Here is a 54,266-nt window from a genome sequence, read left to right on the forward strand (position 1 = left end):
ATATTGACTACTACAACAGCAGAAGAATTAGCCTGAAATTAAAAGGTCTGAGTCCAATTGAATATCGAACCCAGACCTATGTGCCTCGTGTTTAACTGTCCAACTTTTTGGGGTCAGTACAACCCGAGGCTACTCCCTCAACTCCCAACAAGTTGAGAGTAGCCTCTTATTCTTTTTTTGACAAGGAGTAAAAGGCATGACGCCATTAAAAACTGCGTTAGGCATCGTCTTTATTATTTGCCTGACGATAGCGATCTTTACCTTTATTACTCGCGGTAAGTTATGCGAGTTTTCAATAAAGGGTGAACATCAGGAGGTGGCGGCAAAATTAGCCTGCAACGCAGGCTAACCTCTACGGGCGGAACAGCCGTTCCGCCCGGCTTGTAGGATGTTGAGGTCTTAATGCACCCATTTTTTTCTTCCGCCGCCGCGATTATACTGCGCGGCGTGTACCCAGATGATAAGAATCCATGAAACCCATTTTTCTGCTGTTATTCTTTTTAACCTCCCTTGCCCATGCAGATGAGATAGGCAGCCAGTACCTGAAGCAGGCGGAAGCCGGCGATGCCCGTGCCCAGTATTATCTTGCTGATACGTACTTCAGTTCCGGCGACAGCAAGCTGGCCGCGCTGTGGGCCGAAAAAGCTGCAAAAGGCGGCGATGTTGACGCAATGGCGCTGTTGTCGCAAATCCACTTTACGCAGGGCGATTACGCCCAGGCCAAAGCTCTGGCGCAGCAGGCCAATATTGCAGGCAGCAAACGCGGCGCGATTATGCTGGCCCGCGTGCTGGTCAATACTCAGGCCGGTAAAACCGACTATCCTCAGGCCATTAAGCTGCTGCAAACGGCGACCGAAGATATCGACAACGATTCAGCGGTCGATGCGCAAATGCTGCTCGGGCTGATTTATGCCAACGGCGTAGAGGTGGCGCAGGATGATATGCAGGCCGCCTCATGGTTCAAGCGCAGTTCAGCACTTTCACGTACGGGCTACGCCGAGTACTGGGCGGGGATGTTGTTCAGGCAGGGCGAGAAAGGCTTTATCACGCCAAACAAACAGAAAGCCTTGTACTGGTTGAACCTGAGCTGCACTGAAGGGTTTGATACGGGCTGCGAAGAGTTTGATGCGTTGAGCGGGGAATAATCTGCCGGGTGGCGGCTTCGCCTTACCCGGCCTACAAAATCCGTAGGCCCGGTAAGCGCAGCGCCACCGGGCTTTTTACATTACCGATCGGCCGTCTTATCAAAACGACCCAGCACCTCGCGTTCGTACGCCAGCGCCTTTTTACGATCGAATTTATGTTCCCACTTGGCGATAACCAGCACCGCCAGCGCGTTACCCACCACGTTCAGCGCCGTACGCGCCATGTCGAGGATACGGTCTACACCCGCGATAAACGCCAGGCCTTCCAGCGGAATGCCGACGCTGCCCAGCGTCGCCAGCAGCACCACGAACGACACGCCCGGTACGCCTGCGATGCCTTTAGACGTCACCATCAGCGTCAGCACCAGTACGATCTCCTGCCACAGCGACAGGTCAATGCCGTACAGCTGCGCAATAAAGATAGCGGCAATACTCTGGTACAGCGTGGAACCGTCCAGGTTAAAGGAGTAACCGGTCGGCACCACGAAGCTGGTGATCGACGCTGGCGCGCCGTAGGCTTCCATCTTCTCAATAATACGCGGCAGCACGCTCTCTGAGCTTGCCGTGGAGTAGGCCAGAATCAGCTCATCCTTCAGGATACGGATTAGGATCCAGATGCTCAGCCCGCAGAGGCGCGCCACGATGCCCAGCACCACCAGCGCAAAGAACAGGATGGCGAAGTGCACCAGGATCACCAGCTTCGCCAGCGGCCAGAGCGAGGCAAAACCAAAGTTCGCCACGGTGACGGCGATCAGCGCAAACACCCCTACAGGCGCGTAGCGCATCACCATGTGGGTCACTTTAAACATGGTTTCAGAGATAGAGCGGAACACGGTCACCAGCGGTTCGCGGTGCGTTGCCGGCAGTGAAGAGAGCCCCAGGCCAAACAGCACCGAGAAGAAGATAATTGGCAGCATCTCACCTTTCGCCATCGACGCCACGATGTTGGTCGGCACCAGAGAAAGGATTGTGCCCATCAGGCCGTGCGCATGGCTCTGCACGTCAGCGGTCGTACTTTGGTATTTCGAAATATCCACCGTAGCCAGCTGCGACATATCGATCCCGGAACCCGGCTGGAACACGTTCGCCAGGGTAATGCCGAGAACGATCGCAACCGTAGTGATCACTTCGAAATAGATAATGGTTTTCGCACCAATACGGCCAAGCTGCTTCGCGTCGCCGACGCCCGCAATACCGACCACCAGCGTCGAGATCACAATCGGTACCACGATCATCTTGATCAGATGAATAAAGATATCCCCAGCCGGGGAAAGCAGGTTCGCAATCAGCCATTCGCGGCTGTCGCTGTGATAGTGGAGGTAACTGCCCAGCAGGATGCCCAGCACAAGGGCGATTAAGATCTGCCAGGCCAGGCTCACTTTAACGTTTTTCATAGAAACTGACTTCCTCAATGAAGCGCCTTATTCATCAAAACTGCATGAATATGGGGACATACTGAAAGGGTATGAATTGTGTTGCGTCGATTTATGGGATTTTTTAACGCGGCGTATGAGTATCATTTGCGCGGCATGTTGCGCAAGCCTTAAAGAACGGCCCATTTCACTCGTAAAAGCAACTGTGACGGGAGTTTCTCCTGATTCTGATAAATAACCTTCTGTTATAAAAACGCTTTTTTAAACATAAATGTGAATAATCGTCAGCATAAATTATTTTCCTTCAAAGTTTCATTCGCTCATTTTTCAACCTGTTCAAACAATGCGTGATCTGTAGCCCAAATAATAAACAAAGCTTGTAAAGCCCCTACAATTAACGTTTTAGTGACATATTATTAACATCTTACAAGGAGAAAAAAAGCCATGAGCCAAATACACAAACATGACATTCCCGCTAATATTGCGGACCGTTGCCTGATAAACCCGGAGCAGTACCACGAGAAGTATCAGCAATCTATCACCGCCCCGGATGCCTTCTGGGGTGAGCAGGGCCATATCCTTGACTGGATCAAGCCATATCAGAAGGTGAAGAACACCTCCTTTGCGCCCGGCAATGTCTCCATTAAATGGTATGAAGATGGCACCCTGAACCTGGCGGCAAACTGCCTCGATCGTCACCTTGCCGAGCGCGGGAACGAGACGGCCATCATCTGGGAAGGCGATGACGCCTCGCAGAGCAAGCACATTACCTATAAAGAACTGCACCGCGACGTGTGCCGCTTCGCCAACGTCCTGCTGGAAAAAGGCATTAAAAAAGGCGATGTGGTCGCGATCTATATGCCGATGGTGCCGGAAGCGGCTGTCGCCATGCTGGCCTGCGCGCGTATCGGCGCGATTCACTCTGTTATCTTCGGCGGCTTCTCCCCGGAAGCGGTGGCGGGCCGTATTGTCGATTCCAGTTCAAAACTGGTGATCACCGCCGATGAAGGCGTGCGCGCCGGACGCGGTATCCCCCTGAAGAAAAACGTCGACGAAGCGCTGAAAAACCCGAACGTCAAAACGGTCAGCAACGTCATCGTCCTTAAGCGCACCGGCGGTAAAATCGACTGGCACGAGGGGCGCGACCTGTGGTGGAGCGATCTGATTGAAAAAGCGAGCGACCAGCATCAGCCGGAAGAGATGAACGCTGAAGATCCGCTTTTCATTCTCTATACCTCCGGCTCAACCGGTAAGCCGAAAGGCGTGCTGCACACCACCGGCGGCTATCTGGTTTACGCGGCCACTACCTTCAAATACGTCTTCGACTACCACCCGGGCGACATCTACTGGTGTACCGCCGACGTGGGCTGGGTGACCGGGCACAGCTACCTGCTGTATGGCCCGCTGGCCTGCGGCGCAACCACGCTGATGTTTGAGGGCGTCCCCAACTGGCCGACCCCGGCGCGGATGTGCCAGGTCGTCGACAAGCACCAGGTCAATATTCTTTACACCGCGCCAACGGCGATCCGCGCATTGATGGCGGAAGGTGACAAGGCCATCGAAGGCACCGACCGCTCTTCGTTGCGCATCCTCGGGTCAGTGGGTGAGCCCATTAACCCGGAAGCCTGGGAGTGGTACTGGAAGAAAATCGGCAACGAGAAATGTCCGGTGATGGACACCTGGTGGCAGACCGAAACCGGCGGCTTTATGATCACCCCGATGCCGGGCGCCACGCAGCTGAAAGCCGGCTCGGCAACCCGTCCGTTCTTCGGCGTCCAGCCTGCGCTGGTGGATAACGAAGGCAACCCGCTGGACGGGGCCACCGAAGGTAACCTGGTTATCGTCGACTCCTGGCCGGGCCAGGCGCGGACCCTGTTCGGCGATCACGATCGCTTCGAGCAGACCTACTTCTCGACCTTTAAAAACATGTACTTCAGCGGCGACGGCGCGCGTCGTGATGAAGATGGCTATTACTGGATCACCGGCCGCGTGGACGACGTGCTGAACGTCTCCGGCCACCGTCTGGGCACCGCGGAGATTGAATCGGCCCTGGTATCGCATCCGAAGATTGCCGAAGCCGCCGTTGTTGGGATCCCGCACAACATCAAAGGCCAGGCGATTTACGCCTACGTCACGCTGAATCATGGAGAAGAACCGTCGCCAGAGCTGTACACCGAAGTGCGTAACTGGGTGCGCAAGGAGATTGGCCCGCTGGCGACGCCGGACGTGCTGCACTGGACCGACTCGCTGCCGAAGACCCGCTCCGGCAAAATTATGCGCCGTATTTTGCGCAAAATCGCGGCGGGGGATACCAGCAACCTCGGCGATACCTCAACGCTCGCGGATCCTGGCGTGGTGGACAAACTGCTCGAAGAGAAGCAGGCCATCGCAATGCCATCGTAATCTTTTCTCCCTCTCCCCGTGGGAGAGGGCCGGGGTGAGGGCATCAGACCGCACCTTCCTCCCCTCACCCTAACCCTCTCCCCAAAGGAGAGAGGGGACTAAAAACAAACCAACCTTACCTTTGGAGACTCTGTGATGAATAACGATATTTGTCAGCAGATAGAGAATAGTGCGCACTACAGGGAGCTCGTCGATAAGCGGCAACGGTTTGCCTTCACCCTTTCCATCATCATGCTGATTATCTATGTCGGCTTTATTCTGCTGATCGCCTTTGCACCGCACTGGCTGGGCACCCCGCTGCATGCGGGCACCAGCGTCACGCGCGGCATTCCCATTGGCATTGGCGTGATTGTGTTCTCCTTCCTGCTGACCGGCGTCTACGTCTGGCGCGCGAACGGTGAATTCGATCGTCTTAATAAAGCGGTTCTGCAAGAGGTAAAAGCATCATGAAGCGAGTTCTGACGGCGCTCGCCGCCACCCTCCCCTTTGCCGCCCACGCGGCGGATGCCATTACCGGCGAAGTCCAGCGCCAGCCGACCAACTGGCAGGCGATTATCATGTTCCTGATCTTCGTTCTGCTGACGCTGTACATTACGTACTGGGCGTCGAAACGCGTGCGCTCGCGTAACGATTACTACACCGCCGGGGGCAACATTACCGGCTTCCAGAACGGGCTGGCGATTGCAGGAGATTTTATGTCCGCCGCCTCGTTCCTCGGGATCTCCGCGCTGGTGTACACCTCCGGCTATGACGGCCTGATTTACTCTCTCGGCTTCCTCGTCGGCTGGCCGATCATTCTGTTCCTGATTGCCGAGCGCCTGCGTAACCTGGGCCGCTACACCTTCGCGGACGTCGCATCCTATCGACTGAAGCAGGGACCGATTCGCACCCTCTCCGCCTGCGGCTCGCTGGTGGTGGTGGCGCTGTATCTGATTGCGCAGATGGTGGGCGCGGGTAAACTGATCGAACTGCTGTTCGGCCTCAACTACCACATCGCCGTGGTGCTGGTGGGCGTGCTGATGGTGATGTACGTCCTGTTCGGCGGCATGCTGGCGACCACCTGGGTGCAGATCATCAAAGCCGTCCTGCTGCTGTTCGGCGCCAGCTTTATGGCCTTTATGGTGATGAAGCACGTCGGCTTCAGCTTCAATAACCTGTTCACTGAAGCGATGGCGGTCCATCCGAAAGGAGAAGCGATCATGAGCCCGGGCGGGCTGGTGAAAGACCCAATATCCGCGCTCTCTCTCGGTCTCGGTCTGATGTTTGGTACGGCTGGCCTGCCGCACATCCTGATGCGCTTCTTTACCGTAAGCGACGCGCGTGAAGCACGCAAAAGCGTCTTCTACGCCACCGGCTTCATGGGTTACTTCTACATCCTGACCTTTATCATCGGCTTTGGCGCGATCATGCTGGTGGGGGCGAATCCGGCGTTTAAAGACGCGGCGGGCGCGTTGATTGGCGGTAACAACATGGCGGCGGTGCATCTGGCGGACGCGGTAGGCGGCAACCTGTTCCTCGGCTTTATCTCCGCCGTGGCCTTCGCCACCATTCTGGCGGTGGTTGCGGGGCTGACCCTCGCCGGCGCGTCGGCGGTATCGCATGACCTCTACGCCAACGTCTTCCGCAAGGGCGCGAGCGAGCGCGATGAGCTGAAGGTTTCAAAAATCACCGTGCTGGTGCTGGGCGTCGTGGCGATCCTGCTGGGCATTCTGTTTGAGAAGCAGAACATCGCCTTTATGGTGGGGCTGGCCTTCTCGATTGCGGCAAGCTGCAACTTCCCGATCATCCTGCTCTCCATGTACTGGTCGAAACTGACCACCCGTGGCGCGATGATTGGCGGCTGGCTGGGGCTGCTGACGGCGGTGATCCTGATGATTCTGGGCCCAACGATTTGGGTGCAGATCCTCGGTCACGCTAGCGCCATTTTCCCGTATGAATACCCGGCGCTGTTCTCGATCGCCGTGGCGTTTATCGGCATCTGGTTCTTCTCGGCCACCGACAACTCGCCGGAGGGTAACCTGGAGCGTGAGAAATTCCGCGCCCAGTTTATCCGTTCACAAACCGGCCTGGGCGTTGAGCAGGGCCGCGCGCACTAAGCCTTTCTCCCCGGTCATACCGGCCGGGGAGCTTAAAACATCACCCACGCCACCAGCGGCGCAATCAGGACCATCACTACGCCCGACAGCATCATTACCAGGCTTGCGACAACGCCCTCCTGCTGCCCCAGCTCATAGGAACGTGCCGTGCCCGCGCCGTGCGACGCCGCGCCAAACCCCGCGCCTTTCGCCATCCCTTCCCGAATGGAAAGCCGCAGAAACAGCACGTCGCCCACCGCCATCCCGAAGACGCCCGTCACCACCACAAACAGCGCCACCAGATCCGGCTGCCCGCCGAGCGGTTTTGCCGCGGCCAGCGCAAACGGCGTTGTGACCGAGCGCACCGCCAGGCTGCGCTGGATTTCATCCGAGAGGGTAAACAGCCGGGCCAGCCAGACGGAGCTGCACACGGCGACCACCGTGGCGGTGAGGACGCCAGCGCTGAGCGACATCCAGTGGCGTTTGATGATCGCCAGGTTGTCATAAACGGGCACGGCAAAGGCGATGGTCGCGGGGCCGAGCAGCCACAGCAGCCAGTGGGATTCACCGATGTAGTTTTGCCAGGAGATATGGCCGAAGACCAGCATCATCACCAGCAGGATCGGCGTGAAGACCAGCGGCATCAGCGGCAGGGCATGAAAACGACGATACAGCCGCTTGTTGGCAAAGTAGATCGCCAGCGTCGCCACCAGGCACAGGATGCTGACCTGAAAATTAGTCATGTTTGTGCCTGCTGATTTCAAACCGGTAGACTTTATCCACCACCCAGGCCGTCGCCCCCAGCACCATCAGCGTACTCAGCGCGATAACCGCGAAGATCCGCCAGCCATCCACCATCAGCAGCTGCGCATAGTTCACCACCGCCACCACGGCAGGAACAAAGAACAGCAGCATCTCCGCCAGCAGCCAGCGCGCCCCGGCGCGCACCCAGTTGAGGGGGATCACGCGACAGAGGATGAGCGTCAACATCAGCAGCATCCCGACAAGATTGGCAGGCAGCGGCAGATGCAGCCAGCCGACAAGATATTCGGCGAAAACGAACAGTCCCGCGTAGAGCAGTACCTGAACCGGGACCTGGAGTCGTTGCACAACGGCAGGCGTAACACGGCTTAACGCCACGGCCATGGGGGTTTTCCTCAAAATTGAGACGGAGCGCCAGTATAGAGAGCGCACGTCAGTGAAAGAAATGAATTAAAATCATCAAAGGTATAGTTTCGAGGAATAATCATGGACATAAGAACGCTGCGCTATTTTGTCGAGGTGGTTCGCCAGCAAAGTTTTACCCGCGCAGCGGAGAAGTTGTTCGTTACCCAGCCCACCATCAGCAAGATGCTGAAAAACCTCGAAGATGAACTGAACTGTACCCTGCTGATCCGCGACGGCCGCAAGCTGCTGCTGACCGACACCGGACGCGTGGTGTTCGAACGCGGGCTGGCGATTCTGGCGGAGTTCCGCCAGCTGGAAGCGGAGCTGGGCGATATTAATCATCTGACCAAAGGGGTGCTTCGCCTCGGCATTCCGCCCATGGTCGGCATGATGATGGCCGGGCCGATTAGCCTGTTTCGCCAGCGCTATCCCGGCGTTGAGCTGAAGATTTCGGAGTTTGGTGGCTTAACCGTCCAGCAGGCCGTCACCAACGGCGAACTCGACGTGGCAATGACCGCCCTGCCCGTGGAGGAGGAGAGCGGTCTGGCAACCCTGCCGCTGTTTAGCCATCCGCTTTGCGTCCTGGCGCCACGCTCCGGAGACTGGCTGAAGATTGACTCGGTAAAGCCCGAGCTGCTCGGTGAACATCCCCTGCTGATCTACAACGAAGACTTCGCCTTAAGCCGCCAGCTGATGACGCTGTTTAACCAGCATAACGTGAAGCCGCGCATTGCGGTGCGCAGCGGACAGTGGGATTTTCTGGCGGCGATGGTGCAGGCCGGCGTGGGGATTGCCATTCTGCCGCAGCCGATTTGCGAGCGGCTGGATAAAAACACGCTGCGCTGGATCCCGTTGGAGAGCGAGCTGCACTGGCAGCTGGGGATGATCTGGCGTGAAGGGGTGTATCTGTCGCAGAGCGCGCAGGCGTGGCTGGAGTGCTGTAAGGGGTTTTGGGTGCGGTCTGAATAGCCGGGTGGCGGCTTCGCCTCACCGGGCCTACAGGTTTCGTAGGCCCGGTAAGCGCAGCGCCACCGGGCAAAAAGCTACTGATTCTCTATCAACAACGCTTCCAGCAGGTCCAGATCGTGGAGCAGCTTTTGCAGCGTCTCGTTGCTGATCTGGCGCGTAGCGCGCAGATGGTAAAGCTCGGCACGCTCTGAACGCAGCGCCGCCAGGCGGAACCGGCGCTCCAGGTTCTCCTCCTGCAGCGAGCTTTCCACATCGTTACGCCCGTCCGCGCGGCGGCGCAGGTTACCAATCACGCGGGAACTCACTTCCGTCAGCAGCTGGTTGTCGATGTTCTCTTCCGCATCTGCGGCCAGACGCTCTTCCATTTTCTGGATCGCGACAATCGCCACTTCGGCGGTGGCCGCCCGGGCAATACGCTCCTCTTTATGCTGCTGGGTCGAATCACCGGCATCAATATGCTGAAGTAAAATCGGCAGCATAATCACCCCAACAAACAGGGAGAACAGAATCACGCCCGCCGCCAGGAAGACCAGCTCGTAGCGCGCCGGGAAGACGTCGCCCGTCGGCAGCAGCAGCGGAATCGAGAGCACACCGGCAAGGGTGATCGCCCCGCGAACGCCCGCAAAGGAGGCGATCAGCAGCTCACGCGTTGTCCACGCGCCGAACTCCATCGGCTTTTTCTTCAGGAAGCGCACGCTGAAGTTTTTCATCGTCCACAGCCAGCCGAAACGCACCAGCATCAGCGCCAGGTAGATCAGCACGACGTCGGTAAACAGCATCCAGACTTCCACGTTCGGGTCGGCTTCGGCCGCCACCAGCGAGGATTCCATAATGCCCGGCAGCTGCAGGCCCAGCAGCAGGAACACCATGCCGTTAAAGACAAACTCCAGCATGGCCCAGGTGCTGTTGGCGCGCAGGCGCATGGCCAGCGGCGCGCGGCGCATTACGCCGGAACGGGTGATGGTCATCCCCGCCGCCACCGCCGCCAGAATGCCCGACACGCCGATGTGTTCGGCAATCAGATAAGAGGCAAACGGCAGCAGGAACAGCAGTACGATTTGGGTAGCAGGCTCATCGCCGCCCCAGCGGCTGAGGAAGCGCAATGAGCGGCCGTACAGCCAGCTCACCACGAAGCCCGCCAGAATGCCGCCAATGGCCACCTTGAAGAATTCCAGGGTCGCGCCGCCAACGGTAAAGACCATCGTGCCCATGGCAACGGCCACGGCAAACTTCAGGGCGACCAGGCCGGAGGCGTCGTTCATCAGCGCCTCCCCCTGTAAAATCCCCATGATTTTCTTCGGAATGCGGCCTTCACCCACAATGCCGGACAGCGCCACGGCATCGGTTGGCGACAGCACGGCGGCCAGCGCAAAAGCCGGTATTAATGGAATACCCGGCACCGTCCAGTAGATCAGAAAACCAATCCCGACGACGGTGACCACCACCAGCGCCAGCGCCAGGCCGAAGATTTCTCGCCCGTGCTCAAGGAATTCGCGCGTGGGCGTTTTCCAGCCATCGGCAAACAGCAGTGGCGGAATGAACAGCACGAGGAACAGTTCGGGGTCAAATTCCACGTGCAGGCCAAACGTCGGCCACGCAAGCAGCGCGCCGATGGCAATTTGCATTAATGGCAGGGGGACCTGAAAGGGCAGTACGCGTGTAACCACCCCGGATAGCGAGACCACAAGGGTCATGATGAGTATTGTGAAGAAGATTTCCATGCGTTCCCTGTTTGCTGTGTTGCTTATGTACTCCGGAAGGCGTCGTGCCTTTTATTCTATCTTCCTCAGAGTAACGCAAAAGGCAACAGGATGAGTCCTGAAAATAAAAACGGGCGGCCCGAGCCACCCGTTTTCGCATCAAAGGACAACTTAGATTGCCCAGCCGCCCGCGTAGAACGCCACCAGCGCCACGGCGATGACCACGGTGCCCACGTTCAGCTTGCGCCATTCTCCGGAGACCAGACGACCAATCACCAGCGACGCGAAGCCGATCATAATGCCGGTCACGATGTTGCAGGTCAGCACGATAAAGACCGCGGTAATCAGGCCTGACATGGCGTCCACGAAGTCCGCAAAGTCGATTTTCGCCACGTTGCTCAGCATCAGCAGGCCAACGTACATCAGCGCTGGCGCGGTCGCGTACGCCGGAACCAGATAGGAGAGCGGAGAGAGGAACAGGATCAGCATGAACAGCACGCCCACGGTGATCGCCGTCAGGCCGGTTTTACCGCCTGCCGCCGTACCCGCTGCGGACTCGATATACACCGCCGCCGGTGCCGCACCCACCAGGCCTGAGAAAACGCTGCTCAGGGAGTCGGTGGTCAGCGCTTTGCCGCCGTCAATAATCTGACCGTCTTTATCCAGCAGGTTCGCCTGACCGGCCACCGCACGAATGGTACCTGTCGCGTCAAACACGGCGGTCATCACCAGCGCCAGCACGCTTGGCAGGATCACCGGGTTCAGCGCGCCGACAATATCCAGGCTGCCAATCAGGGAGTTGCCTTTGTCATCGCTCAGCGACGGCATGGCGAAAATGCCGGAGAAGTGGACGTTAGGGTCGAAAATCAGGCCGACGATGGAAACACCGATAATGGTCAGCAGAATACCGCCCGGGACCTTCAGTTTTTCCAGACCGATAATCACCGCCAGACCGATCAGCGACATGATCACCGGGAAGCTGGCGAAATGACCGAGGGCGACCGGCAGACCGTCCAGCGGATTCTTGATGACCAGACCAACGCCGTTAGCGGCGATAAGCAGAAGAAACAGGCCGATGCCGATACCGGTACCGTGCGCCACGCCCTGCGGCAGGTTGCGCAAAATCCAGCTACGGATGCCCGTCGCTGAAATCACGGTAAACAGCACACCCATCAGGAACACGGCGCCCAGCGCAACCGGTACGCTGATGTGCTGGCCCAGCACCAGGCTGAACGCGGTGAACGCGGTCAGAGAGATGGCGCAACCAATTGCCAGCGGCAGGTTCGCCCAAAGGCCCATCACGATGGAGCCCACCCCGGCCACGAGGCAGGTCGCCACAAACACAGCCGCTGGCGGGAAGCCCGCTTTGCCCAGCATGCCCGGCACAACGATGACGGAATAAACCATCGCCAGAAACGTTGTCAAACCGGCAACGATTTCCTGGCGCACGGTGCTGCCGCGAGCCGAAATTTTAAACATGGCGTCAAGTGAACCGCCGGTACGCGCAGATGGCGTAGACATAGAAAACATCCCCTGAGAGTTTTTTAGGAAGTCCGTAAGCGAGGTGGAGACGCCACTGCCAGCTGAACGTCAAATCCTTGTGTTGCGTTTGTGACGAAAGGGCGTCACAAAAAAAGCAAACGTTTAGCTCCGCGCTTACAAACGGGTGGTCAAATTAAGGCAAACGATTATCTAGCCTAATCCCCGCCCTTTTCAACTGAACTTTATCGTTTTTCGCTAAAATTCCCTTATGACGCTGAAGAAATAAACAGAGGATGCGCAAACGTTATCGTCTATGCGCAATTTGTTTACATTTTCAGTCCTCACCCGGAATGGATAACGGCCCACCCTGTTCCAGGGTTCTTTGCCAGCCGGGGCGGGTCTCTACCCTTGCCTTCCATGCCTGAGTATGCGGCAGGTTGTTGATACCGCCGCGCGCCAGCAGGGCAAAGATCGGGAAGCTCATCTGAATGTCGGCCATGCTGAGCGCATCCCCGGCAAACCAGCTGTTTTTCGCAAGATGCGCCTCAATGAAGCGCGCATGGGTTTCCAGCTGACGGTTGAGATACGCTTTCTGCACCCCCTGCCCCAGCGCTTTGCCCAGGGTTCTGAGGCCAAACGGCACCGGCGGCTTGCCGAAGCTGTTGAAGACCAGCTTCATTAACAGCAGCGGCATCAGCGAGCCTTCGGCGTAATGCAGCCAGAAGCGGTACTGCACCTTATGCGCCGGATCCAGAGGCTTAAGGCGTGACCCGGCGTCGTACGTTTCCTGCAGGTACTCCAGAATGGCACCCGACTCCGCAAGGACCAGTCCGTTATCTTCGATGACCGGTGATTTGCCCAACGGATGCACCTTTTTGAGCGCCTCCGGTGCCAGCATGTTCTTTTCGCGCTGGTAGTGAACGATCTCATAAGGCAGACCGAGTTCCTCCAGCGCCCAGATTACGCGGTGAGAGCGCGACTGGTTAAGGTGGTGTACCGTGAGCATAGTTTTCTCCTGTTATTCATACTTTTTAACTATAGAAAATTGAACAACACCGCGAAAAAAATTCGGCTAAAAACCGGTCAGCGGCGCTGGCGAAAAAACGGGGCTTGCATAGAATTAAAGTATCAGCACAATCCGGAACCTCCCCAACCTGCTCGACACTGAGGGGTGCTGATGTCGGGGGAAACCCTCCCGTGAACCAGCGGGATAGAGAGAAAGACAAAGACCGGGAAAAACTAAAGCGCCCTTTGTGGCGCTTTAGTTCTTTCTTATGCTTTTGCTTTTTGCCGGGTGGCGCTTCGCTTACCCGGCCTACGTTCTCGGTTTTGTAGGTCGGGTAAGGCGCAGCCGCCACCCGACAACAGTTTCCGTAGGTCGGGTAAGGCGCAGCCGCCACCCGACAAACAGTTTCCGTAGGTCGGGTAAGGCGCAGCCGCCATCCGACAAACAGTTTCCGTAGGTCGGGTAAGGCGTAGCCGCCACCCGACAAACAGTTTCCGTAGGTCGGATAAGGCGCAGCCGCTACCCGACGCGCAGGCCGCAGAGACTTACTCTTCCTCCAGCAGCCGCGCCCCCGTCCCCTGCTCGCCCAGCCTGTCGCCGGGGTTACGCAACGGGCAGTCGCTGCGCGACAGGCAGCCGCAGCCAATGCAGCCATCCAGCTCGTCACGCAGGGCGACCAGCGTATGAATACGCCTGTCCAGCTCTTCACGCCACTGGGACGACAGCTCTTTCCACTCTTTCGGGCTCAGCGTGTGGCCTTCCGGCAGCACGCCAAATGCCTCCCCGATCGTGGCCAGGGGAATTCCGATTCGTTGCGCAATTTTGATAATCGCCACGTAGCGAAGCACGTCGCGGGTATAGCGACGCTGGTTGCCCCCGTTACGGATGCTCTTGATTAACCCTTTGCTTTCATAGAAGTGGAGTGCAGATACCGCAACGCCGCTTCGCTTCGCCACTTCGCCGGGGGTTAACAGCGCTTTAATGCGCGGCAATCTCTTTTCCATAAAACCTCTTTACCTCAAGTTAACTTGAGGAATTATACTCCCCCGCAGAGAAAACGACGAATTAACCGAGATAGTTGTATCTACAGAGGGGCAACCTTATGTCGCATCAGCAAATTATTCAGACGCTTATTGAATGGATTGATGAACATATCGACCAACCGTTGAACATTGATGTGGTCGCCAAAAAGTCGGGCTATTCGAAATGGTACTTACAGAGAATGTTCCGCACGGTCATGCATCAGACGCTGGGTGAGTACATTCGCCAGCGCAGGCTGCTGCTGGCGGCACAGGCGCTACGCTCAACGCAGCGGCCAATTTTTGATATTGCGATGGACCTGGGCTATGTGTCGCAACAAACCTTTTCCCGCGTGTTTCGCCGCGAGTTTGACCGCACGCCAAGCGACTATCGCCATCAGCTGAATTAATCACCCTCAGTGCAAAGGTTGCTGCTGCCAGGTCATGAATTCCTGGGGCGGCATCGCTTTCGCGAAGTGCCATCCCTGACAAAACTGAACGCCGCGCTTCAACAGCCAGCTCACCTGCTCTGCCGTCTCGACCCCTTCCGCAATGGTTTTCAGCCGCAGGCTTTGCGCCATCTCGATAATATGCTCGGCGATCAGGTGGCTGGTGCTGTTGGTCGTTAAGGTATCGATAAACGATTTATCGATTTTCAAAATATCCACGTTCAGCGAGTAGAGGTTGTGCAGGTTCGAGTAACCGGTTCCGAAATCATCGATGGCGACTTCATACCCCGCCTGACGGAAGGCCTGAATCACCGGCGTGGTTTTAGGCACATCGATAAAACCGCGTTCCGTCACTTCGATTTTGATTTGCTGCGCGCGGACAGCGTAGTGGCGGGCCTTGTCGGAAATCATGGCAATCAGCCGCGAGGAGTGGAAATCCGTCGCCGACAGGTTAATCGAAATATAGAGATGCGGATGCTCGGCCAGGAAATGGCCCAGATCGTTGAATACCTCTTCAACGACATAGTCCGTAATCCGCTCGCTCATCCCCTCATTTTCCGCCAGCGGAATAAACTCCGCCGGGCTCATCACCTGCCCGTTAAAACCCGGCCAGCGTAACAGCGCCTCTGCCCCCACGCACTGGTTATTCTTAATATCAATAATCGGCTGATAATGCAGGCAAAGCTGACGTTTGTTCAGCGCCCGGTGCAGCAGACGCCCCGGCGAGTTAAGCTCGCGGTGGGTACGGGACCAGACCAGCAAAATAATAATGCTGCAGATCATCCCCAGCGGCAGCGTCAGCGTCGCCTGATGATAGAGCGTTTCATAAAAACGTTTATTTGACGTCGACACGATAGCGGCAATAGGCCGTTTTGGCGACTTCACGACGGTATAGAAACGGTTATCTTTTTGAAATACCGATTCCTTATCCCGAATCATCGAATTTAATAAAGCAACATTGGCTTTCTGACTGACGGAAAAGAACGCATTGGTTACCGTGTCGTACACGCCCCACGAAAGAGAATGATCCGCGGACATGACTTCGCTGTATGAAAGCGGATTGACTACCACCACATAATTCCCGCGCTGCATATATGTCATTTTATAGCCAGTATAAAATGGGGTATCGCGATAATAATAGATAGCGACGTCAGGTTTACGCGTGTAATTAGCGACGGGGATAGCGTAGGGGCGATCCGGTGTAAAAACGGTCGAACAAAGAAAATTCTGACCTTCCGCGTAAATTAAATCGGCGACAAACAGGCGGCCGCGAACAACGTTCAGCATATATTGACGATGGCCCGGCGTGCAAAGGCCACCCCGATATTTTTCAGCCTCATCACGCGCCAGATCAACCTGCTGAATAACCAGCTCTGTTTTGTCTAAAGCCAGTTCAGCAAATGTGCGTAGCTGGGCGCTTGTTTCCGACACGGCACGTAGCTGGGCAAACCATAGCGCAAGCATCACCGGCAGCATAACTACCATGATGATCCCTACCACTCTGAGCATTTTGCGCCGCGCGCTACGATTCATTTCCCGCCCTATATCCCTGCATGTTGTACGCCTGTAGTAATGAAGGCCGGATGCTGTGTTAAACAGGTGATTACGTTGCATGAATCATGCGAAGTTAGCAACTGACTTTTCGTATTAAAAATCTTAAATTTCGTTATGACGATAATATTTTCCCGTAAGTTAAACTGTAAGTATTCGTTCAGTTTCAATTAAGGAAAATAATTATCCAGCCCGCCAGGGCTGGCGCGAAGATAACACAACAGACCATTGTTGATTTATAAATAATCAGTCTTCACCACAATATTTTCAGGTTCGGCTGAGAATAATGCCCCTCTTATAAAAACCGAATTGCGGGCAGCGCCACGTGCCCAAAGGACCTTAACGGCGCGTTGTGGATCAGCTCCTCGTGCATCGAAGGCACGGCATGCCTGCAAAATCCTCTTTTTTGATTGCACAGATACTGGCGAATAAATCAACAAATGTGATATAGTTCACACATATTCTGTAACGAGAAACACCGTTTCATTCAGTTCGTCTGTTTTGTAGAGGATGGGTTTATGGCAGCCATTACTACCAGCATGGTTCTCCTGCGCTGGCCTTTGTTGAGTGCGGTACTGATGTTTTTAGCCAGCACGCTGAACATTCAGTTTCGTAAATCCGACTATGCCGGTCTTGCGGTAATCAGCACCCTGCTGGGGCTTGGGGCCGCATGCTGGTTCGCGACGGGCCTGCTTGGCATCACCCTGGTGGATATCGCTGCCGTCTGGGAAAATATTAAAGTGGTGATGGTTGAGGCGATGAGCCACACGCCGCCAGACTGGCCGATGGTGATTACCTGATCGGCGTCTCCCCCCGCGTAGCCAGGGGGAATGGCGTCAAAAAATACCTTTCTTCCGCACTTTCTGCATTTTCTGCGTCGGCGTATCAACGTCGCTGAGCGCCACCTCTTCCTGCCCGCTGCTGCGCTCCGACGCCGTCGGGCTGACGGTTTTTGCTGCCATCCGCAGCTGCTGAAGAGCCAGCTTCTGCTGCTCCATCAGCGGCCTGAGCGCGGCAATCTCTTCGCGGATCTTCTGCAGCTCCGCCAACTGCTCCGACGCGGCATCGCTCTGCGGCTGCGGCTGAAGCTCCGACAGCAGCGCCGCCAGCGACAGAGGTTCACGCCCCAGCGATTCCGCCACGTGGTGGCACAGCGACGGGTCCAGCAGGTGCAGCTGAAGCCCCGCCAAATATACGTTGCGGTGAAACGCGCGGATTTCCATATTCGTATCGTCGATGCTGTCAGACTGATTCATCGACTGATGCCATTTCTGCAGCTGCTGCATCGCGCGCATGTCCGCGCGCGACTGGTCCGGCGTCAGGTGAAGGGAGAGATTTACGCGGCGGATTTGCCCCTTACGCATTCTCGCCCACCTCGGCCATCAGCGGCTCATCGACCGCCTCCGCGCCCGACTCCGAATGATAGAGGCAAATCTCGCGCGACAGCGCGCTCTGCGGGTTCTCAATGGTGACTACTCGGTCGCCGAGCGTCGCATAGGCCTCGCGGATCGCGCCTTCAATCAGGTGCGCACCGCCGCCGACCAGATACACGCGGTTCGGGTTTTTCGCGAATTTTTTCGCCTCGTAGGCCACCTGGTCGCCCAGCTCCTGAATCTTGATCTCAATCTTTTCGAGAATGTCGCCAATGCGCGACTCATCGTTCACCACGCTGCGGACGAACCCGGCGTCGTGGCGGCGCTTGATAAGCTCATTCGCCACCAGATAGCTGGAGTCGCTGTCCGCCGCCGCCAGCAGCTTGCGCGTGGCGTCGGTGACCATCGCGACGCCAATCTCGTTATTGCCGTAAATCGCCGACACGTCGTCAAACTCGCCGACCACGATGCCCATATCCAGCGTCGTACCGCCGCAGTCGATCACCAGCGATTTGGTAAATTCGTTCACGTTGGAGTTCAGAAGATGCGATAGCGCGGCGGGCAGGCTCTCCGGCATGACCTGAACGTCAACGATGCGGAACAGCTCGCCCTTGTTCAGGCTGATGTCGCGCATCAGGTTCTGGCGTTTCGCTTCAATGCGCTCTTCGTTGCGCTGGCAGTCGTCCGGCTTGTAGAACTGGGTGATCGGCAGGGTAACAATCACCTCGACCTCGCAGGGCGCAACGCCGGTTTGCAGCAGCGCGTGGTGAACCGCCAGCAGGTTTAAATCATCATATTGGTAATCAATGTGCGTGGTGGAGAGCGCTTTGTCGGAGGTAGCGTCGTAAGTGTATTTGGTGGTGCCGATGGTGTAGTTATATACCGCCTGGCCGCGCAGCAGCGCCGCGCTTTTCCAGTCCTTGCGGAAGGAGTTCGGCGAGACCACGGTTTTCAGCGTACCGTTTTCAATCCAGCTGATTTTGACGTTGGTAGAGCCATCGTCAATGGCAAATTTTTTACGCATCAGGTTCATAAAAAGTTTCTCAGTCAATCTTTTAAAAATAAGGGGCCATCCGTGGCGGCGCATCCCTTGAGGGGTATTCAGCGTCAGGTCGTTACAGCACGGCCTCTTCGGTTAATATCCGGCGGGCACCGAGGTAGTGGTCCTGCCAGAAGCGGTCGGAAAGCTGGCTCACGCGAATGTTCAGGCCGGTTCGCGGCGCTTCGATAAATTGCCCGTCTCCGAGATAAACGCCAACGTGGTCGGCTCCGGGACGATCGTTGATATTGAAAAAGACCAGGTCGCCGCGGCGGAGCTTGTCCTGACCGACGGGGCGCAGCGTGCGGTCCTGGAACATACCGTTGGCGGTGCGCGGCAGGTTGCGGCTCAGCACCGGATTAAAGGCATAAAACACCAGGCCGCTGCAGTCGAAGCCCTGCTCGGGCGTCTGGCCGCCCCAGACGTAGGGCTTGCCGATCTGCTGCTGCAGCAGGCGGATAACCTGCCTGAGCGAAGCCTGCAGCCGCGGGCTTACCCGCTCGCCCGGCAGCGGCTCCCAGATCATGTCCGTGGAGAGCGTTCCCGGCTGCCAGCGCCTGTGCATCGCCAGCAGCTCGCGGTTTTGCGCACGCTCAAGGCGGCGCTGCTCGCTGATGCGGCGCTTCTGCTCCGGCGTCAGGGGCACAACGGCAAGGCGGGTCCGCGACGTTTTAAGCAGCATTTCCCGGTTGCGCTTCCTGGCCTTTTCCGCGCGTTCCTTCTCCGCAACGGTCATTTTTTCACCGCGCGGTGCGGCCTGCGCGGCCGCGCTGCACGCCATCACGAGCGCGGCGGCAAGCGCGAGGCCCGCGGCTTTCTGAAAGTGGGTAAGGGTGAACATCGTCAAACCGTTTATTTCTTCTGCGAAAGTTTATCCACGATCGGCTTAATAACCTTTTCACCGTGCTGGCCAAAGAACTGGTACAGCGAATCGCTGGCCGAGTGGGTCAGCACCATGATCTCGATACGCCGGTTCGACGAGCTGAGCGGGTTATCCGGGTCAATCAGCATCTGATCCGCCATGCCGCTGACCTGCAGCACTTTGTCCTGCGCCAGCCCGGCGTTGGTCAGCACCTTACGCGCCTGCATCGCGCGCTCGCCCGACAGGTTGTAGTTGTTGTACAGATCCTGATCGCGAAAACGAGTGGCGTCGGTGTGTCCGGTAATGATGATCTTGTTGTCGATCTTGTTCAGCGCCGGCGCAAACTCCGTGAGCAGCCGCTTGAAGAACGGCGTCAGGATCGCGCTGCTGCGCTGGAACATTTCGCGCTTTTGGTCGTCGGTGATCAGGATGCGCAGCCCCTGCGGCACAATTTCAATTTTCAGGTTCGACTGGGCGTCATAGGCCGAGGTGATTTTCATGATGATCCGCGCCAGATCTTCGATTTCGCGCTGCGAGCGCGTGTTCACGTCGACCAGGCTTTCACCCTTCGCGACAATCGCCGGCATGTTTGCCGTCTCCTGCTTCGGCGACGACGCTTTATGATCTCCGCGATCGCGTTTTTCCGTCACCGCAATTTTGCCGCCCACGCCGTGCGGCTGGGTGATAGGCGACAGAGACTGGCCGTTGAAAATCGACTCGCCGTTGAGCTGAGAAACGATCTCTTTTCGTTCCTCTTCTGTCACCGCGCCCATGATCCACAGCACCATAAACAGCGCCATCATCGCCAGCGTAAAGTCGGCAAAGGCCACCTTCCACGCGCCGCCGTGAAACGCGTCATGACTTTTGCGCGAGGAGCGCTTGATGATAGTGGTATGTTCTTTTCCACGACCTTTGCGCATCAGGATCCACCCGTCATCTGGTTCACCCAGCCGTCCAGCGTCGCGAAGGTTGGCTTTGAGTCCAGCGGCAGCATTTTGCGCCCGGCGTCCACCGCCAGCAGCGTAGGCTTACCGGCCACGTGGTTGACCAGCACGGTACGCACGCACTCGATCACCGCCATCTGCTTCTTGGTGCGCTGCTCCATGGCGTTCGCCACCGGGTCCATCAGGCAGTAGCAGAAGAACACGCCGAGGAACGTCCCTACCAGCGCGGCCGCCACTTTTACGCCGATCACCGCAATCGAACCGTCGATCGACTGCATGGTGATGATGATCCCCAGTACCGCCGCGCAGATCCCGAAGCCCGGCATCGCTTCCGCGGTACGCTGCAGCGAGCGGGAGGGCTGGAGCAGGTTCTCTTCCATCGCCACCAGCTCCTGCTCAAGAATGCCTTCCAGCTCGTGCTCGTTGATTTTGCCCATCGCCATCAGTCGGAAGTTGTCCGCAATAAAGGTGATGATGGCCTTGTTCTGTAAAATCAGCGGGTATTTCTGGAACAGCGGACTGCTCTCCGGCACTTCAATATGCTCATCGAGCACCTTCAGGCCGCCGTCCTGCACCAGCTCAAGCAGCTCGTACAGCAGCATCAGCAGCTGGCGCTGGTACTCATCCGTGTACTCGTTTTTGCGCATGATGCCGCGGAACTGGCGGTACATCTCTGCCAGCACCGGCTTCGGGTTCGCCAGCACCATCGCGCCCAGGCCCGCCCCCAGAATGATAATAATTTCGCCCGGCTGCCAGAATGACGCCAGCCGCCCGCCGGACATAAGAAAACCGCCCACTACGCAGGCGAAAATAATGAAAATACCGAGAAACTTTTGCATATACCTTTCACTTCTGGAAAAAAGACTGGATCTTTTGAGCGATCTTTTTATTGAGCTGACACACGCGCGCCTCGGTTAAATCGAGGACCAGCGCAATCTCTTTCAGGCTCATTTCCTGCTGGTAATAGAGGGTGAGGATCATCTGCTCACGCTCATCAAGGCTTGCCAGCGCAGCCCTTAACGTACCGCTGGTGACCATTTCGTCTTCCAGCGAACGGCCATTCAGCGTTTCATTCAGGGCATCTCCGCCCAGCAAATCATCAAGACTCTCCAGTGATTTGGCGCAATCCAGCAGCAAATATTCGTGGTACTCCTCCGCGGTGATGGAGAGATGGTGTTTGAGATCGTCAAAGCTCGGCGTTCTGCCCAGCCTGCGCGTCACTTCCCGTATCGCGTCGTTGATCTTGTGGCTCTTCTGGCGCAGCCTGCGCGGGCGCCAGTCCAGCTCGCGCAGTTCGTCGAGCACCGCGCCGCGGATGCGCTGGGCGGCGTAGGCACCAAACTGCTCGTCCGGGTGCCCATAGCGGCGCAGAGACGTGAGCAACCCCATCAGGGCAATCTGCTCCATATCTTCTCTGTCCATCACGCTGCTGGTCTGCCACGCGAGCTGTTTCACCACCTTGTGAACCAGCGGCAGATAGGCGTTAACGTACTTCGCCTCCTCTTCCGGCGTGAGGGCGTCGTCAGCGATAAAATCCATCATGTCCATCCGCTACCGCGACTTACTGAAAGACCATTTTGCTGATAATCACGTCCTTGAATGGCACACGCGTTTTCAGGCTTGCAAACCGGGCGGCATAGGCGCTCATCAGCTGTTCTCGCAGCGCCTCAACGCTCATCTCGCGCACCGCATCGTACTCCTTCGACGACAGCAGGTTGACGGTGGCTCCGCGAATGGCGGGCGACATCTCTTCCGCGCGGCGCGTGTCGGCCGCGGAGTTTGTCGCCAGTGCCAGTTCGAGCAGCAAATAACGTTCTGAATCGCCCTGGCTTTTTAACGTCACGACCACGTTTTTGATTTCAACGAACTCCACGACGCTCTCTTCCGACGAGGAGAACAGATCGCGAATAACCGAGCCTTTTTGCTCGTCCTGGCTGAGATACTGGGTGCCGACGACGGTGAGTACGGCGGCAAATACTGCGGCAATGAGGGCAATCACCAGCCCTAAAGAGAAAGTCTTAATGGTCATAATGGGTGTGTTTTAAACCGTAAGTAGTACTGAATCGTCTCTGTCAGCGGTCGACAGGGTGTTTTCAGGGGCAATTTCCGCCCCGGCTGCCGGGCCCTCTTCCGGCGCAAACATACTGCGCGGCTGCCCCTGCTGCTGCTGTTGTCCGGACTGGGATGAGACCTGCACGTTTACCTGCATCACGTTTTGCTCGGTCAGGCTCTGGCGCAGCTCGCTGCTGATCTGCTGAAGCGCACGATAGGTTTCCCCGCTGCTGGCGCTGATGTGTACCTGCATGCGCCCGTTTTCGATGTGCAGCGAAATCTCCACTTTGCCCATTTCCGGCGGGTCGAGGCGGATGGTCGCGTGCTGGACCTGGCTGCGAACCTGCAGCTGGAGGCGCTCGTTAAGCGCGCCGTGCAGCTGCTGCGCCCACTTCGCCTCGTCGGCATCCATCGCGATCGGCGGCAGGTTCACCGTCTGTTTGTCCATCGCAGCGGTAAACGCCGAGCCGCCTGTCGGCTGGGCCATGTCCGGCAGGGCCGTCGCCAGCGCCTTACCAGGCTCGTGCAGCATCGGCTTTACCGGCTCCAAGACGGGCGCAGGCGCGACGTTAAGCTGCTCGAGCTGCGGCTGCGGCTGAATCTGCGGCCCCCGGGGGAGCGGTTCGGCCACAGGCTGCGGCCCTGCGCTGAGGTGTTTTATCTGCAACGTGTCGCCCGCCAGCGGCGCGGGAGTCTGGGTGACGTTCAGCGTTTTCACCGGCATCTGGCTTGCCATCAGCAGCGCATCCAGCAGTCGTTCGGGCGAACCGATGATGCTGTTTGCCAGCGCCTGCGGATCGTCGCGCTGCGCTTTGCGCTCGTCGTCATCGTCTTTGGCGCTAACGCCCGCCAGCACGAGGGGATTTTCGCGCGGCTGCTCGACGCCCATCAGGGTGTTGATGATGTTCAGCAGCGCATCGTTAAACGCCGGAGCCGCCTGGCTGACATCCTCTCCCGCCACGGGCACCACCTGCCCAGTCGCGCTGAAAGCAGGAAGCGGCGCGGCGTCGACCGGCTCGGCGGCAACGGGAAGCTGCGTCAGCTGTGAAAGCACCAGGTTCATCGTCCCGCATCCTCTGCGTCGGAAAACAGCGCGTAGGCGGTTGCCCCAGCCCGATTGCGGCGGGACTGCGCCATCTTCTGCTCAAGCTCGTCGCTCTGCGTCTGGCAGAACTGATGGACCCGGACGTGCGTCTGCCGCAGCTCGGCCAGCGCCTCGCGCGTTTCGGCGCTCAGCGTCTGGCCCTTCAGCGCGGTCAGCAGGGCGGCAATCTGTGCGTCAATCTCCCCAAGCTTCGGCCAGTCGTGCTGGCTGGCCGAATGTGCCAGGGAGCGCGCCAGAAAACGCATCACCTGTACGTCATCCATGCTGCTGCCCCATTTTTTCCCAGCCTTCCTGCAGGTTGCGCAGAATGCCTTCAACCTCTTCAATGTGGCTAACGGAAAGCTTGTGGCTGGCGTCATAAAGGCGATACACGCAGTAGTCGTAAAGGTTGGCGAGGCTCAGCGCCAGCTCGCCGCCCTTTTCAAAATCCAGCGAGCTGGTGAGTGCGTTGAGAATATCGATGCATTTATTGATGCTCTGAACCTTGCGGTCATAGCGGCGCGCGGCGATGTGGCTCTTAGCCCGCACCAGTTCGTCCATCAGGCCGTTAAACAGCATTAGCACCAGCTGGTGAGGGTTTGCTGCGGCGGCCTGAATCGCCAGGTCGGACTCCCGATAGTGGCCGAAGCCTTGCTGCTCGTTCCCGTACATAAACGCGATTATTTCCTTAAGCTAAGCCAAACATACTCATGGTGTTGTTCATCGATGCCAACGCCTGCTGCAGCTGCGTGAACTGCTTCAGATAGCGGTTATAAGAGGTTTCATAGCGCGCGTTCATCGCTTCCGTTTTGGTATCAATGTCGCTCTGCTGGCGATCCAGCACGTCCTGACGGCCCTTCAGCAAGCCATTGGTGGAGTTCAGATAACGGTCAAGAGACTTGTCCATTTTGGCCAGCAGCCCGTCCTTGCCGTTGAACAGGTCGCTGAGCTTTTGCGGATCGGCCTTCAACGCGGCGTCCAGCTTTTCATTGTCGATCTCAAGCTTGCCGTCTTTGTCTGCGGTAATGCCAAAATCAGACATCCGCATGCCGCCGAAGACCTGTCGCATCACGTCGTTTAGCTCACGATCGAGCGAAGACATGGTGGCATCACCCGCAAAGGCGCCGCGGGTTTCGTCGTCGCCGTTGCCGCTTTTCGTCAGGTTGGTGAGGGTGTCCTGCAGCGTGTTGTAGGCATTGATAAAGGTCTGGAGCTGTTCCTTAGTGCCTTCGCTGTCGGTTCCAACGGAGATCGTCAGCGGTTTACCGGCCTCAGTTAATGAGGTCAGCTCGATGGTTACCCCGTCAATCAGCTTATCCAGGGTGTTCGAGCTGTTGGTGAAGGTCATGTCACCCATTTTGATTTCAGAGTCGGATGCCTCAGAAATCGTCTTCGCGTTCGTTGAATCGAAGCCGCCCGTACCGCCTACGGAAATCGTATTTTTTGCGCCGCTCTCATCGCTGCTGAGCATTAGCGTGACGCTGCCGTCGGTGCGGATTAAGGACGCCGTCACGCCTGGGTTATTTTCATCGCCGTTAATCGCCTTCGTGAGGTCGCTCAGGCTTTCCATGTCGTCGAGATTGATGGAGAGGGTTTCACCGCCCAGCTCAATGTCCATGGTGCCGGTGGCATTTTTGATGCTCTCATCGGTCATGCCTTCAAAACCGATCTGGTGGGCAGAGGCGAGCTGCATCACCTCTATGTTGTAGGTGCCCTTCAGCGCGTTTGAGTTCGCGGTAACGTTCGCAATGCCTTCCCGGTTCATACTGACGGCGTTTTTCAGCATGCCGCTGTTGGTGCCGTTAAGCCCGGACATCGCGGTGCGGAAATCGCCCAGCGCGGTTTTCAGCGCGTCGAGGGCTTTCTTTTGCGCATTCATGGTCGACGATTTGGTTTTCAACTGGTTTTGCATCGACATGATGTCGTATGTCGCCAGCTGCTGAGCCAGAGTCTGGGGATCAATGCTGCTAAAATCTGCCATGTTGAGGTTCTCCGTTCGCACCTGTTGCTAAACCATGCTCGTTTAAAGCAAACACCGTGCCAATTTTAAAATTATTGAAATACAGTTAGTTAAGAGCGGGAAGGAAGGCATTCTTCCCCTCAAAGGGAAAACAGGAAGGGAAGTGCCCGCATACAAAAACACCGCCTTACAGCGGTGTTTTTTGCAACGGTGAGGTGGATTAGCCCAGCAGGTTCATCACCATACCGGACATGCTGTTGGACTGCTTCAGCATGGACATACTGGTTTGCGCCAGCATCTGGTTGCGCGTCATGCTTGACGCTTCGGATGCGAAGTCCGCATCGCGAATATTGCCCAGCGCCAGGTCGGTGTTGTCTTTCATGTTCGCCAGGTTCGCCGCGGTGTGGCCCAGACGGTTGATGTTCGCACCCAGCTTGGAGCGCAGCGTACCCACCTGAGAGATAGCGTTTTCAACTTTGGTGATCATGCCCTGTGCACCAGAGGAGGTAAGCAGCGCGCCGGATGCGCCAGAAGACGTCTTCAGTGCACCCAGGCCGCTTGCGCCTTTCACTGTTGTCAGCTCTTTGCTCACGTCAACTTTCAGGCTTTCGCTTGTTGATGCGCCGATCTGGAAGTTCATCGCAGAGGAGAATTTACCGCCGCTTGCGAACAGGCTCTCACCGGCATACTTGGTGTTGTTCATGATGTTATCGAGCTCGTTGTTCAGCTCGTCCATTTCAGACTGCAGCGCCTTACGATCTTCCGCGCCGTTGGTGTCGTTCGCTGCCTGCGTTGCGAGGTCTTTCATGCGGTACATGATGTTGCTCACTTCATCAAACGCGCCTTCAGCGGTCTGCAGCAGCGCGGTGGCGTCGGAGATGTTGCGCTGAGCAACGCTCATACCGTTGGACTGGCCCTGAAGACGGGTAGCAATCTGCAGGCCCGCTGCGTCATCTGCCGCAGAGTTGATGCGTTTACCGGTGCCCAGGCGCTCCATCGCGGTAGACAGCATGCTGTTGGATTTATTCAGCGCGTTAACGGATGCCATGGAAGAGGCGTTAGTAAAAATAGAAAGTGCCATGTTCAAATTCTCCTTTTAAACCTGTCTGCCAGGTTCTTCTCTCTGGTACTGAGGTAAAACGACACAGCTCGACGGAGAATTAAATCGGAAATGAAAAAAAATAAATTTTCTGCACGAAAATAAAATAACAATCAATAGTCACGACTGTCATTAAATACCGATTAAAAAGAAAGAATGTATAGCGACACAGCGACATTCAAACTTAAATAATAATTACATTTATTTACTTTTTTGAGGTACAGCCTGAAAAGAGTCTCATTTACCCGACTTTCGATTAAAACATCCCTGCTACATTCCTAAACAAATTATAAATAAAGTGATCAAAAATCGATTCGCTTTAACCTTTACTGAAAAGCATTAATACGGAAGGGGTGAAATCGTTCAATAATTTGTTGCATATCACACTTTTATCGCGTAAAAATGTGCCACGGAAGATAAACTTCCTAAACATATCTCAGAAAAGGCCTACAATGCCGGATGAAACTTCCCGCCTCCAGGTGGGATTTTTTTCCATTTTTCATCCTCACAGTGCGTCTTTTTGCATACTTCCGCAGGCAAGCGGCAATTCACAATGAATTTTAAACGGATTTAATGATTAATTTACATTAAGCATTTCGCACAGTTTTTGTGCAATGCCTGAAAATTAAATCTATATGGAGTGGGTAACGACCATTACTTGCCATGAATAAAACATATTATGCGGTAAACAACTGGTTAGTCGATTTACCCTCTGGCTCAATCATCAGCCTCGTATCCGGCGAAAGAAAACGCCTTGGTGAGTATCAATTAAAACTGCTGGATATTTTAGTCACCAATGCCGGAAAAATACTTACTCGTGAAGAACTTACTAATCTGGTCTGGGAGCGGCGCGTTATTGGCAATAATAGTTTGCCGAATGCGATTCACGCATTACGCACGGCGCTGGAAGACGATGGAAAAACGCAGAGAATAATCAAAACCATACCCAAAAAGGGTTATCTGCTGGAGCATTCGTGGTGCCGCTGCGTTGAACGTGAAAGCGAAGAGATCGACGCCCCCGCCATGCTGCCCGTCGCGCAGCAGGAGGAAGAGACTGGCGGTTCGGCGGAGATCCTTCCGGCAGCCCCGCAAGAGCTCATTGAGGCAGACGTGGAGGCGACGCACGCCCGCGTTTTTCCCCGTGAAAAAGCCCCATGCTTTCGGCTCCCGCAGTGGCTAGCGGCCTTTGTGCTGCTCGTGATGGTCGTCATTGCCAGCGGCACGGCTGGCTGGCAATACGCCAACACGCGAGGATCGCGGCTGGTCGCGGCAGAGCAGGAGGCAGGGGTATACAGCAACATCCGCATCTACGAAATTTCTGAAGCAAACCGTCCGACGATGAATAAAGAGGATTTTTACAGCAAGATCAAAGACACCCTTTATGCCATTAACCAGCAGATCAAATCTCAGTCGATCGACATGTCGGTCTACTACCAGAGCGTTGACCAAACGCTCAACTATACCTTTGCGCTCAAAAGCCGCTGCGATAAAAAGCAGCTGGTGATGGCGATTTACCACTGGCGCATTGACACCACCCAGCTGAACAACCTGATACTTCGAGAGACGAGGAGGAAAATCAGTGAGATGGAAACCTGTGCTTAACTGGAAATGGCTGCTGGCCTATGTTCTGGTTGCCCTTGCTGCGCTCGCCGCCGTGCGCATCATTCAGGCGCAAACCCCTCCGCAGCCCAGCGTTGAGGGATTTTTGCAGCTCGGCTTTTACGATCTGATGTCGCAGCGAAAGGAAGTGTACGATTCACACATGCAGAGCGCGAACAATGCGATCCTGACGACCATTACCAATCCGAACGACAATCGCTTTGTCCTGAAGGGGAAGTTCACGCAGATCAACCAGCAAAACGGCAGGCAGTTCTTTTCCTACACGCCGATTTACTACAGCACAATGCAGAAAGGGCTGATGATTGATGGCCTGGTGGATATGCTGATGCACGTGGATTTTTGGATGCAGCCGCTGTTGGAAGATACGCAGCCACTGGTAGTGGCACAAAGCGGAGCGATATTTTTATATCCGCTCAGGAAGTAGCCCTGCAGTTTACGGGACTCCCTCTCCATTCAGGGAGAGGGGTATTCTCACTCGCCCAGCAAATTCTTCACCGTCGTCAAGGACACATTCCCCTGCGCTGCCAACGCTTTCGCCAGCAACCCGTACTGCGTTCCGCCGTTCGCCAACGCGCTGCCCAGCGCCCGCGCCGTCTCAAGCGCTTCGTCCGGAGTATAGGCCGCCGACATATCCTGGATGCGCGCGGACACGCGCTCCTGGTGCTGATGTAACTTGCTGCGCTCGCGGGTAATTTGCTCCAGCGTTTGCTGCATTTTGCCGCTCGCGCCGGGCGACCACTGGCTGGCGAGCAGGCCCACCTCATCTTCCCGGCTCGGCTCCGCCGCCGGGGCCAGCAGGGTGAAGGCATCTGCCGGGAACTGCTGTCCTTCGCCGCGCACGCTGAAATTATGGCTCACCCGCGCCCAGCGATCTTCCGCCACCTGAAAACGCACCTGGCCTTCCCCGCTTAGCGTCGCGTGAATGCCGAGCTTACCCAGCCCGACGTTTAGCTGCATCAGCGCCTGACGCGGCGTTGCCTGCGGCGGAATTGCCACGGCGGTAAGCTCGCGCCTGCCGCCGCCGAGGGCAAATACCAGCGTTTCGCCGGACGATGGTTCAAGGATTTTCTCCATCCCCGGCAGCGTAAAGTTCACCTGGCTTTTCTGCTGCAGCGTCACGTTGAAATTGCGATCGACCGTCCCACCCGAGAGCGTGCCGCGCTGTCGCAGCAGCATATTCACCGCCTTCGCGCTTTCCGCGCCGCCGCCGCGCGTCGCCTGGTGGCGCAGCATCAGCAGCTGCGTCTCCGTTTCGCTGAGATAGCTCTCGGCCTTCTGCACCGACGTCAGCTGCTGGTTGAGCTGAACGTTATAGCGCAGCGGACGCCGGGAAAGCAGCGCCGACTCGGGAAACTGCGGCCCGGTAGGCCGGACGTTCGCCAGCGCGTCGGGACGCGCAACGGACGTTGCCGCTCCCGGCGTGGTTCTGACGGGGGCGGGCGTGGTGGCAAGCGATGTTGTTTTTAATCCAACCTGCATGGCAATTACATCATGCTAAAGAGCGAAAGCTGACTGATCATGCTGTACGCTTTGTTGGTGATCTGTACGGAGTTGGTGAATAACTGCAGGTTAATGCTGGTCGTCGCCCAGTCGGTGTCGGACAAATCGCGCACGACCTGATCGTTCGCCATGCTGACGTCCGCGTGCGCGTCGCTCAGCATCGTCAGGCGGTTCTGACGTCCGCCGAGGTCGGTAAAGATAGCGGCGACCTTATCGCGAGCGTTGCCGGAGAGCTCAATCATCTCGTTGATATCATCCTGGTAATCGCTCACGGGAATGTCCGGGTCCTGCATTTTATCGCTCAGCGCCTTCAGCTTGTTCAGCATCTCCAGATCGTCGCCGCTGCCGGAAAAGGCACCTACCACGTGGGTGTTTTCCGTCACGTTCACGCCGTTGGCTACCGTGGTTTCGCGCGAACCGCTATTGCCCAGGTAGATATATTTCCCCTGCGCCTCGTCCCAGACCACCGGCTTGGTGTCGGTTTTGGTGCCGGAGAAAAGGTAGCCGCCGCTCTCGTTCTGGGCGTTGATCGACGCCACCAGCGAATCGAGCATCGTGGAAAGCTCGGCCCCGAAGCCGGCCATATCCGCGGTGCTGTGGGTGCCGTTTGCCGCCGCCAGCAGCTTGTCGTTCAGTGACAGCAGCTGGTTGCTCATGGCGGTCACGTGCGCTTCCTGGGTGGAGAGCGCGCCGCTGAGGCCGGTTATGTTGTTTTGATACTGCTTAATGGCCGCCTGCTCGCGGTTAAGCTGAACCAGGCGCGTCGCGGCGACCGGATCGTCGGACGGCACGTTAATCCGCTTCTGGGTGGACATCTGCTCCATCAGCTTGCTCATCCGGGTGCCGTTAACACCAAGCTGCGCCAGCATGGCATCTGAATTATAAAGACTACTGATTCGCATCACTCTCTTCCTTAGCGGCGGTTAAAACATGCTTAACAGGTCGCTGAAAATCTGGTTGCCGGTGGAAATCACCTTGACGTTGGCCTGGTAGGACTGCATGTAAATCTGCAGGTTCATGGCCTCTTCATCCTGGTTTACCGCGCTGAGGTTATTGCGCTGCAGCTGCGCCTGGTCGTAAACGCCCTGCGCCGCCTCCAGCTCGCTCTGGGATTTTTTACTGGCGATACCGATGTTAGAGATAATCGCCGCCGCGCCCTCGTTCAGGCTCATGTTGCCCATGCCGCCGATATCGACTTTGGTGTTCTTCAGGTCGATCAGCGCCTGCAGGTTGCCGCCGTTCCCCTGCTCGCCAGCGGTGTCGGACAGCGCCAGCTCGTTAGGATCGAGATCGTTAACCTGCAAAATCCCGTTCGGGTTATTAAGATCGAAGCTGAACAGCGGCTTGCCGGGATTGCCGTTCTTATCAAATCCTTTCGCCAGCTGGTCGTTAAACAGGGTTGCCACCGCTTCCGCCATGCCCTGCACCGAGGCCTGCATGTCCGCCAGCTCGCCGGTTTCATAATCGTACAGCGCGCCAAGCTGCCCGCCCGCGGACGGGTTCAGGGAGAAGGTGGTGTTGGAAAAGTTCAGGCTTAATACCGGGTTGCCGCTGGCATCCAGGCTGTTGCTCAGTTCGCCCGCCACTTTACCGCTCACCAGCGGCTGGCCGTTTTTCATCGCCACGGTGTAGCTGCCGTTACTGTCTTCGGTGACCTTCACGTCAGCGTAGGTGCTGAGCTGCTTAACCAGCTCGTCGCGCTGGTCGCGCAGCACGTTGCTGTTGCCGCCCGTGGAGTCCATCTCCATGATTTTTTTGTTGTAGTCAGCAATGCTCGCCGTCAGAGTGTTGATCTGCCCGACGATGGTGTCGCGCTGGTTCGCTACCGACGTCTTCTGGCCGTTGATGAAGTCATTCATATTATTGAAGCGCGTCGCCAGCGAGCCAGCCTGGTTCAGCAGCTGCTGACGGTTGGCTTCGCTTTCCGGCTCTTTGGTCAGGGCGCTGAGGGCGGAAAAGAAATCGTCCAGCCCGGTGCCCAGGCTCGTGGAGTCGGTACCGATGACTTTTTCCAGCGAGCTGAGGTACTGGTTATTGATGCCGTAGTAGTTCGCCTTGCTGTTGCTCTGCCATACCTGGTTCGTCAGGTACTGGTCAGAGACGCGGCGAATGCTGTCGACCTGCACGCCCGCACCCGCCGACATGCCGCCCGGTCCCATGGTGGCAACCGAACTCTGGATAATGCCCTGACGGCTGTAGCCCGGCGTCAGCACGTTGGAGATGTTCATGGAGGTCACGCTCATCCCAAACTGAGCGGCCTGCAAGCCGCTCCAGGCAATATTGAACATATTCATGGTTTACTCCTGCCCGCGACGTATTACCGGCACAACGGGGATTTTTAATTCCTGTAGATGTTCATCTATAGCGGCCAAAGGCTGCGTATTCTTAAGCGCGGCGCTCTCCTGTGCTCCCAGCTGGGCGATGATCATCTGCGCCAGCCCGGTGCTGCGCTGCGACGCCAGCTGAGAGGTAAGCTTATCGTCGTAGAACTCCTGCATCATGCGCTGCTGCTTGCTGTCGAACGGGTTGTCGTCCACCAGCGCCTGCGAGGCTTTACGCATCTGCTTCATCAGCGAGCGCAGGAACATCGCCTCAAACTGCTCCGCCGCCTGCTCAAGATTTTGCGGCTTCACCTGCCCGGTCACGTCGCCGGGCATGATGCTGGTTCGGGATTGAATCGCGTCTAGCATCGTCACTCCTTAAATCACCACCAGTTCGGCATCAAGCGCGCCCGCTTCGTGCAGCGCCTGCAGGATCGCCATCGTGTCGTCCGGCGCGGCGCCCAGGCTGTTGAGCGTGTTGACGATGCTGCGCAGGCTGGTGCCCGCCGAAATCGTCACCATCTGGCCCCGACCGCGGTCGACGTTAACGTCGCTTTCCGGCGTGACAACGGTTTGCCCCTGGCTAAACGCGCCCGGCTGGCTAACGTTGGAAGACTCGCGGATGGTCACGGTCAGGTTGCCGTGGGAGACCGCCGCCGCGCGCACCACCACGCCGTCGCCAATCACCACCGTGCCGGTACGGGCGTTAAACACCACGCGCGGCGGCTGCTTCGCGGCGCTGATTTGCACATCTTCCAGCATCGACATAAAGGCCACGCGCTCGCCCGCCGACAGCGGGGCGTTAACCACCACGTTGGTGGCGCTTTGCGCCGTGGCGGTGCCCGAGCCGAAGGCATTATTGAGCGCCACCGCCACGCTGTTGGCGGTTTTAAAGCTTGGGCGCTTCAGGTTGAGGATCACCTGCTGGTTCTGCTGAAAATCGGAGGGGATTTCACGCTCGACCGACCCGCCGTTCGGCACGCGGCCCACGGTCGGGGTGTTGATGGTGATGCTCGACCCGCTGTTGCCCTCGGCTTTTACGCCGCCCACCACCACGTTCCCCTGCGCCAGTGCGTAGACTTCGCCGTCGGCTCCGCGCAGCTGGGTCAGCAGCAGCGTGCCTCCGCGCAGGCTCTTGGCATCGCCAATCGACGAGACGGTGACGTCAATCGCCTGTCCGCGCGCGTAGCCCGGCGGCAGCGTGGCGCTGATCGCGACAGCAGCCACGTTTTTCAGCTTCGGGTCGATTTTGGTCGGCAGCTGCACGCCGAACTGGCGCAGCATGTTGGTCACCGACTGGCTGGTGAATTTCACCTGGTTTTTATCGCCCGTCCCGTCCAGGCCGACGACGAGGCTGTAGCCCACCAGCTGGTTTCCGCGCACGCCCTGAATATCCACCACGTTGCCCAGCCGCTCGGCCGCCGCGCCCGTGGCCCACAGCAGCATCAGAAAAAGCATTGCCTTACGCATTACGCACTCCATTAAATCGGGAACAGCGGATGGTTAAAGAAGCGGGTCAGCCAGCCTGCGGAGTTGGCGTCGCTTAGCGCGCCGCGTCCGGCGTAGGAAATACGCGCGTTGGCAATGCGCTGCGAGGAGACCGAGTTATCGCGCTCAATGTCATCCGCGCGCACCAGCCCGGTCACGCGCATGTACTCATCGCCCTGGTTAAGGGTCAGCCATTTTTCGCCGCGGATCGCCAGCACGCCGTTCGGCAGCACCTTGTAGACCGCAACGGTGATGGCACCGCGCAGGCTGTTTTGCTGCTGTGAGGTGGCATTACCGTTGAAGTTGCGGCTGCCGTCTATCGAGCCCGAGAGGCTATCAACCGAATGACCGAACGCCTCCGGCACGCCGATGGCGACGTCGTTTTTCTTGCCGAAGTTGGTGCGCGCCTGCTTGCTCGCCTGCGTGGACTCGTCCAGCTTGATGGTCAGAATATCGCCCACGCGGTAGGCGCGGCGGTCCTGCGTTAACGACCAGTTGTAGTTGGCGTTATATAGCCCGCCGCCCTGAACCTGCGTCGGCGGTAAGGAGAAATCTTCTGGCGGCGCGTAGGCCGCGTCGTCTTTTTGCACCAGCAGGGCCGGGCTTTCACACCCGGCCAGCAGCAGCGCAAAAAAGCCGATAACTAGCTGCTTTTTCATTTTCCGTTCACTTCACTTAACTTCACGCGTTACATCGACTGCGTGACAAACTTCAGCATGTCATCTGCCGCAGAGACCATTTTGGCGTTCATCTCGTAGGCGCGCTGAACGGTGATCATGTCGACCATCTCTTCAACCACCTGTACGTTAGACCCCTCCAGCGAACCCTGCTCCAGCTGACCAAAGGCCTCCTCACCGGCGACGCCCTCAACCGCTTCACCGCTGGCCGCGGTTTCGCGATACAGGTTGCCGCCGATGGCCTCCAGCCCGGCCGGATTGACGAAGTTCACCAGCGTAATTTGCCCCAGCTCAACCGGCTCGGCTTCGCCCGCTACCGTGGCGGTCACGGTGCCGTCTTTGCCAATCTGGATATCCTTCACGTTGTCCGGCAGTTCGATCTGCGGCACCAGCGGCAGGCCCTGCGCGTTGGTCAGCAGGCCGTCCGGGTTTTTCTGGAAGTTACCGGCGCGGGTGTAGGCGATATCGCCGTCGCTGGTTTCTACCTGGAAAAAGCCCTGGCCGGTAATCGCCACGTCCAGCGTCTGCCCGGTGTTTTGAATGTTGCCGGTCGAGAACTCTTTTTGGGTGCCGAGGATCTTCACGCCGGTTCCGAACTGAATGCCGGTCGGCGAGGTGTTGTTCTGGTCAAGCTGGCCGCCCGGCGTGCGCTGGTTCTGATAGAACAGATCGGCGAACATCACGCGGTCGCGCTTGAAGCCGGTGGTGTTCACGTTCGCCAGGTTGTTGGAGATTGCGCTCATCTTCGCGTCTTGCGCGGCGAGGCCGGTTTTACTGATCCATAAAGCGGGATTCATCGTTATTCCTTACTCAATCAGGTATTGCGCAGCAGACGGTTGCCCGCCGTCGCCAGGTCTTCCGCCGCCTTCATCATCTTGATCTGAGCTTCAAACTGGCGGTTAAGCGCAATGCTGGAGACCATTTCGCTGATAGCCGACACGTTGGAGCTTTCGAGGTGGCCGGAAACCAGCTCGACCTCTTCCGTGCGCGGGTTGACGTTGGCGCTGGTGATCATAAACCCGGCGGCGTTTTTGCTGAGCTGCGACGCGGGAATGTCCACCAGCTTGATGCGGTCAATGTCCATCGGCGCGGCCACGTTGCCGTCGTCCGGCACGATGGAGATCACGCCGTCGTCGGCGATGCTGATGGACGTAAACGGCGGCAGCACGATCGGGCCGTTATCGCCGGAGACCGGCAGGCCGTCGATGGTCAAATCCCCTTCCGGGCCGACCTGCATCTGGCCGTTTCGGGTGTAAACCTCGCGGTTGCCGCTCACCAGCGCAATCAGCCCGCTGCCCTTGATGGCCACGTCGAGATCGCGCCCGGTGTCGCGGGTTGCCCCCGGCGTCAGGTCAACGCCGCCCTGCTGCGGCTGAACCAGGAAGCGGGAGGCATAGCCCTCCCCCTGAATCTGCTGCGAGATGGCGTTTTCCAGATCGTGACGAAAGCCCTGCGTATTGACGTTTGCCAGGTTGTTCGCATGAATTTGCTGCTGGGCGAGGCTACGCGATGCCCCGCTCACGGCGGTATAAATTAAGTGGTCCATTACACCGCCTGGAACAGCGCCGTCATCATGCTGTCGTTGGTGCTGATCACCTTGGTGTTGGCCTGATAGTTACGCTGGGCGGTCATCAATCCCACCAGCTCTGAGGTCAGGTCAACGTTGGAGCCTTCCAGGGTGTTGGAGGTTAGCGCGCCCAGCAGGCCGGAGCCCGGGGTGCCGGTCAGCGGCGAGCCGGAGCTGGCGGTCTCGGTCCAGGTAGTGCCGTTCTGTGACGAAAGACCGTTCGGGTTAGCAAAGGTCGCCAGAATCACCTGGCCCTGCAGCAGGCGCTGGCCGTTAGAGAAGGTGGCATAGACGCTGCCGTCCTTATCGATGGTCTGCCCGGTGCGCTCGCCGGAGGCGTAGCCGTTGCCGTTGTTTTTGCTGACGGAGAAATCAGAGCCGAACTGGGTGGTGCCCTTGTAGTTCAGCTCCAGCTCAATGTTGTCCGCGCCTGGGATGCTAGCGTTAAGCTTGACCGTGCCGTTAGGCGTCAGCAAAACGCCCTGCTCGGTGAAAGTCATCTCCTGCGGGGTGGTGCTCACCTGTTTGTCGTCCATGTAGTAGTGCACTTCCCAGGTGTTATCGTCGGTTTTGACGAAGTACTGCTTCAGGGTGTGCTCGCGGCCCAGCGAGTCATACACCTGGGTGGCGTAGGTGTGGTTGTAGGAGCTATCGTCGCTCGGATCGAACGTGGTCGTCTTCGGCTTATCCTCAGTGGCGTTGAGGTTGGCCGTGAAGTCGAGCGAGCTGGTCGCCTTCGCCGGAATCGAGCCGCTGCTGATGGTCAGGTTGCCAACGGTACCGGTCTGGATCACGCCGTTGGCGTCAACCGGGTAACCCTGCAGGTACATGCCCTGGTTGTTAACCAGGTTGCCGAGGCTGTCGGTCTGCATATAGCCCGCGCGGGTGTAGGCGGTGGAGCCCGCACTGTCGCGCATGACGAAAAAGCCTTCGCCGTTAATGGCCAGATCGAGGCTGCTGGCGGAGGAAAAAATGCTTCCGCTTTTCGAAATACTCTGGGCAATGCTGGTAACGCCCACGCCCAGCGGCTGGCCTTCGGCATACAGCGAGGCGAACTCGGCGCGGCCCGACTTAAAGCCCACGGTGCCGGAGTTGGCAATGTTGTTGGAGATGGCGCCCAGCTGTTCGTTAATGGCATTCAAGCCAGAAATGGCAATATCAAAGCTCATAGTGGTTCCTGATTAACTCATCAATGTTTTTGCGTTGCTGTTGTTTGAAGGCGACTGGCCAAACTGCGTAATCTGGTGATAGGGCACGTCGCCGATGCCCGGAATGTTGAGCACAATCGCGCTGCCATCCATAGGAATACGCACGTTATTCACTACGCCGCTTACCTCAATCGGCACCGTTGCATCGTCAACATCGGTGACCACGGTCATCGTGTATTTCCCCTCTTTGAGCCCCAGCTCTTCCGGGTTTATCGTGAAGTTCACGTCGCCGGCTTCCTGCTTGCCCAGCTCAATTTTGGTTTCGGTTCCCGTCTCATCCTTCAGGATGACCGTCACCGTGTTGGCGGCATGTTCCAGGTTCAGGCGGCCGTCCACGCTGGTACTGCCGTCGGTCTGGATGGTGTCGGTTTTGACCATCACCTTCTGCCCCACCAGGTTACCCGTTGACAGGGTTTGCAGGTTGTCCATCAGTACGCCGATGTTCTGCATCCCGACCATCATGTTTTCCATCGACTGCACCTGCGTCAGCTGCGCAAGCTGGCTGACGTATTCGGTACCGTCGGTGGGGTTAAGCGGATCCTGGTTCTGGATTTGCGCCACCAGTAGCTGCATAAACAGGTTGTTCATCCCTGCTGCGGTGTTGTCGTTCGCGGATACGGTACTATCCCGGGTGGTGGTGGTATCACCGGACTGAGTGGAAACGCCATTCACGCTCATCTGTTACGCCTCGCCAAGCCGCAGCAGGCTCTGCTGCATGCTTTTCACATTGTTAAGAACATCGACGTTGGTTTCGAAGTTACGCGACGCCGACATCATGTCCGCCATCTCTTCCACCACGTTGATATCGGGATACCAGACGTAGCCGTCCGGGTTCGCCATCGGGTGGTGCGGCTCGTAGCGCTGCACCGCGTTTCCCGACGTCACCACGTCCAGCACCTGCACGCGGGCACCGGAGATCGCATCGCGGTTGGTTAACTCGTCGTTCTGGTAAACCGCCGCAAACACCGGGCGGCGCGCTTTGTACACATTGCCCTCGTCCACCGCCGGGGTTTCGGCGTTGGCGAGGTTACTGGCGATGGTGTTCAGCCGGACGGTTTGCGCCGTCATCGCAGAACCCGATACACGGTAAATATCGCTAAAAGCCATTGTTTGTTACCTGATTCAATTACTTACCTTCAATTGCCTTTTTCAGGCCGGTGAATTTCATGTTCAAAAACGCCAGGCTCATCTGGTAGTCCTGCACGTTTTTTGAAAACTCGGCCTGCTCCACGTCAAGCGCAACGGTGTTGCCGTCCGAGGAGGGTTGATACGGCACGCGGTACATCTCCTGCGGCGCGGAGCCGGGAAAGAAATCGCGCTGCGAGCGTTGCATCTCTGCGGCAAAATCAATATCTTTAGCCTGGAAGTTGGGGGTATCGACGTTAGCCAGATTTGCTGAAAGCAGTTCCGCCCTGGAAAGTCGAAGTGCTACAGCCTGCGGATGAACGCCCAATGCCTTGTCAAAAGTAATACTCACCACTCACTCCTTTCTTTGGTGGACACCTGCGAGAGTCCATGTTGCTGCAACCTATTAAGCAACTATCGTGCCAGGTTTTTAACACCATGAATTTAATAGACTTATCTGTTACAACTGCCGCATGCAGGAAGCCTTTTTTCCGCTGGTCTATTCCGGCGGCAATGCTGTGCCTGCTCGCGCTTCCGGCGGCAGCGCAGCCTCAGGCCACCACCGCGCGTAAGCAGGTTTACGCCCGCGTACAGCAGCAGGCCTCGGACGCCATTCGCCAGGAGGCCCAGCGCAACCGCTGGGAGGATTACCAGGCGAAGCTGAACCTGTTTATTCCGTCTGAAATTTCGCAATACGCCCCCTGCCCCACGCCGCTTGCCGTGAGCATGCCCGGCGGCGAGCGCCTCGACCTGCGCCGCCTGCGATTTGACGTGCGTTGTGAATCCGGCCGCGGCTGGGACGTGGCGGTCACGGTAAAGCCGGATATCTACCTGCAGGTGCTGATGCCGACGCGCACGCTGGAACGCGGCCACGTGCTGGCGGCGTCCGACCTCACGCGCAAAAAATTCAACATCAGCAACCTGCGCAGCGGCTATATCACCCGGCCGGATGACGCGGTGGGCCTGACGCTCAGGCGCCGCGTGCGCGAGATGCAGCCCCTGAGCCAGAGCCAGCTGGATTCACCGGTGATGGTGGAGCGCGGACAGCGCGTGCTGATGATTGCCGACCAGGACGGCGTGGAGGCGCGAACCATGGGGATAGCCGCCAAAAAAGGCCGCAAGGGCGAGATGATCAAGGTGAAAAACGAGAGCAGCGAGCGGGAAGTCACCGCAACGGTGATCGACATGGGCGTGGTCAGAACCGGCTTTGCGGCAGCGAAATAAAATATGCCGCCGCGCTTAAGTTTTTCCGCCACTGCGCCGCTTTACCCAGGTAAGGCGCCGGGAAACGATCTTTCCGCTCTGGCGAAAACGACGAATAACAATCCGTAGATGGAGTAATGCGATGAAAGTGACATCCACCCAGTACGCAATGACGAGCGCGATCAACCAGGCCAGCAGCACGGCCACGACCCGCGCGTCCGGCACTGACGAGATGAAAACAGCCAAAACCGCAGCCATCGATCCCGTGCTTGGCGATGCGCAGACCCAGCTGGCAGCTCTGCCAGAGGTGGATATGGCGCGCGTGGCCCGCATGAAAGACGCCATTGCGAGCGGAAAAATCAGCATCGACGTTGATTCGCTGGCAGGCGCGATTGAGAAATATTATCAGAGGTAACAATGAGTAACGCCGCACAGTGCGTAAAAACCCTGGTGCAGGGCATGGTAGAAGACCGTGAAACCTACGGCAGCCTGAAAGCCCTGCTTTCCGACCAGCGTCAGTGGCTTATCGCACGCGATACGGCAAAGCTGGAGGAACTCAACCCGCAGCTTATCGCCTGCTACGAGCGCCTTTCCCACAACAGCAAGCAGCGCTACCAGCTTCTGACTCAGCTGGGCATTCCGGTCGGCACGCCGGGCCTGCGCACGCTGTTCTCCCGTCTTCCCGCCACGCATCAACGCCAGCTCAACGGCCTCTGGGACGCGCTTGAGCAGGTCGCCGCCGAGTGTAAAGCGCTTAACGATAGCAACATTGCCGTGCTCTCAATGCAGCAGGAGATCCTGCAAAACCTGCTGAACATCAGCGAGCCGGAAAACTGGCTGTATGAGCAGGAGTGCAAATGATTGGTTTTTATATGGAAACGATTGAAAACACGCGTTTCTACTGTCGTATCATTCAAGCGCTGCCTGCTAGCGAGCAGCAAAACATTATTGCCATCTCCCCCTGGGAGCAGATTAGCGACTGGCTGAGTACGCAGCCATGTCAGTCCGCAATGGTGAGAATTAACGGTGAAATCGATATCCCTTCACCTCAGGCCTTTAAAGAGAATAAGCCCGCGATATTTTCACGTATTGAGAGTGATATCCGCACGTCCCGTGAATTTTTGATACAGGGCATGCCCTTTGAGCGCTGCTGGAATATTTATTTGTATCTGCTGCTGCAGCTGATGAATAAGCCCGAACTGGCGACCCTGACGAAAATGATCCTCTGCTCCGGCAACGGGCTGGCAGAAAAGCCAGCCACACTTTTTTGCCAGCAACGAAACATTGTCACGCGCTATACAGAACTGGCTAATTTTCCCAATAAAGTGTTTATCGATCCCGAGGGAGCAAATGCGTACTCTGCGCTGGCGAAGCATCCTGAATGCCTTGATCTCCTCCCCGCCGTGACAGAGGAATTTCATGCAGAATGGATGGCCTACTACGAAGCAGAAAAACGCCAGCCGCCGCTGCAGGCACGCAACAATCCCTGCTCGCCTCTTATTGCGAAAATCGCTAAAGACACCGTTTTGCCACGCAAAAAGGGCTTTATTTTCCTGCCGCTGCAGGTTTCTTACGATACCCAGCTGTGGCTGAATGCTGACCTGCGTAATAAAGAAGCTATTCTTCATGGCAGCCGCGCTGCACGTCAGGAAAAGCGGGATTTGGTTGTCAAGATACACCCGGCGGAAACAGCGCCCGAAGAATTGCTTGATATCGCTCATCTCCAGCATCAGCACCGCTTTTTTATTACGCAGGAAAACACGTTGGATTTAATCAAGGCCGCTGACCGGGTGATTACAATTAACTCAACCGTAGGAATGGAAGCGCTGTTGTATCATAAACCCGTTGAAATCCTGGGACGCGCCTTTTACCAACACTTCGATAATGAACGATTGAAGAAGTATATCCATCATTATCTCTTTACCGGGGTTGAAGTTCGTGCGGAAACGCCTATTCCTGAAGCCACTGCCCGCGCGTTTATTAGACACTAATGCTTATGGAAACTATTAACTGGGGTGCGTTTTCCCGTATCGTTTATATCAACCTCGCTCATCGTCGCGATCGGAACGTCAGAATGAAGCGTCAGTTCCGGGAGCTGGGCGCACCAAAAGAGAAAATCATCCGCTTCGATGCCATCAAAGCGACACCGGGCGTTATCGGCTGCGTAAGGTCACATATTGCCGTTCTGGAAATGGCGATGGAAAGCGGCTGGGAAGATGTCCTCATTTTTGAAGATGATTTTCAGTTTGGGCGTGACGACGAGAATATTTCACGTTTGAACAGATGGCTTCATACGCTGAGTGGCGTAAGCTGGGACGTGGCGTTTCTGGCCGCCAACTATCATCGCGTGACGCCTTTAAAAAGCGTCGATTACCTCATTCGCGTCAATCAGGCATGGTGCGCCTGCGCCTACTGGGTGAAACGTCACTATTATCCACAACTGTTGGCTAATTTTCGCCAAAGCCTGGCTTATCTTGAGCAGGGAGGAGAGCCACAATGCTTTGCGCTAGACGTTCACTGGTGGCATTTAATGATGAAAGATTGTTGGCTAGGCCTTTACCCTTGCGCCGGTTATCAAGCGGCTGACAGGAGTGATATTGAGCTAGCCGATATTGACTACCGCCCGTTATTTTTTAAATCCCTTGATACGATAGTGTAAAAAAAGCGGCAATCGCCGCTTTTTTCAGATCAACGAAAGCCCGCACAGCAGCGTGAAGTCCGCTCCGTTTTCCCCGTCGTCCGCGCGCGGGTTCTGTAACTGCCAGCCGTACCAGGCGCTGAACAGCGCGCTGAATTCATCTGCCGTGAGCTGTTCGTTATCCTCCAGCCACATAGCGCACAGCATCTTCAGCTGGAAGAACTGACTGGTTAATGATTTCAACGCCGCGCCGTAGTTGCTCGCACTCCGGTACGGAAAATAATCGCTATATAAGCGGTACAGCAGCACGTTGCGGACGATAAACGGCTGCGCCTCAAAAAGAGGGATCGCCTTGCCGTCCAGCTCGCGTAAACGCTCCTGCAGGCGCGCGGGCTGCATGACCGCCAGCTCGCTGAGCTTAAACATCAGCATCATTTTCTGCATCGCGGGCACGTTCAGATTCAGGCGCATCGCGCCCATCTTGCCCAGCGCCTCAACGCGGTTGACCTCAATCGGCGGCAGCAGGGCCAGTTGCTCGCTTAACACGCCCGCCTCTGCCAGCTGGGCCAGCTGCTCGCCCATGGCGTTCAGGTTTTGCGGATCGCGCTGGTTCTCCTCCACGTAGCGCTGCGCTTTGCTGAGCAGCACGCCGATGGCGTACAGGCTGCTCTCCAGCGCGAGCGCCGGATGCACGGCCATGTTGATGCACTGCTGGTTTAAGGCCTCGTCCCAGGCATTCTGCTCGTGGCCGTCGGCCTCGACCTCACCGGCATGCAGCATAAACGCGTCCGGGTTGAGGAGGATTTCACGCGCGGCGCTTTCGCAGGCGGCGTTAAGGCTCTCGCGCTGCTGGTTGCCCAGCGTGATGCACGTCTTCGGCCACTCGCCGGACGCGTCCTCGCAGGCCGGACAGGTACACGCCTCTTGCCGCGCGTTAAACCGAATCACGTATTCAGGTTGGTAGTGTTCTATCAGTTCCATACATGCTGCTCCAGCCGCGGCAGTGGCGGCGATACTCATTGAAAGTTTTTGCGAAAAAACCAGTGGGTACAGTCGATAACGTCGCCGCTTGCGGGATCTTTTATCTCGGGTAAAAAAGCGAAGCTGGGCTGTAAACCCAGCCAGCAGTGGGCCTGCATCAGCAGCGGCCAGCAGGCGTCCAGGCCCGCGCCCTGCTGATGCGCCTGCCGATAAACGTCAAGCAGCGTGGGGATATAATCGCCCTTCACCGCATAGGCACATCCGCAGCCGCCCTTCAGCACGCGCGCCACGCCGGGCAGGGCCTTAAGCGCGGAAATGTTCTCGTAACGTCCGCCGAGCACCACCGCCTGCCAGTCAATATGGGGCAGGCGCTCAAGCAGCCGGTTCACCGTTTTGAGAGAGTGCTCTTTGCGCACGTATTTCACCGCCGCATCAATCAGCACCACGCTGTGCCATTGCTCGCGCTGAGCCTGTTCCAGCACCGCGCAGTGCGTCTCCAGCTCGCTGTGGTCAGGATCGCGGGCAAAAGCCACCAGCTGCGCGTCGCCTAACCCCAGTGAAGCGAGGCTCTGCCGCTGGTTCTCCAGCATGTCTGGCCGTTCGGGATCGTAGATCGCCACCACCTTGCCAAACGCCTGCCAGTCCACGGTGGCGCTGAGCGGCGCGGAGCTTAAGCGGCGGTAGTGGCTCAGCAGGTTGCGGTCGGTGACAAAGTCCTCCAGCGTCAGGTCTACGGGCGTGCAGGAGCCGAGCACAAAGTCTTTGTCGTAGGTATTGGCGCTGTGCGAGATGCACAGAATGGCCTCGCGCGGATCGATCTGCTGCACCGGCGCGGTGAAGTTGTTGAGAAACGCCTGCTCTTCCGCCAGCGTGGCGGTGTCATCATAGCGGTGGTTTTTCAGGAAGTTGCGGTGATAGCCAAACGTGCCGTTCAGCGCGTGGCGCTCCCCAAACGCGTGGGTGCGGTAAATTTTGTCGAGGTGGCTGTACCAGATGTAGATGGTGTCGCTACCGGAAAACAGCGCGTTGTTACGCTGCATCGCCGCCACCTGCATGCTGATTTTGTTCGGCGCATAGTAGTCGTCATCGTCGAAGCAGATGATGTACTCGCCCTTCGCCATCTCGTTGAGCATGTTGCGCTTTTTGCCCAGATCGAGCCGCTCCGGGCTGTGAACGTAGCGCACGGTGCACACTGCAGGGTCGACCATCATGGCGATCAGGTCTTCGTTACTCTGCGCCGAGTCATCCAGAATAATCAGCTCGCGCCTGTCGGCCGGGTAGTCCTGATACTGGAAGATGTAGAGCAGATAGGGCAAAAACGCCCGGCGGTTCCAGGTGGGACAAACCACGCTCACGAACGGGGTGCCGTAGGTTTTTTTCTGCTGCTGGCGTTTCAGCAGCGTCTGCATCAGATTGCTCATACTATCGCTGTCGCTGTGCCTGTTGTTGACGCAGCCAGCACTGTGCCGATACCGCGTCGGTGGTTTTCTGATCGCGTCGCTCCTGCTCAAGGCGCTGGGCTTCCCGGCGCGAGGCCAGCACCAGCTCAAGGCTTTTCTCCCGGCGGGACTCCGCCAGCAGGTTGCCCTGCAGCTTTTGTGCCTCCACGTTCGCCAGCGCCTGCTCCTGCTTTTGCCAGTCGATCACGCGCTGAATGTGGCGCTTGTAGACGGACTGGTTGCAGAGCATGGTCGCGCCGCCCTGCAGCTCCTGCACGGTGTTGTTGGCCAGGTTCGACAGGGCGTGAATGTTCTTTTCCAGCCGCTGGCACAGCTGCTGCTGCGTGGCCAGCCGGGCGCTGAGATCCTGCACCGCGCGGTTACGCAGCAGGTGCAGCTGTTCAAGGGTGTTAATCAGTTTGCTCATCGGAAATTATCCTGCCTGCGCCAGCGCGCTCAGGTCGGCAATGGTTTTCTCCAGCGGAGCAGCATCCTGAACCTCCTGCTGCAGAAAACGGGTAATGGCCGGGGCGAGGTTGACCGCTTTGTCGGCCAGCGGGTCGGCCCCCGCCACGTAACCGCCGAGCGGGATCAGCGGCTTAATGCTTTGATATTCTGCGTAAAGCTGCTTCAGCGTGCGCGCGGCACGCTGATGCGCCTGCTGCGTCACCTGGCTCATGCAGCGGCTGATGGACTGGCCGATATCGATTGCCGGATAGTGCCCGGCCTCCGCCAGGTGGCGCGACAGCACGATGTGGCCGTCGAGCACGGCGCGCGCGCAGTCGACGATTGGGTCCTGCTGATCGTCCCCCTCCGCCAGCACCGTATAAATGGCGGTCATCGAGCCGTGGCTTTCGCTGTTGCCCGCGCTCTCCACCAGCTTCGGGATCAGGCCAAACGCCGAAGGCGGATAGCCTTTGGTGGCGGGCGGTTCGCCCAGCGAGAGGGCGATTTCGCGCTGCGCCATGGCGTAGCGCGTCAGGGAATCCACCAGCAGCAGCACGTCTTTGCCTTTATCGCGGTAGTAGCTGGCGATGGTGTGGCACAGCTCGGTAGCCTTGATGCGCATCAGCGGCGATTCGTCCGCCGGCGCGGCGACAATCACCGATTTGCGCCGCCCCTCTTCGCCCAGCGAGTGTTCGATAAACTCTTTTACCTCGCGCCCGCGCTCGCCGATCAGCCCCACGACCACGACCTCCGCCTGGGTGTAGCGGGTGATCATGCCAAGCAGCACGCTTTTCCCCACGCCGCTGCCCGCCATCAGCCCGACGCGTTGGCCTTTGCCGATGGTCAGCAGGCCGTTAATCGCCCGCACGCCCACGTCGAGCGGCGCATCAACCGGCTGGCGCCTGAGCGGATGCACCTGCGGCAGCTGCTGCGGCAGCACGGTGTCGCCGGTCAGCTTGCCTTTATCATCAATTGGCTCGCCGAGGCCGTTGACCACGCGGCCGAGCCACTGGTCGCCAATCAGCACGCCGTGCTGTTTGTCCATGGGATAAACGCGCGCGCCCGCCATCAGTCCGGCGGGCTGTTTGAAGGGCATCAGGAAGGTCACTTCGCGGTCAAAGCCGACGACCTGCGCCTCCATCAGTTCGCCTTCCGCGCCTTCAACCTGGCACAGCTGGCCCACGGCGAGGCGGCAGCCGACGCACTCCAGCAGAATGCCCGCCACGCGCACCAGCCTTCCGGCCACGCGGGCGAGATTAATGTTCTCCAGCGAGCGTAAAACCTGCTCGAAGTCGCGATCACTCATCGTGCGATTCCGGCAGCAGGCTCGCCTTCAGGGCGTCCATGCACTGGTCGAGACGGTGCTGGCAGCCCACGTCCATCTCGGTGGTATTGGTGATCACCCGGCACTCGCCCGGCGCCAGGTCCGGGTCGGCGGTCAGCCCCCAGTGCGCCACTTTTTCCGGTTCGGCCTCGCTGATGCGGCGGTGCTCCTCGCTGTTCAGCATGACTTTCACCTGCTCCGGCTGCTGCGGCAGCGCGGCCAGCGCCTCTTCCACCAGGGTGAGGATTTGCGTGGGATGGAGCGTCAGCTCGCAGCGGATTACCTGGCGGGTCACTTTTTCAACCAGCTGTAAAAGCTCTTCGCGACGGCGCTGTTCATAGTTGGCCATGAACGCCTCCATCGACGCGATAATGCTGTCCAGCGGGTGTGCGGCCTCAAGAAACTGCTGGCGCGCCTGGGTTTTGCCCTCGGAGCGGCCCTTGCGCACCCCCTCTTCAAACCCCAGCCGCAGCCCTTCCTGGTAGCCCTCTTCTTTGCCCTCTTCCATGCCCTGGGCAAAGCCGCGGTTCAGCCCTTCCTGAAAGCCCTGCTGCAGCTGCGACTGCAGCGCGGCATCGTCCAGCGCCTGGCGCGCGTCGTCGGCGAGGTTTTGCACCGGGCGACGCTTGCGCAGCGGCGGGAATTTATGCAGGCGCGGTTTTACCACCGCCTGGCGGCTGGAGGTCAGGGCGCTCAGCGGTAAGCTCTGTTTCTTGTACATGGGTTACTCCATGGTCTGCTCGGTGAACAGCTGAACCTGAATTTCGCCCTCTTCCGCCAGCTGGCGCACCGTCGCCATGATCTCTTTACGCACATGCTCGATGCGGCTCACCGGCACCGGCCCAAGGCGGGTGGTGGTGGATTGCAGCAGCGTCACCTGACGCTTCGGCATGACGTTGAAAATGGCCTGACGCAGCACCGGCTCGGTGCCCTTGAGCGCAATCGCCCACTCTTCGATAGAAATTTCTTCCATCAGGCGCTGCAGGGTGGCCGGCGTCTGGCGGCTGAGGATGTAGAACTCGTACATCTCCTCTTCCAGCTCGTCCACCACCTCGGCATCGCGCTCGCGCAGCTGGTTGAGCAGCTGCTGCTGGTTACTCGAAATGCGGTTAACAATGTTGGCCGCGTGCTTGATGCCGACCACTTTTGAACCGTGCTCGGACAGTACAGACACGCCGCGCTCGATCAGGCGGTCCAGCTCGTTGATGACGTCGCGGTTGACGTCGTCCAGCCGGGCGATGCGCCAGACGATTTCGTCCTGCCGCTCCTGCGGCAGGGCGCTGAGCACGCCCGCCGCCACGTCCGGCGGCAGAAACGCGAGGAACACCGCCTGCAGCTGCAGGTGCTCTTGCTCAATCAGCGCCGCAAGCTGCGGAATATCGACCCACTGCAGCCGCGCCATGCGATGGCGGATTTCGTCGCCGTAGATACCGTTGATCACGCTGCCGGCAATTTCACCACCCAGCGCCTTCTCAAGAATGCCGCGCAGGTAGCTGCGCGACGCGCCGTTGATGCCGCTCTGCTCGCGGTAATCGTCAAAAAAATTGTTCATGGCGTGGCGAGCCTGGTCGACCTTCACGCCGTGCAGACGCGCCATGGTGTCGCTCAGCAGGATCACCTCGTCGCGGTTCATCTTCTGCATCACCTTAGCCGCTGCCTCTTCGCCCACGCTGAGCAACAAAATGGCGGCCTGCTCCAGTCGGCTGCGCCCGGCTGCGGTGCTGCCCTTACTGCTGCTGCTTGTTATCAGTTCGCTCATTGCTGTTGATCCATTGTTTCAAGACTTCTGCCATACGTTCCGTTTCGTTTTCCGCCAGCATCTGCAGGTACTCCACCTTGGTTTCAAGGCCAGAGCTTTGCGGCGGCAGTTCCGTATCCTGGTTGAATGCCGGGCCCGGCAGCCCGGTCAGGCCAGCTTCCGTAGTGACCATGCTGTTCTCAAGCGCCTCGTTCTGCGCGCTGCCCTCGATTGCCGCTCGCTCGGCAGGTTCACGACGTCCGTAGCGCTGGGCCAGCGGACGCAGGCCAAACAGCAGCGCGAGCAGAATCAGCATGCCAATCCCGCCGTTTTGCCCCCAGTACTGGATATTCGGGTCTTGCCACCATTTCAGCTCCGGCAGGCCATCCGGCGTTCTGTCGATAAAGGCCAGCCTGTCCAGCGTCAGCGAGTCGCCGCGCGCTTTTTCGATGCCAGCGGCATCTTCTACCAGCTTCGTTAGCGCGGTGAGCTGTTCCGGCGTCATATTGGCAAGCGGCGCGGCGGCCTGGTTAAGCGCCACCGCTACGCGCAGTTTTTCCAGCTTGTAGCCCGGGTGGCGGATGTGGCGAATATCGCGGTCGAATGCGTATTTACGCTGCTCCTGGCTGCGGTTCGAAAGCGAGCTCGGATTGCTGGTCTGCGTCTGGGTTTGCGCCGTCTGCTGATTGGCTGCCATTGGCGGCGTCACGGCGGTCGGCTGATTGACCGGGCGGTTGCTGAGCGAGCCGGGTATCCCCATCGCCAGCGCGTTGGTGGTGTTTTCGCGGGAGATATTTTCGTCGCTGATCTGCGGCTCTTTGCCCAGACGCTCCTGCGTCTCTTCCACGCTGCTCATGTCGACGGTTGGCGTCACGCTGATGCGGAAGTTTTCGCTGCCGAACAGCGGCGCGAGTAATCCGGCAATGTTGTTGGTGGTTTCATTTTTGATGCGGTCGATCACGTCGCGGCTCTGGCGAATGCTCGCCATGCTGGTGCCGCCCTGCTGGGCGTTTTCCGACAGCAGCGTGCCTGCCTGATCCACCACGCGCACGCTGGCGGCCTGCATGCCCGGCACGCTGCCCGCAACGAGCTGTACGATCGCCGCTACCTGCTGCTCGTCCAGGTGCTTGCCGTAGCGCAGCTGCAGCATCACCGACGCGCTGCTCTGCGGCTTGTTGGTCATCACGAACGAGCTGGACTCGCTCAGCCCCAGATGCACGCGCGCGTTTTCAACCGGGTCCAGCGCCATGATGCTGCGCGCCAGCTCGCCTTCCAGGCTGCGCTTGTAGCGCACGTTTTGAACGAACTGGCTGCTGCCGAGCATCTCTTCTTTATCCATCAGCTCGTAGCCGTCCGGCATCACGGCGGTAATGCCTTTCGCCGCCAGCGCCATGCGCGCGCGCGGGAGCTTGTCCTCCGGGATCAGAATCTGGCCGTTGTCGGGGTTAATGCGGTAGGCGATAGATTCCGCCCCCAGCACTTCAACCACCTGCGCCACGGGCAGCTTTTCCTGGCTGCCGTACAGCGCCACGTAGCCCTGATTGCTGCGCCACAGGGAAAACACGATTGCCGCAACCAGCGCCACGCCGCCCGCGGCCATTAGCCACTGCGGTTTAATGCGCCCGGTCGGGAGGGGTAAGGCAGAAAATCTATCTTTTAACTTAGTCAGCACGGGAAAACCTTACAGCGGAGTATTCATCACTTCGTCGAGCGCAGTGGTGAGCTTGTTACGGACCTGCATCATGGCGGAGAAGGCGACGCTGGCTTTTTGCGATTCAATCATCGCTCCGGCCAGATCGTCGCTTTGCCCAAGCTCAATCGCTTTTTGCTTCGCCCCCGCGGAATGCTGCAAGGCGTCGACGTTGTCGATGGCGTTGTTCAGAACCTGCGAAAAAGAGAGGTCGCGCGTGCCGGTGACGCCGGAAAGGGAAGCGCCCGGCGCAATGAACCCCGCGTCGCCGGTTGAGCCTGAGGCGGCCACGGCGGCAACGTTGCGCATTCTGTCCAGCATCGCCTGCTGGCTGGCGTGCAGGCCGATAGCGGTAATTTTGTCCATGGTGTTAGTCTCGCGCGCCCGTTATGAGTAGCATTCGAAATCGATACCTTCTTCGCGCATGGAGGCTAACCGGTAGCGCAGCGCCCGGGGCGTAATCCCTAAAAACGCGGCGGTTTTAGACTTATTGCCGTTGTGTCGCTTCAGCAGTTCGATGATGTATTGATATTCCGCCATCCGGCCATGCAGCTTGACGTTGCTGATGGCCGCTGGGGCGGCCTGCTGCTCGCGGTAGGCGGGCATGACGTCTACGCCGTCTAAGGTCGCGAGCGGCGCGAGCGCCGGCAGGCCAAAGTCTCTGGCGGTAATCTCTTCGCCGTTGCTCAGGATCATCCCGCGCTGGATCACGTTCTCCAGCTCGCGCACGTTGCCCGGCCAGTCATAGGCCAGCAGCGCGTGGCGCGCCTCTTCGCTCAGACGAACGTTGCCCTTGTGGAACGCTTTGTATTTGGCGATGAACCGCATCGCCAGCGGAATAATATCCAGGCGGCGCTCGCGCAGCGGTTTGATATGAATCGGCACAACCGAAATACGGTAGAACAGATCCTGGCGAAAACGGCCCTCGGCAATTTCCTGCTGTAAATCTTTATTGGTAGAGGCCACCAGGCGAATATCCAGCGGGATTTTCTTATGGCTGCCGAGGCGCTCAACTTCCTGCTCCTGTAATACGCGCAGTAATTTCGCCTGCAGCGCCAGCGGCATATCGCCAATTTCATCAAGCAGTAACGTACCGCCGTTCGCCTGTTCAAATTTACCGGCAACGCTTGTCACCGCACCGGTAAATGCGCCCTTTTCGTAGCCGAATAATATGGCTTCCAGCATGCTTTCAGGAATAGCGGCGCAGTTAACGCCAACGTAAGGCGCATCGGCTCCGAGGGCGTTTTCATGAATGTAGCGGGAAATACACTCTTTCCCTGTACCCGTTTCGCCCGTAATGAGTACCGACACATTATATTTCGCAACACGACGTGCTAATGAAAATACATTTATGCTTTCAGGCGCGCTGGCAATAAATCCATTTTCATTACGGGCTTCATGTTCAATAACAATACTCATAACAACTCACCAACATTTAAGCTAATTGTTAACTCAGGGCGCACACATGCCTTATGCACCATTTAGGGTGCATATCTACAGGGCGTGTATTCGAATAGAGATAATATGAATTAATCCGGTATTTTCAATGCCGGAAACTCATGACTGACGCGCAGTATAGCGCCCCTTTAGGAATTGTCTTGTTTTTAATGGGCATTAAAACTTTAATCCATAAATATCATTAACTTACGATAATAATTAATGCGTATTAATTGGCCTGAAATAATGAATTAATAATGAAAGGCATCTTGATTATGAAAGGCTATCAGCGTCTAATGCCTACCCCTAATAAAGGCTCTACGTAATTGGCCTTTATGGGGGAAGAGACCGACTCACTGATAAAGCGACACGGTCACCAGAAACTTAAATATTTATTATGCCGATAAGCTATTTACGCTTATGGCGAGTGCGATCCGGAAGACCTATGCCAGCAGCTCCTCAGAGAATCAGAATCTACCAACGTCAGGCGCTCCCCGATATGGTAAAACTCGACGTGAGCAAGCTTGGGCGTCCGTGGCATAAACTGCCGAAAATGATGAACGACAGCTTTGATATTTTCGACGCGCGCTTAAGTATTTATTTCCTTAAAAAGCTGCGCGTTAACGTGGCGCTAAAATCGATGACCTATGCCATCGATAAGCATTATAAAAACACCCAAATATTTGCCACACCGTTAGGTTCAATTGCTTTTAATATTGAAAGAACATTGTTATTACAAATTCTTCACGATTATTACGGCCTGGGAAAAGAGAGCCGCAATAAATCGCTGGATATCGATCAGCCCGTGACCAAAACGGAAGACCGCTTAAAAAATAAAATCGGTCTGGACCTGACCCGGCTGTTAATCGACAAAGAGATCTTCGGCGAAGAATTTGACGTCAAAAGCGATAACACCACGGTGATCAGCCAGTGGTCCTGGTGCGTGACGTTTACGCTGGAAGGCTACGATGAGGGCAGCTTCACGCTGCTGTTTGATAACGCGCACGTCGACCAGATGCTGGCGAGACTGCGTTCGCCCGACGCGGAGAACGCATCGGGCCGCCAGCAGCCGCCCACCCGGGCGCAGATTGAGAAGATGTTTTACGGCCTGCCGCTGAAGCTGAATGGCCAGATTGCCAGCCTCAATTTGACCGTGGCCCAGCTGGCCAAAATCCAGCCCGGCGACATTATTCCGGTCAATATCAATAGCAACGTTCCGGTATATATCGGCAAAGAACAGATTTTTGACGCCAAAATCGCTGAAGATAGCGGCAAGTTATTCCTCTGTGAATTAAACGACAGAACCATCGAGAAGCATTATGAGTGATCTGCAACAAGACCTGAGCCAGTCCCTGGATTTTGACGACCTGAATCTCGGCGACATGCCGCGGGAAGAGACCGTTGAGGGGAATATTCGCATGGATATTCAGGCCGAGCCTGAGTCCCCGGCGGCGATTGACGACCTGCGCAAAATGGCGCTGTTCAGCCGCATTCCCGTCACCCTGACGCTGGAAGTGGCTTCTGTTGAGGTGTCCCTAGCCGAGCTGATGACCGTGGGCCACGACTCGGTGGTGGAGCTGGACAAAATGGCGGGCGAGCCGCTGGATATTAAAGTGAACGGCATTCTGTTCGGTAAGGCGGAAGCGGTAGTGCTGAACGATAAATATGGCCTGCGGATTCTTGAGTTCAACAGCAAAGAGCTGGGCGAGTTAACGCGATGAGAGCACCACTTCGCGCCGCGCTGCCGTGGCTGCTGCTGGGCGGACTGCTCGTTTCCCCGCAGCTGCTGGCGGCCAACGGCGATATCACGCTGTTCAGCTCGGCGGCGACGGAAGGCGGCCAGGATTACAACGTCAAAATTGAAATCCTGATCCTGATGACGCTGCTGGGCCTGCTCCCGGTGATGCTGATGATGATGACCTGCTTCACCCGGTTCATCATCGTGCTGGCGATCCTCCGCCAGGCGCTCGGGCTGCAGCAAAGCCCGCCGAACAAGATCCTGACCGGCATTGCGCTGGCCCTGACGCTGCTGGTGATGCGCCCGGTGTGGACCACAATTTACCAGGACGCCGTCGTGCCGTTCCAGAATGACGAAATCACCCTGAAGCAGGCGTTCGGCAAAGCGGAAGTGCCGCTGAAGCACTTCATGCTGGCGCAGACCAGCAACAAGGCGATGTCGCAGATGATGTCGATTGCCGGCGTGAAGGGCGAACCTAAGGAGCAGGACCTCACGGTCGTGACCCCGGCCTATCTCCTGAGCGAGCTGAAAACCGCGTTCCAGATTGGCTTTATGATCTACATTCCCTTCCTGGTCATTGACCTGATTGTTGCCAGCATCCTGATGGCGATGGGGATGATGATGCTGTCGCCGCTGATCGTGTCGCTGCCCTTCAAGCTGATGCTGTTCGTGCTGTGCGACGGCTGGACGCTGATTGTCGGTACGCTCACCTCCAGCGTGCAGGGGCTTTAGCGATGGTAACGATGGATATCGCCGGGGACATCATGGCCACCGGCATCAAGCTGGTGCTGATTATTTCCGCCGTGGCGATTGTGCCGAGCCTGATCGTCGGCCTGTGCGTCAGTATTTTCCAGGCAACCACGCAAATTAACGAACAAACGCTGAGCTTCCTGCCGCGCCTTCTGGTGACGCTGGCGGTGCTGATTATTGGCGGTAAATGGATGCTTACCCAGCTGGTGGATTTCACCGTCAATATTTTTCAGCAGGCGGCGGCGCTGGTGGGCTAGCGGGCGATGGGTATTGATATTCATACGCTGATTAACCCCCTGCTGGCGTTGGTCTTCCCCTTCTTTCGCGTTCTCGCGTTTCTGCACTTCTGCCCGGTGCTGGACAACCGCGCCTTTAGCCGACGCATTAAAACCGTTCTCGCCCTGGCGCTCGCCGTCATCATCACGCCGATGCTGCCGGAAAAAGTGCTGATTACTGAACTGATGTCGATGCGCACCATCCTGCTCACGGGCGAACAGCTGCTGTGGGGCGTGCTGTTTGGCATGGCGATGCAGCTGGTTTTCGTGGCCCTGCAAACTGCCGGACATATCCTTTCCATGAATATGGGCCTCGGCATGGCGATGATGAACGACCCGGTGAACGGC

62 protein-coding genes (1 of these 62 running past the window's edge) are annotated in these 54,266 nt (G+C 57.5%); 21 read left to right on the forward strand and 41 right to left on the reverse strand.

The features are described 5' to 3' along the window. From ACJBF3_RS17130 to ACJBF3_RS17140, 3 genes are all read left to right on the forward strand, one after another. On the forward strand, window positions 1-95 hold a 95-nt coding region (locus ACJBF3_RS17130; RefSeq protein WP_135717608.1), incomplete at its 5' end, for an IS3 family transposase. A 101-nt stretch (window positions 96-196) separates the two neighbouring features. Continuing rightward, window positions 197-349, forward strand: coding sequence for a Hok/Gef family protein (locus ACJBF3_RS17135; protein WP_045328754.1), 153 nt, complete (start codon window positions 197-199; stop codon window positions 347-349). Between the two features lie 121 nt (window positions 350-470). Next, window positions 471-1,145 carry a tetratricopeptide repeat protein gene (locus tag ACJBF3_RS17140; protein ID WP_045328756.1) on the forward strand — a complete coding sequence of 225 codons (675 nt, stop codon included), beginning with the start codon at window positions 471-473 and terminating at the stop codon, window positions 1,143-1,145. Window positions 1,146-1,225: 80 nt separating this feature from the next. On the opposite strand, the gene gltP is transcribed toward ACJBF3_RS17140, so the two are convergent. Further along, the gene (gene gltP, locus ACJBF3_RS17145) at window positions 1,226-2,539 is read right to left on the reverse strand and encodes a glutamate/aspartate:proton symporter GltP (protein WP_045328758.1); all 1,314 of its coding nucleotides are present in this window, start codon (window positions 2,537-2,539) and stop codon (window positions 1,226-1,228) included. 423 nt (window positions 2,540-2,962) lie between these two features. On the opposite strand from gltP, the gene acs reads away from it, so the two are divergent. The 3 genes from acs to actP all read left to right on the forward strand — a co-directional run bounded on the left by acs (window position 2,963) and on the right by actP (window position 7,017). Then, window positions 2,963-4,921, forward strand: a complete 1,959-nt coding sequence (acs, locus tag ACJBF3_RS17150; protein ID WP_045328760.1) for an acetate--CoA ligase — start codon at window positions 2,963-2,965, stop codon at window positions 4,919-4,921. Window positions 4,922-5,056: 135 nt separating this feature from the next. Further along, window positions 5,057-5,371 (forward strand): DUF485 domain-containing protein, encoded by a 315-nt coding sequence (locus ACJBF3_RS17155; RefSeq protein WP_045328762.1) that lies wholly within the window; start codon window positions 5,057-5,059, stop codon window positions 5,369-5,371. Then, the gene (actP, locus tag ACJBF3_RS17160; protein ID WP_045328764.1) at window positions 5,368-7,017 is read left to right on the forward strand and encodes a cation/acetate symporter ActP; all 1,650 of its coding nucleotides are present in this window, start codon (window positions 5,368-5,370) and stop codon (window positions 7,015-7,017) included. Before ACJBF3_RS17155 ends, actP begins: the two co-directional genes overlap by 4 nt. Window positions 7,018-7,049: 32 nt before the next feature. Here actP and ACJBF3_RS17165 read toward each other — a convergent pair whose 3' ends face one another. Next, on the reverse strand, window positions 7,050-7,739 hold the full coding sequence (locus tag ACJBF3_RS17165; RefSeq protein WP_045328765.1) for an LrgB family protein: 690 nt from the start codon (window positions 7,737-7,739) through the stop codon (window positions 7,050-7,052). Further along, on the reverse strand, window positions 7,732-8,142 hold the full coding sequence (locus ACJBF3_RS17170; protein ID WP_021242769.1) for a CidA/LrgA family protein: 411 nt from the start codon (window positions 8,140-8,142) through the stop codon (window positions 7,732-7,734). Before ACJBF3_RS17170 ends, ACJBF3_RS17165 begins: the two co-directional genes overlap by 8 nt. Before the next feature lie 102 nt (window positions 8,143-8,244). On the opposite strand from ACJBF3_RS17170, the gene ACJBF3_RS17175 reads away from it, so the two are divergent. Beyond that, the gene (locus ACJBF3_RS17175; RefSeq protein WP_045328768.1) at window positions 8,245-9,132 is read left to right on the forward strand and encodes a LysR family transcriptional regulator; all 888 of its coding nucleotides are present in this window, start codon (window positions 8,245-8,247) and stop codon (window positions 9,130-9,132) included. A 74-nt stretch (window positions 9,133-9,206) separates the two neighbouring features. On the opposite strand, the gene ACJBF3_RS17180 is transcribed toward ACJBF3_RS17175, so the two are convergent. The 4 genes from ACJBF3_RS17180 to soxR all read right to left on the reverse strand — a co-directional run bounded on the left by ACJBF3_RS17180 (window position 9,207) and on the right by soxR (window position 14,324). After that, window positions 9,207-10,853 (reverse strand): Na+/H+ antiporter, encoded by a 1,647-nt coding sequence (locus ACJBF3_RS17180; protein WP_047716125.1) that lies wholly within the window; start codon window positions 10,851-10,853, stop codon window positions 9,207-9,209. Window positions 10,854-11,003: 150 nt separating this feature from the next. Further along, window positions 11,004-12,353 carry a guanine/hypoxanthine transporter GhxP gene (gene ghxP / locus ACJBF3_RS17185; protein ID WP_008503390.1) on the reverse strand — a complete coding sequence of 450 codons (1,350 nt, stop codon included), beginning with the start codon at window positions 12,351-12,353 and terminating at the stop codon, window positions 11,004-11,006. A 295-nt stretch (window positions 12,354-12,648) separates the two neighbouring features. Continuing rightward, window positions 12,649-13,320, reverse strand: a complete 672-nt coding sequence (locus ACJBF3_RS17190) for a glutathione S-transferase family protein (protein ID WP_045328772.1) — start codon at window positions 13,318-13,320, stop codon at window positions 12,649-12,651. 545 nt (window positions 13,321-13,865) lie between these two features. Beyond that, a complete protein-coding gene (soxR, locus tag ACJBF3_RS17195; RefSeq protein WP_014882155.1) occupies window positions 13,866-14,324 on the reverse strand; it encodes a redox-sensitive transcriptional activator SoxR in 459 nt (152 codons plus the stop codon). Window positions 14,325-14,422: 98 nt separating this feature from the next. On the opposite strand from soxR, the gene soxS reads away from it, so the two are divergent. Beyond that, complete coding sequence (gene soxS, locus ACJBF3_RS17200) at window positions 14,423-14,749, forward strand: superoxide response transcriptional regulator SoxS (RefSeq protein ID WP_013095071.1); 327 nt, start codon at window positions 14,423-14,425, stop codon at window positions 14,747-14,749. Window positions 14,750-14,755: 6 nt separating this feature from the next. Here the strand turns inward: soxS and ACJBF3_RS17205 are convergent, their stop codons facing one another. Then, window positions 14,756-16,321 (reverse strand): EAL domain-containing protein, encoded by a 1,566-nt coding sequence (locus ACJBF3_RS17205; RefSeq protein WP_045328775.1) that lies wholly within the window; start codon window positions 16,319-16,321, stop codon window positions 14,756-14,758. A 536-nt stretch (window positions 16,322-16,857) separates the two neighbouring features. On the opposite strand from ACJBF3_RS17205, the gene ACJBF3_RS17210 reads away from it, so the two are divergent. Further along, window positions 16,858-17,139: a YjcB family protein gene (locus ACJBF3_RS17210; protein WP_032644710.1), complete on the forward strand. Its 282-nt coding sequence runs from the start codon at window positions 16,858-16,860 to the stop codon at window positions 17,137-17,139. Window positions 17,140-17,175: 36 nt separating this feature from the next. Here ACJBF3_RS17210 and ACJBF3_RS17215 read toward each other — a convergent pair whose 3' ends face one another. The 12 genes from ACJBF3_RS17215 to ACJBF3_RS17270 form a co-directional block, all read right to left on the reverse strand. After that, complete coding sequence (locus tag ACJBF3_RS17215) at window positions 17,176-17,703, reverse strand: hypothetical protein (RefSeq protein WP_045328777.1); 528 nt, start codon at window positions 17,701-17,703, stop codon at window positions 17,176-17,178. Next, entirely contained in the window at window positions 17,696-18,745 is a 1,050-nt protein-coding gene (parM, locus tag ACJBF3_RS17220) for a plasmid segregation protein ParM domain-containing protein (protein ID WP_075210022.1), read from the reverse strand. Before parM ends, ACJBF3_RS17215 begins: the two co-directional genes overlap by 8 nt. Window positions 18,746-18,827: 82 nt before the next feature. Further along, entirely contained in the window at window positions 18,828-19,592 is a 765-nt protein-coding gene (locus ACJBF3_RS17225; protein WP_045328779.1) for a C40 family peptidase, read from the reverse strand. Between the two features lie 11 nt (window positions 19,593-19,603). Continuing rightward, a complete protein-coding gene (gene lafU, locus ACJBF3_RS17230) occupies window positions 19,604-20,533 on the reverse strand; it encodes a putative lateral flagellar export/assembly protein LafU (protein WP_045328780.1) in 930 nt (309 codons plus the stop codon). Next, a complete protein-coding gene (gene motA / locus ACJBF3_RS17235) occupies window positions 20,533-21,396 on the reverse strand; it encodes a flagellar motor stator protein MotA (protein WP_045328782.1) in 864 nt (287 codons plus the stop codon). The genes lafU and motA overlap by 1 nt, the downstream gene beginning before the upstream one ends. A 7-nt stretch (window positions 21,397-21,403) precedes the next feature. Continuing rightward, window positions 21,404-22,105, reverse strand: coding sequence for a FliA/WhiG family RNA polymerase sigma factor (locus tag ACJBF3_RS17240; RefSeq protein ID WP_045328783.1), 702 nt, complete (start codon window positions 22,103-22,105; stop codon window positions 21,404-21,406). A 13-nt stretch (window positions 22,106-22,118) separates the two neighbouring features. Continuing rightward, entirely contained in the window at window positions 22,119-22,586 is a 468-nt protein-coding gene (gene fliL, locus ACJBF3_RS17245) for a flagellar basal body-associated protein FliL (protein ID WP_048994404.1), read from the reverse strand. Between the two features lie 12 nt (window positions 22,587-22,598). Next, on the reverse strand, window positions 22,599-23,672 hold the full coding sequence (locus tag ACJBF3_RS17250; protein ID WP_052672186.1) for a flagellar hook-length control protein FliK: 1,074 nt from the start codon (window positions 23,670-23,672) through the stop codon (window positions 22,599-22,601). After that, window positions 23,669-23,977: a flagellar protein FliT gene (gene fliT, locus ACJBF3_RS17255; RefSeq protein ID WP_045328785.1), complete on the reverse strand. Its 309-nt coding sequence runs from the start codon at window positions 23,975-23,977 to the stop codon at window positions 23,669-23,671. The genes ACJBF3_RS17250 and fliT overlap by 4 nt, the downstream gene beginning before the upstream one ends. After that, the gene (gene fliS / locus ACJBF3_RS17260) at window positions 23,970-24,365 is read right to left on the reverse strand and encodes a flagellar export chaperone FliS (RefSeq protein WP_045328787.1); all 396 of its coding nucleotides are present in this window, start codon (window positions 24,363-24,365) and stop codon (window positions 23,970-23,972) included. Before fliS ends, fliT begins: the two co-directional genes overlap by 8 nt. A gap of 16 nt (window positions 24,366-24,381) precedes the next feature. Then, the gene (fliD, locus tag ACJBF3_RS17265) at window positions 24,382-25,674 is read right to left on the reverse strand and encodes a flagellar filament capping protein FliD (RefSeq protein WP_045328789.1); all 1,293 of its coding nucleotides are present in this window, start codon (window positions 25,672-25,674) and stop codon (window positions 24,382-24,384) included. Window positions 25,675-25,873: 199 nt separating this feature from the next. Next, window positions 25,874-26,734 (reverse strand): flagellin, encoded by an 861-nt coding sequence (locus ACJBF3_RS17270; RefSeq protein ID WP_045328791.1) that lies wholly within the window; start codon window positions 26,732-26,734, stop codon window positions 25,874-25,876. Window positions 26,735-27,415: 681 nt separating this feature from the next. Between ACJBF3_RS17270 and ACJBF3_RS17275 the strand changes: the two genes are divergently transcribed. Next, window positions 27,416-28,354, forward strand: coding sequence for a transcriptional regulator (locus tag ACJBF3_RS17275; protein WP_045328793.1), 939 nt, complete (start codon window positions 27,416-27,418; stop codon window positions 28,352-28,354). After that, the gene (locus ACJBF3_RS17280; RefSeq protein WP_045328794.1) at window positions 28,332-28,796 is read left to right on the forward strand and encodes a hypothetical protein; all 465 of its coding nucleotides are present in this window, start codon (window positions 28,332-28,334) and stop codon (window positions 28,794-28,796) included. Before ACJBF3_RS17275 ends, ACJBF3_RS17280 begins: the two co-directional genes overlap by 23 nt. A gap of 47 nt (window positions 28,797-28,843) precedes the next feature. On the opposite strand, the gene ACJBF3_RS17285 is transcribed toward ACJBF3_RS17280, so the two are convergent. The 12 genes from ACJBF3_RS17285 to flgB are packed head-to-tail and all read right to left on the reverse strand — an operon-like array spanning window position 28,844 to window position 38,610. Beyond that, window positions 28,844-29,851, reverse strand: coding sequence for a hypothetical protein (locus tag ACJBF3_RS17285; RefSeq protein WP_052672185.1), 1,008 nt, complete (start codon window positions 29,849-29,851; stop codon window positions 28,844-28,846). A 5-nt stretch (window positions 29,852-29,856) separates the two neighbouring features. After that, window positions 29,857-30,774: a flagellar hook-associated protein FlgL gene (gene flgL, locus ACJBF3_RS17290; RefSeq protein WP_072050013.1), complete on the reverse strand. Its 918-nt coding sequence runs from the start codon at window positions 30,772-30,774 to the stop codon at window positions 29,857-29,859. A gap of 21 nt (window positions 30,775-30,795) precedes the next feature. Then, complete coding sequence (flgK, locus tag ACJBF3_RS17295) at window positions 30,796-32,166, reverse strand: flagellar hook-associated protein FlgK (protein WP_045328796.1); 1,371 nt, start codon at window positions 32,164-32,166, stop codon at window positions 30,796-30,798. 3 nt (window positions 32,167-32,169) lie between these two features. Continuing rightward, window positions 32,170-32,562 (reverse strand): rod-binding protein, encoded by a 393-nt coding sequence (locus ACJBF3_RS17300; RefSeq protein WP_045328798.1) that lies wholly within the window; start codon window positions 32,560-32,562, stop codon window positions 32,170-32,172. A gap of 9 nt (window positions 32,563-32,571) precedes the next feature. Next, window positions 32,572-33,663 (reverse strand): flagellar basal body P-ring protein FlgI, encoded by a 1,092-nt coding sequence (locus ACJBF3_RS17305; RefSeq protein WP_045328800.1) that lies wholly within the window; start codon window positions 33,661-33,663, stop codon window positions 32,572-32,574. Between the two features lie 11 nt (window positions 33,664-33,674). Continuing rightward, window positions 33,675-34,340: a flagellar basal body L-ring protein FlgH gene (flgH, locus tag ACJBF3_RS17310; RefSeq protein WP_045328802.1), complete on the reverse strand. Its 666-nt coding sequence runs from the start codon at window positions 34,338-34,340 to the stop codon at window positions 33,675-33,677. Window positions 34,341-34,369: 29 nt separating this feature from the next. Then, a complete protein-coding gene (flgG, locus tag ACJBF3_RS17315) occupies window positions 34,370-35,155 on the reverse strand; it encodes a flagellar basal-body rod protein FlgG (protein WP_045328804.1) in 786 nt (261 codons plus the stop codon). A gap of 17 nt (window positions 35,156-35,172) precedes the next feature. Next, window positions 35,173-35,904, reverse strand: coding sequence for a flagellar basal body rod protein FlgF (locus ACJBF3_RS17320; protein ID WP_045328805.1), 732 nt, complete (start codon window positions 35,902-35,904; stop codon window positions 35,173-35,175). Then, window positions 35,904-37,094, reverse strand: a complete 1,191-nt coding sequence (gene flgE / locus ACJBF3_RS17325) for a flagellar hook protein FlgE (protein ID WP_045328807.1) — start codon at window positions 37,092-37,094, stop codon at window positions 35,904-35,906. Before flgE ends, ACJBF3_RS17320 begins: the two co-directional genes overlap by 1 nt. A 12-nt stretch (window positions 37,095-37,106) precedes the next feature. After that, a complete protein-coding gene (gene flgD / locus ACJBF3_RS17330; protein ID WP_045328808.1) occupies window positions 37,107-37,811 on the reverse strand; it encodes a flagellar hook assembly protein FlgD in 705 nt (234 codons plus the stop codon). Window positions 37,812-37,814: 3 nt separating this feature from the next. Beyond that, window positions 37,815-38,240, reverse strand: a complete 426-nt coding sequence (gene flgC / locus ACJBF3_RS17335; protein ID WP_045328810.1) for a flagellar basal body rod protein FlgC — start codon at window positions 38,238-38,240, stop codon at window positions 37,815-37,817. A gap of 19 nt (window positions 38,241-38,259) precedes the next feature. After that, window positions 38,260-38,610 carry a hypothetical protein gene (gene flgB / locus ACJBF3_RS17340; RefSeq protein ID WP_006177433.1) on the reverse strand — a complete coding sequence of 117 codons (351 nt, stop codon included), beginning with the start codon at window positions 38,608-38,610 and terminating at the stop codon, window positions 38,260-38,262. Window positions 38,611-38,696: 86 nt separating this feature from the next. On the opposite strand from flgB, the gene flgA reads away from it, so the two are divergent. From flgA to ACJBF3_RS17365, 5 genes are all read left to right on the forward strand, one after another. Further along, a complete protein-coding gene (gene flgA, locus ACJBF3_RS17345; RefSeq protein WP_045328813.1) occupies window positions 38,697-39,482 on the forward strand; it encodes a flagellar basal body P-ring formation chaperone FlgA in 786 nt (261 codons plus the stop codon). Between the two features lie 121 nt (window positions 39,483-39,603). Further along, entirely contained in the window at window positions 39,604-39,876 is a 273-nt protein-coding gene (flgM, locus tag ACJBF3_RS17350; protein WP_045328814.1) for a flagellar biosynthesis anti-sigma factor FlgM, read from the forward strand. 2 nt (window positions 39,877-39,878) lie between these two features. After that, on the forward strand, window positions 39,879-40,322 hold the full coding sequence (locus ACJBF3_RS17355; protein ID WP_045328816.1) for a flagellar protein FlgN: 444 nt from the start codon (window positions 39,879-39,881) through the stop codon (window positions 40,320-40,322). Then, window positions 40,319-41,452, forward strand: a complete 1,134-nt coding sequence (locus ACJBF3_RS17360; RefSeq protein ID WP_048994410.1) for a hypothetical protein — start codon at window positions 40,319-40,321, stop codon at window positions 41,450-41,452. The genes ACJBF3_RS17355 and ACJBF3_RS17360 overlap by 4 nt, the downstream gene beginning before the upstream one ends. Window positions 41,453-41,535: 83 nt before the next feature. Continuing rightward, a complete protein-coding gene (locus ACJBF3_RS17365) occupies window positions 41,536-42,120 on the forward strand; it encodes a glycosyltransferase family 25 protein (protein WP_158409378.1) in 585 nt (194 codons plus the stop codon). A gap of 24 nt (window positions 42,121-42,144) precedes the next feature. Here ACJBF3_RS17365 and ACJBF3_RS17370 read toward each other — a convergent pair whose 3' ends face one another. From ACJBF3_RS17370 to ACJBF3_RS17410, 9 genes are read right to left on the reverse strand one after another with little or no spacing between them, the layout of a single operon-like run. Then, a complete protein-coding gene (locus ACJBF3_RS17370) occupies window positions 42,145-43,080 on the reverse strand; it encodes a hypothetical protein (RefSeq protein WP_045328818.1) in 936 nt (311 codons plus the stop codon). Between the two features lie 35 nt (window positions 43,081-43,115). Then, window positions 43,116-44,501 carry a glycosyltransferase family 2 protein gene (locus ACJBF3_RS17375; RefSeq protein ID WP_045328820.1) on the reverse strand — a complete coding sequence of 462 codons (1,386 nt, stop codon included), beginning with the start codon at window positions 44,499-44,501 and terminating at the stop codon, window positions 43,116-43,118. A gap of 1 nt (window position 44,502) precedes the next feature. After that, window positions 44,503-44,946 carry a flagellar export protein FliJ gene (gene fliJ / locus ACJBF3_RS17380; RefSeq protein WP_045328822.1) on the reverse strand — a complete coding sequence of 148 codons (444 nt, stop codon included), beginning with the start codon at window positions 44,944-44,946 and terminating at the stop codon, window positions 44,503-44,505. 6 nt (window positions 44,947-44,952) lie between these two features. After that, the gene (gene fliI / locus ACJBF3_RS17385) at window positions 44,953-46,272 is read right to left on the reverse strand and encodes a flagellar protein export ATPase FliI (protein ID WP_047716131.1); all 1,320 of its coding nucleotides are present in this window, start codon (window positions 46,270-46,272) and stop codon (window positions 44,953-44,955) included. Next, entirely contained in the window at window positions 46,265-47,011 is a 747-nt protein-coding gene (gene fliH, locus ACJBF3_RS17390; RefSeq protein WP_045328826.1) for a flagellar assembly protein FliH, read from the reverse strand. Before fliH ends, fliI begins: the two co-directional genes overlap by 8 nt. Window positions 47,012-47,014: 3 nt before the next feature. Then, a complete protein-coding gene (locus ACJBF3_RS17395) occupies window positions 47,015-48,049 on the reverse strand; it encodes a flagellar motor switch protein FliG (RefSeq protein WP_045328828.1) in 1,035 nt (344 codons plus the stop codon). Next, complete coding sequence (gene fliF / locus ACJBF3_RS17400; RefSeq protein WP_052672184.1) at window positions 48,018-49,700, reverse strand: flagellar basal-body MS-ring/collar protein FliF; 1,683 nt, start codon at window positions 49,698-49,700, stop codon at window positions 48,018-48,020. The genes ACJBF3_RS17395 and fliF overlap by 32 nt, the downstream gene beginning before the upstream one ends. Window positions 49,701-49,709: 9 nt before the next feature. Beyond that, window positions 49,710-50,084 (reverse strand): flagellar hook-basal body complex protein FliE, encoded by a 375-nt coding sequence (fliE, locus tag ACJBF3_RS17405; RefSeq protein ID WP_045328830.1) that lies wholly within the window; start codon window positions 50,082-50,084, stop codon window positions 49,710-49,712. Between the two features lie 21 nt (window positions 50,085-50,105). Next, a complete protein-coding gene (locus ACJBF3_RS17410; RefSeq protein WP_045328832.1) occupies window positions 50,106-51,137 on the reverse strand; it encodes a sigma-54-dependent Fis family transcriptional regulator in 1,032 nt (343 codons plus the stop codon). 463 nt (window positions 51,138-51,600) lie between these two features. Between ACJBF3_RS17410 and ACJBF3_RS17415 the strand changes: the two genes are divergently transcribed. The 5 genes in view from ACJBF3_RS17415 to fliR are tightly spaced (at most 6 nt apart) and all read left to right on the forward strand, a layout consistent with a single transcriptional unit that may run on beyond the window. Then, window positions 51,601-52,482 carry a FliM/FliN family flagellar motor switch protein gene (locus ACJBF3_RS17415; protein ID WP_045328834.1) on the forward strand — a complete coding sequence of 294 codons (882 nt, stop codon included), beginning with the start codon at window positions 51,601-51,603 and terminating at the stop codon, window positions 52,480-52,482. Then, complete coding sequence (locus ACJBF3_RS17420; protein ID WP_045328836.1) at window positions 52,475-52,876, forward strand: FliM/FliN family flagellar motor switch protein; 402 nt, start codon at window positions 52,475-52,477, stop codon at window positions 52,874-52,876. The genes ACJBF3_RS17415 and ACJBF3_RS17420 overlap by 8 nt, the downstream gene beginning before the upstream one ends. After that, a complete protein-coding gene (gene fliP / locus ACJBF3_RS17425) occupies window positions 52,873-53,625 on the forward strand; it encodes a flagellar type III secretion system pore protein FliP (RefSeq protein ID WP_045328837.1) in 753 nt (250 codons plus the stop codon). The genes ACJBF3_RS17420 and fliP overlap by 4 nt, the downstream gene beginning before the upstream one ends. A 2-nt stretch (window positions 53,626-53,627) precedes the next feature. Continuing rightward, a complete protein-coding gene (gene fliQ / locus ACJBF3_RS17430) occupies window positions 53,628-53,900 on the forward strand; it encodes a flagellar biosynthesis protein FliQ (protein ID WP_045328838.1) in 273 nt (90 codons plus the stop codon). A gap of 6 nt (window positions 53,901-53,906) precedes the next feature. Beyond that, a protein-coding gene (fliR, locus tag ACJBF3_RS17435) for a flagellar biosynthetic protein FliR (RefSeq protein ID WP_045328839.1) crosses the window boundary here: on the forward strand, window positions 53,907-54,266 show its beginning. It continues 414 nt past the right edge of the window; only the first 360 of its 774 coding nucleotides appear in the window; it begins with the start codon at window positions 53,907-53,909; the stop codon falls past the right edge of the window.

The organism is Enterobacter sp. PP-008-ECC_S150, from assembly GCF_045257065.1.
Classification (GTDB): domain Bacteria; phylum Pseudomonadota; class Gammaproteobacteria; order Enterobacterales; family Enterobacteriaceae; genus Enterobacter; species Enterobacter chengduensis.

What these genes read in the sequence shown, in the direction of transcription:
- ACJBF3_RS17135 (WP_045328754.1), top strand. Translation starts at nt 197, where the DNA reads ATGACGCCATTAAAAACTGCGTTAGGCATCGTCTTTATTATTTGCCTG.
- ACJBF3_RS17140 (WP_045328756.1), top strand. Translation starts at nt 471, where the DNA reads ATGAAACCCATTTTTCTGCTGTTATTCTTTTTAACCTCCCTTGCCCAT.
- gltP (WP_045328758.1), bottom strand. Translation starts at nt 2,539, where the DNA reads ATGAAAAACGTTAAAGTGAGCCTGGCCTGGCAGATCTTAATCGCCCTT.
- acs (WP_045328760.1), top strand. Translation starts at nt 2,963, where the DNA reads ATGAGCCAAATACACAAACATGACATTCCCGCTAATATTGCGGACCGT.
- ACJBF3_RS17155 (WP_045328762.1), top strand. Translation starts at nt 5,057, where the DNA reads ATGAATAACGATATTTGTCAGCAGATAGAGAATAGTGCGCACTACAGG.
- actP (WP_045328764.1), top strand. Translation starts at nt 5,368, where the DNA reads ATGAAGCGAGTTCTGACGGCGCTCGCCGCCACCCTCCCCTTTGCCGCC.
- ACJBF3_RS17165 (WP_045328765.1), bottom strand. Translation starts at nt 7,739, where the DNA reads ATGACTAATTTTCAGGTCAGCATCCTGTGCCTGGTGGCGACGCTGGCG.
- ACJBF3_RS17170 (WP_021242769.1), bottom strand. Translation starts at nt 8,142, where the DNA reads ATGGCCGTGGCGTTAAGCCGTGTTACGCCTGCCGTTGTGCAACGACTC.
- ACJBF3_RS17175 (WP_045328768.1), top strand. Translation starts at nt 8,245, where the DNA reads ATGGACATAAGAACGCTGCGCTATTTTGTCGAGGTGGTTCGCCAGCAA.
- ACJBF3_RS17180 (WP_047716125.1), bottom strand. Translation starts at nt 10,853, where the DNA reads ATGGAAATCTTCTTCACAATACTCATCATGACCCTTGTGGTCTCGCTA.
- ghxP (WP_008503390.1), bottom strand. Translation starts at nt 12,353, where the DNA reads ATGTCTACGCCATCTGCGCGTACCGGCGGTTCACTTGACGCCATGTTT.
- ACJBF3_RS17190 (WP_045328772.1), bottom strand. Translation starts at nt 13,320, where the DNA reads ATGCTCACGGTACACCACCTTAACCAGTCGCGCTCTCACCGCGTAATC.
- soxR (WP_014882155.1), bottom strand. Translation starts at nt 14,324, where the DNA reads ATGGAAAAGAGATTGCCGCGCATTAAAGCGCTGTTAACCCCCGGCGAA.
- soxS (WP_013095071.1), top strand. Translation starts at nt 14,423, where the DNA reads ATGTCGCATCAGCAAATTATTCAGACGCTTATTGAATGGATTGATGAA.
- ACJBF3_RS17205 (WP_045328775.1), bottom strand. Translation starts at nt 16,321, where the DNA reads ATGAATCGTAGCGCGCGGCGCAAAATGCTCAGAGTGGTAGGGATCATC.
- ACJBF3_RS17210 (WP_032644710.1), top strand. Translation starts at nt 16,858, where the DNA reads ATGGCAGCCATTACTACCAGCATGGTTCTCCTGCGCTGGCCTTTGTTG.
- ACJBF3_RS17215 (WP_045328777.1), bottom strand. Translation starts at nt 17,703, where the DNA reads ATGCGTAAGGGGCAAATCCGCCGCGTAAATCTCTCCCTTCACCTGACG.
- parM (WP_075210022.1), bottom strand. Translation starts at nt 18,745, where the DNA reads ATGAACCTGATGCGTAAAAAATTTGCCATTGACGATGGCTCTACCAAC.
- ACJBF3_RS17225 (WP_045328779.1), bottom strand. Translation starts at nt 19,592, where the DNA reads ATGTTCACCCTTACCCACTTTCAGAAAGCCGCGGGCCTCGCGCTTGCC.
- lafU (WP_045328780.1), bottom strand. Translation starts at nt 20,533, where the DNA reads ATGCGCAAAGGTCGTGGAAAAGAACATACCACTATCATCAAGCGCTCC.
- motA (WP_045328782.1), bottom strand. Translation starts at nt 21,396, where the DNA reads ATGCAAAAGTTTCTCGGTATTTTCATTATTTTCGCCTGCGTAGTGGGC.
- ACJBF3_RS17240 (WP_045328783.1), bottom strand. Translation starts at nt 22,105, where the DNA reads ATGGACATGATGGATTTTATCGCTGACGACGCCCTCACGCCGGAAGAG.
- fliL (WP_048994404.1), bottom strand. Translation starts at nt 22,586, where the DNA reads ATGACCATTAAGACTTTCTCTTTAGGGCTGGTGATTGCCCTCATTGCC.
- ACJBF3_RS17250 (WP_052672186.1), bottom strand. Translation starts at nt 23,672, where the DNA reads ATGAACCTGGTGCTTTCACAGCTGACGCAGCTTCCCGTTGCCGCCGAG.
- fliT (WP_045328785.1), bottom strand. Translation starts at nt 23,977, where the DNA reads ATGGATGACGTACAGGTGATGCGTTTTCTGGCGCGCTCCCTGGCACAT.
- fliS (WP_045328787.1), bottom strand. Translation starts at nt 24,365, where the DNA reads ATGTACGGGAACGAGCAGCAAGGCTTCGGCCACTATCGGGAGTCCGAC.
- fliD (WP_045328789.1), bottom strand. Translation starts at nt 25,674, where the DNA reads ATGGCAGATTTTAGCAGCATTGATCCCCAGACTCTGGCTCAGCAGCTG.
- ACJBF3_RS17270 (WP_045328791.1), bottom strand. Translation starts at nt 26,734, where the DNA reads ATGGCACTTTCTATTTTTACTAACGCCTCTTCCATGGCATCCGTTAAC.
- ACJBF3_RS17275 (WP_045328793.1), top strand. Translation starts at nt 27,416, where the DNA reads ATGAATAAAACATATTATGCGGTAAACAACTGGTTAGTCGATTTACCC.
- ACJBF3_RS17285 (WP_052672185.1), bottom strand. Translation starts at nt 29,851, where the DNA reads ATGCAGGTTGGATTAAAAACAACATCGCTTGCCACCACGCCCGCCCCC.
- flgL (WP_072050013.1), bottom strand. Translation starts at nt 30,774, where the DNA reads ATGCGAATCAGTAGTCTTTATAATTCAGATGCCATGCTGGCGCAGCTT.
- flgK (WP_045328796.1), bottom strand. Translation starts at nt 32,166, where the DNA reads ATGAATATGTTCAATATTGCCTGGAGCGGCTTGCAGGCCGCTCAGTTT.
- ACJBF3_RS17300 (WP_045328798.1), bottom strand. Translation starts at nt 32,562, where the DNA reads ATGCTAGACGCGATTCAATCCCGAACCAGCATCATGCCCGGCGACGTG.
- ACJBF3_RS17305 (WP_045328800.1), bottom strand. Translation starts at nt 33,663, where the DNA reads ATGCGTAAGGCAATGCTTTTTCTGATGCTGCTGTGGGCCACGGGCGCG.
- flgH (WP_045328802.1), bottom strand. Translation starts at nt 34,340, where the DNA reads ATGAAAAAGCAGCTAGTTATCGGCTTTTTTGCGCTGCTGCTGGCCGGG.
- flgG (WP_045328804.1), bottom strand. Translation starts at nt 35,155, where the DNA reads ATGAATCCCGCTTTATGGATCAGTAAAACCGGCCTCGCCGCGCAAGAC.
- ACJBF3_RS17320 (WP_045328805.1), bottom strand. Translation starts at nt 35,904, where the DNA reads ATGGACCACTTAATTTATACCGCCGTGAGCGGGGCATCGCGTAGCCTC.
- flgE (WP_045328807.1), bottom strand. Translation starts at nt 37,094, where the DNA reads ATGAGCTTTGATATTGCCATTTCTGGCTTGAATGCCATTAACGAACAG.
- flgD (WP_045328808.1), bottom strand. Translation starts at nt 37,811, where the DNA reads ATGAGCGTGAATGGCGTTTCCACTCAGTCCGGTGATACCACCACCACC.
- flgC (WP_045328810.1), bottom strand. Translation starts at nt 38,240, where the DNA reads ATGGCTTTTAGCGATATTTACCGTGTATCGGGTTCTGCGATGACGGCG.
- flgA (WP_045328813.1), top strand. Translation starts at nt 38,697, where the DNA reads ATGAATTTAATAGACTTATCTGTTACAACTGCCGCATGCAGGAAGCCT.
- flgM (WP_045328814.1), top strand. Translation starts at nt 39,604, where the DNA reads ATGAAAGTGACATCCACCCAGTACGCAATGACGAGCGCGATCAACCAG.
- ACJBF3_RS17355 (WP_045328816.1), top strand. Translation starts at nt 39,879, where the DNA reads ATGAGTAACGCCGCACAGTGCGTAAAAACCCTGGTGCAGGGCATGGTA.
- ACJBF3_RS17360 (WP_048994410.1), top strand. Translation starts at nt 40,319, where the DNA reads ATGATTGGTTTTTATATGGAAACGATTGAAAACACGCGTTTCTACTGT.
- ACJBF3_RS17365 (WP_158409378.1), top strand. Translation starts at nt 41,536, where the DNA reads ATGAAGCGTCAGTTCCGGGAGCTGGGCGCACCAAAAGAGAAAATCATC.
- ACJBF3_RS17370 (WP_045328818.1), bottom strand. Translation starts at nt 43,080, where the DNA reads ATGGAACTGATAGAACACTACCAACCTGAATACGTGATTCGGTTTAAC.
- ACJBF3_RS17375 (WP_045328820.1), bottom strand. Translation starts at nt 44,501, where the DNA reads ATGAGCAATCTGATGCAGACGCTGCTGAAACGCCAGCAGCAGAAAAAA.
- fliJ (WP_045328822.1), bottom strand. Translation starts at nt 44,946, where the DNA reads ATGAGCAAACTGATTAACACCCTTGAACAGCTGCACCTGCTGCGTAAC.
- fliI (WP_047716131.1), bottom strand. Translation starts at nt 46,272, where the DNA reads ATGAGTGATCGCGACTTCGAGCAGGTTTTACGCTCGCTGGAGAACATT.
- fliH (WP_045328826.1), bottom strand. Translation starts at nt 47,011, where the DNA reads ATGTACAAGAAACAGAGCTTACCGCTGAGCGCCCTGACCTCCAGCCGC.
- ACJBF3_RS17395 (WP_045328828.1), bottom strand. Translation starts at nt 48,049, where the DNA reads ATGAGCGAACTGATAACAAGCAGCAGCAGTAAGGGCAGCACCGCAGCC.
- fliE (WP_045328830.1), bottom strand. Translation starts at nt 50,084, where the DNA reads ATGGACAAAATTACCGCTATCGGCCTGCACGCCAGCCAGCAGGCGATG.
- ACJBF3_RS17410 (WP_045328832.1), bottom strand. Translation starts at nt 51,137, where the DNA reads ATGAGTATTGTTATTGAACATGAAGCCCGTAATGAAAATGGATTTATT.
- ACJBF3_RS17415 (WP_045328834.1), top strand. Translation starts at nt 51,601, where the DNA reads ATGCCAGCAGCTCCTCAGAGAATCAGAATCTACCAACGTCAGGCGCTC.
- ACJBF3_RS17420 (WP_045328836.1), top strand. Translation starts at nt 52,475, where the DNA reads ATGAGTGATCTGCAACAAGACCTGAGCCAGTCCCTGGATTTTGACGAC.
- fliP (WP_045328837.1), top strand. Translation starts at nt 52,873, where the DNA reads ATGAGAGCACCACTTCGCGCCGCGCTGCCGTGGCTGCTGCTGGGCGGA.
- fliQ (WP_045328838.1), top strand. Translation starts at nt 53,628, where the DNA reads ATGGTAACGATGGATATCGCCGGGGACATCATGGCCACCGGCATCAAG.